General features: G+C 37.4%; 61 protein-coding genes, 1 pseudogene and 1 riboswitch (1 of these 63 cut by a window edge). Of the genes and pseudogenes, 32 read left to right on the forward strand and 30 right to left on the reverse strand.

Annotated features, from left to right (window positions below; translation table 11 throughout):
* Positions 1–103: 103 nt before the first annotated feature.
* Positions 104–739, forward strand: a complete 636-nt coding sequence (pdxH, locus tag BTO22_RS11125) for a pyridoxamine 5'-phosphate oxidase (protein ID WP_105056546.1) — start codon at positions 104–106, stop codon at positions 737–739.
* Positions 740–810: 71 nt separating this feature from the next.
* Here pdxH and punR read toward each other — a convergent pair whose 3' ends face one another.
* Entirely contained in the window at positions 811–1719 is a 909-nt protein-coding gene (punR, locus tag BTO22_RS11130) for a DNA-binding transcriptional activator PunR (protein ID WP_105055597.1), read from the reverse strand.
* A 133-nt stretch (positions 1720–1852) separates the two neighbouring features.
* Here punR and punC point away from each other — a divergent pair, with 133 nt between their 5' ends.
* Positions 1853–3043 (forward strand): purine nucleoside transporter PunC, encoded by a 1191-nt coding sequence (gene punC / locus BTO22_RS11135; protein WP_105055598.1) that lies wholly within the window; start codon positions 1853–1855, stop codon positions 3041–3043.
* 94 nt (positions 3044–3137) lie between these two features.
* Here punC and BTO22_RS11140 read toward each other — a convergent pair whose 3' ends face one another.
* From BTO22_RS11140 to arfB, 3 genes are all read right to left on the reverse strand, one after another.
* Entirely contained in the window at positions 3138–4781 is a 1644-nt protein-coding gene (locus BTO22_RS11140; protein WP_105055599.1) for a DUF342 domain-containing protein, read from the reverse strand.
* A gap of 113 nt (positions 4782–4894) precedes the next feature.
* Positions 4895–6814, reverse strand: a complete 1920-nt coding sequence (locus tag BTO22_RS11145) for a RecQ family ATP-dependent DNA helicase (protein WP_105055600.1) — start codon at positions 6812–6814, stop codon at positions 4895–4897.
* Positions 6814–7227 carry an alternative ribosome rescue aminoacyl-tRNA hydrolase ArfB gene (gene arfB, locus BTO22_RS11150; protein ID WP_060993068.1) on the reverse strand — a complete coding sequence of 138 codons (414 nt, stop codon included), beginning with the start codon at positions 7225–7227 and terminating at the stop codon, positions 6814–6816. Before arfB ends, BTO22_RS11145 begins: the two co-directional genes overlap by 1 nt.
* A gap of 86 nt (positions 7228–7313) precedes the next feature.
* Between arfB and BTO22_RS11155 the strand changes: the two genes are divergently transcribed.
* The 10 genes from BTO22_RS11155 to map all read left to right on the forward strand — a co-directional run bounded on the left by BTO22_RS11155 (position 7314) and on the right by map (position 17550).
* On the forward strand, positions 7314–7670 hold the full coding sequence (locus tag BTO22_RS11155) for a YibL family ribosome-associated protein (protein WP_060993069.1): 357 nt from the start codon (positions 7314–7316) through the stop codon (positions 7668–7670).
* Positions 7671–7838: 168 nt separating this feature from the next.
* Positions 7839–8837, forward strand: coding sequence for a 23S rRNA (adenine(1618)-N(6))-methyltransferase RlmF (gene rlmF / locus BTO22_RS11160; protein ID WP_105055601.1), 999 nt, complete (start codon positions 7839–7841; stop codon positions 8835–8837).
* 177 nt (positions 8838–9014) lie between these two features.
* On the forward strand, positions 9015–10133 hold the full coding sequence (locus tag BTO22_RS11165; RefSeq protein ID WP_060993071.1) for an efflux RND transporter periplasmic adaptor subunit: 1119 nt from the start codon (positions 9015–9017) through the stop codon (positions 10131–10133).
* A 1-nt stretch (position 10134) separates the two neighbouring features.
* Positions 10135–13287 carry an efflux RND transporter permease subunit gene (locus BTO22_RS11170; RefSeq protein WP_105055602.1) on the forward strand — a complete coding sequence of 1051 codons (3153 nt, stop codon included), beginning with the start codon at positions 10135–10137 and terminating at the stop codon, positions 13285–13287.
* Between the two features lie 182 nt (positions 13288–13469).
* Positions 13470–14270 carry a Cof-type HAD-IIB family hydrolase gene (locus tag BTO22_RS11175; protein WP_060993073.1) on the forward strand — a complete coding sequence of 267 codons (801 nt, stop codon included), beginning with the start codon at positions 13470–13472 and terminating at the stop codon, positions 14268–14270.
* Positions 14271–14469: 199 nt separating this feature from the next.
* The gene (locus BTO22_RS11180) at positions 14470–14787 is read left to right on the forward strand and encodes a DUF6506 family protein (protein WP_105055603.1); all 318 of its coding nucleotides are present in this window, start codon (positions 14470–14472) and stop codon (positions 14785–14787) included.
* Between the two features lie 72 nt (positions 14788–14859).
* Entirely contained in the window at positions 14860–15669 is an 810-nt protein-coding gene (locus tag BTO22_RS11185; protein ID WP_258132567.1) for a helix-turn-helix domain-containing protein, read from the forward strand.
* Positions 15670–15760: 91 nt separating this feature from the next.
* Positions 15761–16375, forward strand: a complete 615-nt coding sequence (locus BTO22_RS11190) for a porin family protein (protein WP_105055604.1) — start codon at positions 15761–15763, stop codon at positions 16373–16375.
* Between the two features lie 178 nt (positions 16376–16553).
* Positions 16554–16781: a ParD-like family protein gene (locus tag BTO22_RS11195; protein WP_105055605.1), complete on the forward strand. Its 228-nt coding sequence runs from the start codon at positions 16554–16556 to the stop codon at positions 16779–16781.
* Positions 16771–17550 (forward strand): type I methionyl aminopeptidase, encoded by a 780-nt coding sequence (gene map, locus BTO22_RS11200; RefSeq protein WP_105055606.1) that lies wholly within the window; start codon positions 16771–16773, stop codon positions 17548–17550. Before BTO22_RS11195 ends, map begins: the two co-directional genes overlap by 11 nt.
* A gap of 115 nt (positions 17551–17665) precedes the next feature.
* Here the strand turns inward: map and BTO22_RS11205 are convergent, their stop codons facing one another.
* The 3 genes from BTO22_RS11205 to BTO22_RS11215 form a co-directional block, all read right to left on the reverse strand.
* The gene (locus tag BTO22_RS11205) at positions 17666–18736 is read right to left on the reverse strand and encodes a carbamate kinase (protein ID WP_258132568.1); all 1071 of its coding nucleotides are present in this window, start codon (positions 18734–18736) and stop codon (positions 17666–17668) included.
* Between the two features lie 286 nt (positions 18737–19022).
* Positions 19023–19340 carry a HigA family addiction module antitoxin gene (locus BTO22_RS11210; RefSeq protein ID WP_105055607.1) on the reverse strand — a complete coding sequence of 106 codons (318 nt, stop codon included), beginning with the start codon at positions 19338–19340 and terminating at the stop codon, positions 19023–19025.
* Between the two features lie 10 nt (positions 19341–19350).
* Positions 19351–19638 carry a type II toxin-antitoxin system RelE/ParE family toxin gene (locus BTO22_RS11215; protein WP_105055608.1) on the reverse strand — a complete coding sequence of 96 codons (288 nt, stop codon included), beginning with the start codon at positions 19636–19638 and terminating at the stop codon, positions 19351–19353.
* Positions 19639–20036: 398 nt separating this feature from the next.
* Between BTO22_RS11215 and BTO22_RS11220 the strand changes: the two genes are divergently transcribed.
* On the forward strand, positions 20037–20375 hold the full coding sequence (locus BTO22_RS11220; protein WP_105055609.1) for a cytosolic protein: 339 nt from the start codon (positions 20037–20039) through the stop codon (positions 20373–20375).
* A 289-nt stretch (positions 20376–20664) separates the two neighbouring features.
* Here the strand turns inward: BTO22_RS11220 and BTO22_RS11225 are convergent, their stop codons facing one another.
* The 4 genes from BTO22_RS11225 to BTO22_RS11240 form a co-directional block, all read right to left on the reverse strand.
* Positions 20665–21339: an MAE_28990/MAE_18760 family HEPN-like nuclease gene (locus BTO22_RS11225; RefSeq protein ID WP_105055610.1), complete on the reverse strand. Its 675-nt coding sequence runs from the start codon at positions 21337–21339 to the stop codon at positions 20665–20667.
* 2 nt (positions 21340–21341) lie between these two features.
* Complete coding sequence (locus BTO22_RS11230) at positions 21342–22373, reverse strand: DUF262 domain-containing protein (RefSeq protein WP_105055611.1); 1032 nt, start codon at positions 22371–22373, stop codon at positions 21342–21344.
* Positions 22366–23373, reverse strand: coding sequence for a DNA cytosine methyltransferase (locus tag BTO22_RS11235; protein ID WP_105055612.1), 1008 nt, complete (start codon positions 23371–23373; stop codon positions 22366–22368). The genes BTO22_RS11230 and BTO22_RS11235 overlap by 8 nt, the downstream gene beginning before the upstream one ends.
* 98 nt (positions 23374–23471) lie before the next feature.
* Positions 23472–23912 carry a PACE efflux transporter gene (locus tag BTO22_RS11240; protein ID WP_181044631.1) on the reverse strand — a complete coding sequence of 147 codons (441 nt, stop codon included), beginning with the start codon at positions 23910–23912 and terminating at the stop codon, positions 23472–23474.
* Positions 23913–24050: 138 nt separating this feature from the next.
* On the opposite strand from BTO22_RS11240, the gene BTO22_RS11245 reads away from it, so the two are divergent.
* Positions 24051–24950 carry a LysR family transcriptional regulator gene (locus BTO22_RS11245; RefSeq protein WP_105055614.1) on the forward strand — a complete coding sequence of 300 codons (900 nt, stop codon included), beginning with the start codon at positions 24051–24053 and terminating at the stop codon, positions 24948–24950.
* Positions 24951–24983: 33 nt separating this feature from the next.
* On the opposite strand, the gene BTO22_RS11250 is transcribed toward BTO22_RS11245, so the two are convergent.
* From BTO22_RS11250 to BTO22_RS11275, 6 genes are all read right to left on the reverse strand, one after another.
* On the reverse strand, positions 24984–26411 hold the full coding sequence (locus BTO22_RS11250) for an aspartate kinase (protein WP_105055615.1): 1428 nt from the start codon (positions 26409–26411) through the stop codon (positions 24984–24986).
* Between the two features lie 101 nt (positions 26412–26512).
* Positions 26513–26899 (reverse strand): ectoine synthase, encoded by a 387-nt coding sequence (locus BTO22_RS11255; protein ID WP_105055616.1) that lies wholly within the window; start codon positions 26897–26899, stop codon positions 26513–26515.
* A gap of 14 nt (positions 26900–26913) precedes the next feature.
* On the reverse strand, positions 26914–28179 hold the full coding sequence (gene ectB, locus BTO22_RS11260; RefSeq protein WP_105055617.1) for a diaminobutyrate--2-oxoglutarate transaminase: 1266 nt from the start codon (positions 28177–28179) through the stop codon (positions 26914–26916).
* Between the two features lie 25 nt (positions 28180–28204).
* The gene (gene ectA / locus BTO22_RS11265; protein ID WP_181044632.1) at positions 28205–28738 is read right to left on the reverse strand and encodes a diaminobutyrate acetyltransferase; all 534 of its coding nucleotides are present in this window, start codon (positions 28736–28738) and stop codon (positions 28205–28207) included.
* A gap of 252 nt (positions 28739–28990) precedes the next feature.
* Positions 28991–29416 carry a MarR family winged helix-turn-helix transcriptional regulator gene (locus tag BTO22_RS11270; protein ID WP_105055619.1) on the reverse strand — a complete coding sequence of 142 codons (426 nt, stop codon included), beginning with the start codon at positions 29414–29416 and terminating at the stop codon, positions 28991–28993.
* Between the two features lie 5 nt (positions 29417–29421).
* Positions 29422–30060 (reverse strand): cytochrome b/b6 domain-containing protein, encoded by a 639-nt coding sequence (locus tag BTO22_RS11275; protein WP_105055620.1) that lies wholly within the window; start codon positions 30058–30060, stop codon positions 29422–29424.
* A 132-nt stretch (positions 30061–30192) separates the two neighbouring features.
* Between BTO22_RS11275 and BTO22_RS11280 the strand changes: the two genes are divergently transcribed.
* The 4 genes from BTO22_RS11280 (at position 30193) to BTO22_RS11295 (ending at position 33352) form a co-directional block, all read left to right on the forward strand.
* Positions 30193–30624 (forward strand): cytochrome c, encoded by a 432-nt coding sequence (locus BTO22_RS11280; protein WP_060993278.1) that lies wholly within the window; start codon positions 30193–30195, stop codon positions 30622–30624.
* Positions 30625–30677: 53 nt separating this feature from the next.
* The gene (locus tag BTO22_RS11285) at positions 30678–31352 is read left to right on the forward strand and encodes a hypothetical protein (RefSeq protein ID WP_060993088.1); all 675 of its coding nucleotides are present in this window, start codon (positions 30678–30680) and stop codon (positions 31350–31352) included.
* 150 nt (positions 31353–31502) lie between these two features.
* Positions 31503–31568: riboswitch (Fluoride riboswitch) on the forward strand.
* A 102-nt stretch (positions 31569–31670) separates the two neighbouring features.
* Positions 31671–32363: an iron-sulfur cluster assembly scaffold protein gene (locus tag BTO22_RS11290; protein WP_060993089.1), complete on the forward strand. Its 693-nt coding sequence runs from the start codon at positions 31671–31673 to the stop codon at positions 32361–32363.
* A gap of 14 nt (positions 32364–32377) precedes the next feature.
* Positions 32378–33352: a GGGtGRT protein gene (locus BTO22_RS11295; RefSeq protein WP_105055621.1), complete on the forward strand. Its 975-nt coding sequence runs from the start codon at positions 32378–32380 to the stop codon at positions 33350–33352.
* Between the two features lie 50 nt (positions 33353–33402).
* Here BTO22_RS11295 and BTO22_RS11300 read toward each other — a convergent pair whose 3' ends face one another.
* Positions 33403–34287, reverse strand: a complete 885-nt coding sequence (locus tag BTO22_RS11300; RefSeq protein WP_060993092.1) for a LysR family transcriptional regulator — start codon at positions 34285–34287, stop codon at positions 33403–33405.
* A 150-nt stretch (positions 34288–34437) separates the two neighbouring features.
* On the opposite strand from BTO22_RS11300, the gene BTO22_RS11305 reads away from it, so the two are divergent.
* A complete protein-coding gene (locus tag BTO22_RS11305; RefSeq protein WP_060993093.1) occupies positions 34438–35121 on the forward strand; it encodes a cation transporter in 684 nt (227 codons plus the stop codon).
* Here the strand turns inward: BTO22_RS11305 and BTO22_RS11310 are convergent.
* A complete protein-coding gene (locus BTO22_RS11310) occupies positions 35118–35561 on the reverse strand; it encodes an Lrp/AsnC family transcriptional regulator (protein ID WP_105055622.1) in 444 nt (147 codons plus the stop codon). The genes BTO22_RS11305 and BTO22_RS11310 overlap by 4 nt on opposite strands.
* Before the next feature lie 108 nt (positions 35562–35669).
* Here BTO22_RS11310 and BTO22_RS11315 point away from each other — a divergent pair, with 108 nt between their 5' ends.
* Positions 35670–36257 (forward strand): LysE family translocator, encoded by a 588-nt coding sequence (locus BTO22_RS11315; protein ID WP_060993095.1) that lies wholly within the window; start codon positions 35670–35672, stop codon positions 36255–36257.
* 129 nt (positions 36258–36386) lie between these two features.
* Complete coding sequence (locus BTO22_RS11320; RefSeq protein WP_061003929.1) at positions 36387–37226, forward strand: TPR end-of-group domain-containing protein; 840 nt, start codon at positions 36387–36389, stop codon at positions 37224–37226.
* A 15-nt stretch (positions 37227–37241) separates the two neighbouring features.
* On the opposite strand, the gene BTO22_RS11325 is transcribed toward BTO22_RS11320, so the two are convergent.
* A complete protein-coding gene (locus BTO22_RS11325; protein ID WP_105055623.1) occupies positions 37242–38147 on the reverse strand; it encodes a LysR family transcriptional regulator in 906 nt (301 codons plus the stop codon).
* Positions 38148–38324: 177 nt separating this feature from the next.
* Between BTO22_RS11325 and BTO22_RS11330 the strand changes: the two genes are divergently transcribed.
* Positions 38325–38846 carry an NADPH-dependent FMN reductase gene (locus BTO22_RS11330; RefSeq protein WP_105055624.1) on the forward strand — a complete coding sequence of 174 codons (522 nt, stop codon included), beginning with the start codon at positions 38325–38327 and terminating at the stop codon, positions 38844–38846.
* A 278-nt stretch (positions 38847–39124) separates the two neighbouring features.
* Positions 39125–40741, forward strand: coding sequence for a mechanosensitive ion channel family protein (locus BTO22_RS11335; protein WP_105055625.1), 1617 nt, complete (start codon positions 39125–39127; stop codon positions 40739–40741).
* A 46-nt stretch (positions 40742–40787) separates the two neighbouring features.
* Here the strand turns inward: BTO22_RS11335 and BTO22_RS11340 are convergent, their stop codons facing one another.
* Complete coding sequence (locus tag BTO22_RS11340) at positions 40788–41003, reverse strand: hypothetical protein (protein ID WP_105055626.1); 216 nt, start codon at positions 41001–41003, stop codon at positions 40788–40790.
* Between the two features lie 484 nt (positions 41004–41487).
* On the opposite strand from BTO22_RS11340, the gene cspE reads away from it, so the two are divergent.
* Together cspE and BTO22_RS11350 are read left to right on the forward strand one after the other, a co-directional pair.
* Positions 41488–41697 (forward strand): transcription antiterminator/RNA stability regulator CspE, encoded by a 210-nt coding sequence (cspE, locus tag BTO22_RS11345; protein WP_012552262.1) that lies wholly within the window; start codon positions 41488–41490, stop codon positions 41695–41697.
* A gap of 289 nt (positions 41698–41986) precedes the next feature.
* On the forward strand, positions 41987–42196 hold the full coding sequence (locus tag BTO22_RS11350) for a hypothetical protein (protein WP_105055627.1): 210 nt from the start codon (positions 41987–41989) through the stop codon (positions 42194–42196).
* A gap of 46 nt (positions 42197–42242) precedes the next feature.
* Here BTO22_RS11350 and BTO22_RS11355 read toward each other — a convergent pair whose 3' ends face one another.
* From BTO22_RS11355 to BTO22_RS11380, 6 genes are read right to left on the reverse strand one after another with little or no spacing between them, the layout of a single operon-like run.
* A complete protein-coding gene (locus BTO22_RS11355) occupies positions 42243–42908 on the reverse strand; it encodes an HAD family hydrolase (RefSeq protein ID WP_105055628.1) in 666 nt (221 codons plus the stop codon).
* Position 42909: 1 nt separating this feature from the next.
* Complete coding sequence (locus BTO22_RS11360; RefSeq protein ID WP_105055629.1) at positions 42910–43929, reverse strand: ABC transporter ATP-binding protein; 1020 nt, start codon at positions 43927–43929, stop codon at positions 42910–42912.
* Positions 43929–44714 carry an ABC transporter permease gene (locus tag BTO22_RS11365; protein WP_105055630.1) on the reverse strand — a complete coding sequence of 262 codons (786 nt, stop codon included), beginning with the start codon at positions 44712–44714 and terminating at the stop codon, positions 43929–43931. Before BTO22_RS11365 ends, BTO22_RS11360 begins: the two co-directional genes overlap by 1 nt.
* Positions 44701–45588, reverse strand: a complete 888-nt coding sequence (locus BTO22_RS11370) for an ABC transporter permease (protein ID WP_105055631.1) — start codon at positions 45586–45588, stop codon at positions 44701–44703. Before BTO22_RS11370 ends, BTO22_RS11365 begins: the two co-directional genes overlap by 14 nt.
* Positions 45585–46406, reverse strand: a complete 822-nt coding sequence (locus tag BTO22_RS11375; protein WP_105055632.1) for an alkaline phosphatase family protein — start codon at positions 46404–46406, stop codon at positions 45585–45587. The genes BTO22_RS11370 and BTO22_RS11375 overlap by 4 nt, the downstream gene beginning before the upstream one ends.
* Before the next feature lie 9 nt (positions 46407–46415).
* Positions 46416–47468, reverse strand: coding sequence for an ABC transporter substrate-binding protein (locus BTO22_RS11380; protein WP_105055633.1), 1053 nt, complete (start codon positions 47466–47468; stop codon positions 46416–46418).
* A 339-nt stretch (positions 47469–47807) separates the two neighbouring features.
* Between BTO22_RS11380 and trpS the strand changes: the two genes are divergently transcribed.
* A complete protein-coding gene (trpS, locus tag BTO22_RS11385; protein WP_105055634.1) occupies positions 47808–48839 on the forward strand; it encodes a tryptophan--tRNA ligase in 1032 nt (343 codons plus the stop codon).
* A 36-nt stretch (positions 48840–48875) separates the two neighbouring features.
* On the opposite strand, the gene BTO22_RS11390 is transcribed toward trpS, so the two are convergent.
* Positions 48876–49778 carry a LysR substrate-binding domain-containing protein gene (locus BTO22_RS11390; protein ID WP_105055635.1) on the reverse strand — a complete coding sequence of 301 codons (903 nt, stop codon included), beginning with the start codon at positions 49776–49778 and terminating at the stop codon, positions 48876–48878.
* Between the two features lie 121 nt (positions 49779–49899).
* Between BTO22_RS11390 and BTO22_RS11395 the strand changes: the two genes are divergently transcribed.
* Positions 49900–51222 carry a 6-phospho-beta-glucosidase gene (locus BTO22_RS11395; protein ID WP_105055636.1) on the forward strand — a complete coding sequence of 441 codons (1323 nt, stop codon included), beginning with the start codon at positions 49900–49902 and terminating at the stop codon, positions 51220–51222.
* A gap of 445 nt (positions 51223–51667) precedes the next feature.
* Here BTO22_RS11395 and BTO22_RS11405 read toward each other — a convergent pair whose 3' ends face one another.
* The gene (locus BTO22_RS11405; protein WP_105055637.1) at positions 51668–52555 is read right to left on the reverse strand and encodes a LysR family transcriptional regulator; all 888 of its coding nucleotides are present in this window, start codon (positions 52553–52555) and stop codon (positions 51668–51670) included.
* 156 nt (positions 52556–52711) lie between these two features.
* Between BTO22_RS11405 and BTO22_RS11410 the strand changes: the two genes are divergently transcribed.
* The gene (locus BTO22_RS11410) at positions 52712–52882 is read left to right on the forward strand and encodes a hypothetical protein (protein ID WP_105055638.1); all 171 of its coding nucleotides are present in this window, start codon (positions 52712–52714) and stop codon (positions 52880–52882) included.
* A gap of 25 nt (positions 52883–52907) precedes the next feature.
* Here the strand turns inward: BTO22_RS11410 and BTO22_RS11415 are convergent, their stop codons facing one another.
* Positions 52908–54794 carry a methyl-accepting chemotaxis protein gene (locus tag BTO22_RS11415; protein ID WP_105055639.1) on the reverse strand — a complete coding sequence of 629 codons (1887 nt, stop codon included), beginning with the start codon at positions 54792–54794 and terminating at the stop codon, positions 52908–52910.
* Between the two features lie 256 nt (positions 54795–55050).
* Between BTO22_RS11415 and BTO22_RS11420 the strand changes: the two genes are divergently transcribed.
* From BTO22_RS11420 to BTO22_RS11435, 4 genes and pseudogenes are all read left to right on the forward strand, one after another.
* Entirely contained in the window at positions 55051–55233 is a 183-nt protein-coding gene (locus tag BTO22_RS11420) for a hypothetical protein (protein ID WP_374954018.1), read from the forward strand.
* Positions 55234–55408: 175 nt separating this feature from the next.
* Positions 55409–56143, forward strand: a pseudogene (yddG, locus tag BTO22_RS11425) (aromatic amino acid DMT transporter YddG); the annotation flags it as partial.
* A 61-nt stretch (positions 56144–56204) separates the two neighbouring features.
* Positions 56205–57290, forward strand: a complete 1086-nt coding sequence (locus tag BTO22_RS11430) for an AI-2E family transporter (RefSeq protein ID WP_105055640.1) — start codon at positions 56205–56207, stop codon at positions 57288–57290.
* A gap of 144 nt (positions 57291–57434) precedes the next feature.
* Positions 57435–57671: the 5' end (the start) of an alpha/beta fold hydrolase gene (locus BTO22_RS11435; RefSeq protein WP_105055641.1), read on the forward strand. The gene runs 447 nt beyond the window's last position; only the first 237 of its 684 coding nucleotides appear in the window; it begins with the start codon at positions 57435–57437; its stop codon lies beyond the right edge, outside the window.

Below are 57671 nucleotides of genomic sequence, written 5' to 3' on the forward strand. Positions count from 1 at the left end.
CTATTTGAGGCCCTTTTTACTTGTTATACCACCATTAAGAATGGCTCTTGATTAAATGATTTCAAAAGAGCACAATTTAGAAAAAGCAGTTGGAGATACAGTAATGGAATTAGAAGATATTCGTCGGGATTATAGCCTTGGTGGTCTACGTAGAGCGGATTTACCACAGGAACCGATTGAGCTGTTTGAGTTATGGTTAAAACAAGCTGTTGAAGCTAAATTGACAGATCCAACTGCGATGACAGTCGCTACGGTTGACAAGAATGGACAGCCTTTTCAACGTATTGTGTTATTAAAACATTTTGATAAGACAGGCTTTGTGTTCTACACCAATCTTGCTTCTAGAAAGGCGCAGCATTTAGAAGATCATAGTAAAATTTCATTGCATTTCCCGTGGCATCCTCTTGAGCGTCAAGTTCACATAACAGGAACAGCCGAAAAGCTTTCGGCATTGGAGAATATGAAGTATTTCACTTCACGACCAAAAGAAAGTCAGATTGCAGCTTGGGCAAGTAAACAAAGCAGTAGATTGACAACACGCTCTGCATTAGAAGGAAAATTTCTTGAGTTGAAACAAAAATTTGCGAAAGGAGAAATTCCGGTACCAAAATTTTGGGGCGGTTTTAGAATTAAAATCGATTCTATTGAGTTTTGGCAAGGTGGTGATAGCCGTTTGCACGATCGTTTTTTATACAGTAAAGATCAAGATGAATGGGTGATTGACCGATTAGCGCCATGATCTTGACGTAATTGTGGTTTGATCTTAATTATTTCATAAAAATACCGATGATCTATGATCATCGGTATTTTTTATCTCTCTTTTAACCATTCAGTGTTAAGTTTTTCTGTATCACCTAAATAATCTAGTAGCCACTGAATTGCGATGGATTGATTGTTTTTATTCCATGCTAAACAGCAAGGGCTTGGATCTATATTATTTTCGATTTTTTTACTAATTATATGCCCAGAAGATAATAATCGCTTCGCTTTATGGCTCGGCATAACACCAACACCTAGACCATCAATAAAGCACTGTTCAGCACTGTGCCAATTAGGAACAATTAATCGACGTTGATTATCTAACTGCCAAGTTGTTCGTTTTGGTAATATACGAGAAGTATCTTCTAGGCATATTACAGGGTATTTCATTAATTCAGAATCGGGGATTGCACCGTCATAGTTTGCGAGTGGGTGAGTTGTACTCATAACAAAGTCCCATGAAAGCTCCCCCATTGGACGATAAGAGAAGTTACCACCGATAGGTATCGTTGCCGTTGCTCCAATACCAATATCCGCTCTGCCTGTCATTAAGGCGTCCCATACGCCATTAAATACCTCCATTGTCAATTGAAGCTCTATATCTGGGAAGGTTGCATAAAAATCACGAACCAGTTGGTTTACGCTATTTTCACGAACGACGTTATCTAGTGCCACAGAGACACTTTGTTGCCAACCATTAGCGACTCGTTGTGTACTTAAACGTATATCTTCCATCTCTTTAAGCAGTTTTCTTGCTTGTTCTACAAAATATTCACCGGCAGCAGTTAATTCTACTTTACGATGCAAACGAGTAAAAAGAGACACGGTTAAGCGGTCTTCAACAGACTTAATTGTATAGCTAATTGCACTCGGTACTTTGTGCAATTCTTCAGCAGCGTGACTAAAACTGCCAAGACGTGCTACAGACTCAATAGTGATTAATTCGTGATAAGAAAACATAAAAAACCTGATGGTGAATTATTCACATCAAAAATATTGATGCAAAGTGCAAATATTATCGTTTCACAAGAGTAGCAACTAGCAAATAGAATGCAAATCATTCTAGAAATATGTTCATCTTTGGAGAAAGAACATGGATAAGCAAAAACAATCTATTCCTTATATCTGGCTTGCTGGCCTAAGTATGTTGGGCTTTTTAGCTACAGATATGTATTTACCAGCATTCGATATCATTCGTGGTGATCTGGCAACAACAGAAAGCATGATAGGTCTAACGTTAAGTATTTTCTTGTTTGGTATGGCCATTGGTCAACTTTTTTATGGGCGTTTGACTCAAAAATTAGGCACGAAAAAATCATTAATCATTGGTCTAAGCATTTTTGCAATAAGCAGTTTAGTTGCTTCATTTTCAACCAGTGTCGAAATGCTATTAGTTGCTCGTTTCTTCCAAGCGTTAGGTGCTTGCAGTGCAAACGTTATCTGGCAAGCGATGGTGATTCAACGTTATGATGCAAAAACATCTCAACGTATTTTCGCAACGATTATGCCGCTAGTTGCCCTCTCTCCTGCACTGGCTCCTTTACTTGGTGCGGCAATTGAAAAGTTCTATGGCTGGTCGATGATTTTTGTAACATTAACGGTTATTGGTGTTGGTCTAGCGGCAAGAACGTTTGCTGATAAAGAGCCAGCGCAAGCTGCAAATTCGAATGTAAAAACCATTACTTTTCGTGATGTTATTAAGTCAAAAAAATTCACAGGTAACATGCTGATTTACGCTGCAAGCTCTGCTATTTTCTTTGCGTGGTTAACTGGCTCACCTTTTGTCATGACGCAAATGGGTTATTCAGGCGCAGATATTGGTTTGAGCTACATTCCACAAACAATAGCATTCATTGTTGGTGGTTACGGCTGTCGTTGGGCGCTAGAGCGTTTTGAAAGCCAAAAAGTACTTCCTTGGATTTTGAAACTATCTGTTGCAAGTGTAGTTACAGTATTTTTAATCTCGTGGAGAATGGACGTTTCATCAATCATTCCAATGCTAATTCCTTTCTGTTTCTTAGCAGCAGCGAATGGTGCGGTGTATCCGATTGTTGTAAATAACGCATTAATGGATTTTAAAGAAGGCAGCGCAGTTGCTTCAGGTCTATTAAACTTTTTACAAATGCTATTTTGTGTAGCTGCAAGTGCAATGGTATCAAGCATTAGCTATTTAGGTCCTATCTCAATGGGTAGTATTATGCTGCTACAATTGGTGTTCTTATTCATTGGTGCTGTATTGATATTTAAATCAAATAAAGAAGAAAAAATGGTATTAGCTGAGTAGTAATACTCTTTAAATAACATCATAAAAAATAGCATTGAGCGTAACCGCCAATGCTATTTTTTGTCTTTTTAAAGGTGATATTGGATTGGTTTAGTCATGATTTTTTCTTGGTCATGACAGGTTCAATATCTATGTCATAACCAGAGTAGGATATTTTACTTGGGCTATATTCTCTTTTTGTGACTAAATGTTCAGTGTTAAATTGGACATCTACTCTTGGAAATATTTTATTAGTAACAAATACATGATTATCTTTTAAATTTGCATTAAAGATGATCTGTTCTTTGGCTAATTTTGATTTTATAACCTGCAAATCTTGAGTTGATTTTTCTTTTGAGCGCAATATCTTCTCTGCTAATTCTGGAGACTGTCGTTCAATATTTATTTGTGCAATTTTTACAACTTGAGCGCTTACATCATCTAGATGTTTTTGGAGTGAATGCAGGTTTTCTTTTTGCTCATTAAAATTATGAAAAGCATGAACCTTAGTATAAGCCCCTCCTTCAATGCCTAAATTGGCCGTTTTAATCGAGCCATTAGCGGTAAGACTGCCTCCACTGATGGTGCCATTTCTCTCTGTTTTATCTAGAACATAAATAGAGCCTAATGATTCCACTAAACAATGGTTCGCATGAAGAGTAATATGAATGTCGTTATGAGCCATTAAATATGCATTTTGAGCAAGTTTACTGGTTATAGACCCTTCTGCTTTGAGTACGCAAGTTAAGTTATCATCATCGTGTACAGGGCGACCTATAATGCCATTCATTACGGTAATATCATGTTTTGCCGTTACCTCAGCATTTTCAATAAAACCGCCTACGGTAATAGAACCTGTTGCGGTCACTTTCATTCCTGATTCAATATCTTCTTGTACAAAAATACTGCCTTCAAATGAAACGTGTCCAGTCGTTGCATTAACACTTTTTAGTGTTAGCAAATTATCGATACCAACGCCTGCTTTGTGAATCAGTGGTGTACCATCAATATCAGAAATGAGTAATTCAGGATTATTTGGAGAAAGAGAGGAGCCAGAGTAAAGTTGGAATGGGGAATCATTTCCTGGTGTGGCAATTACTATTTTGCCTGTAATCGTTTTACCATTAACTCCTTGTGTTGCAGGGATACGTTTCATTAATGGCGTATTTTTCTTAACACTAATAACTTCCCCTAAATTTCGCATATCCACATGACCATCGTCGGTTTCTTGTGGTTGTAGAATACGTTCTTTTACATTAGGAACTAACGCTTCAAATAGTGTGTCTTGCCCTGGTATAGCTTCTCGACCAATAGCAATGACTTTAGAATAGGTTTCACCAGAAGCAAGATCTTTGCTTTTTAATAATAAGGTTTTAAGGCTTTCTTTCTGTATGCCTTTTAATATTCTATTTTCTGTTAATGCTGTAATAATGGCAGGACCGCGTAGAGGTTGCCCGCCATAAGCACCAGTTACCGTCATAGAGGCTTTCATTTCATCGTCTTGAATGTGGATAGATAATTGAGCATTTAGGCGTTGTGCTATCACAGTATCATCAATAGAACTAAGGCTGCCTTTATTAATTGCAACGATAATTTCTTCTACTTTATTTTCAAAAAGATAAAATTGATCAGCACCAATTGAGTGTAATGCTTGATGAAAATGCATTACCTCAATAGATTGGTTTAATGTTGTATTTTCAGGAACAATAAAACGTATAACAGATTTATTATCTGAAAATACCAAAAAGTGATCGATCATATTCTCTCCCAATAGGTGCTGAATTCTCAGCATTAAGAAAGAACATTATCACTTATAGCGTATGGGGTTTACGAAATATGTAAATAAGTGCCAACACGCTCACATTTTATAAATTATCCATTTAATTTTCCGACTAATTCGAGTACTTCAAAAAATGGTTGAGATTCAAATTTCGCGTATCCTTGCATTTTATTTGCTTTAATTTTTGTCGTTAAAGGTGTTGGTATTCCACATAAAAAACGAGCAAAAACAGCATTGGCAAGAGGTTCTTTACTGCCATTTTGTAATTCTTGGCACCAATTTTTTACTTGTTCGTCATCTGCCACAAAGACAAAATTATTTCTTGGTAAATGAGCGCCTTCAGAACGACAAGCTGAACAATGGCCGCATTGTACTGGTGCGTTAAAATCAGCAAAGTAATTCGCTAAGGAATGGCTTAAACATGTCTTTGTTTCAAAGAAATCGAGCATGGCATGAATACGATTAATTTCACTTTCTTCTTTATTTTTGAACAGCTGATGTTGTTCTTGAGAAAGTACGTGAGTGCTCTCTACTTTATTTAATACTTGGTAAACTTCAGTCATTAACTTACTTTCAAGCTCTATCCAACCTTGTTCGTGAAAGTAATCTAATGCTGCAATGACACGCTTACGTTCAGCTTGGTAACCAATCCAAAGCGCATCAAAATCCACTGTGTGCCATGTTCTTGATTTTGGAGAACACTGAAAAACTGTGGATACAAAATACTGGCGTTCAGTTTGGAATTTACCAATAATATCATTCACTGGAATTAAGGTTTTAAATCGATAATCTGCATAATAACTGTATTTTGCTTGGATTATTTTCTTGAGTTCCAAATAAACTAACAGTGTTTTTAATGGGAGTTGGCGAACATTACTGTCTTTAGATAAGCGTAGTAATTGGGTTTCCCATGTATCAGAAGATTTATAGATATCATCCAGTACATATTGAATCGCTTCTTTATCGGGTGTATCTCCATAAACAAAGTTTTCTAGAACATTCAGTCCAGAAGTATTGGCAAGCACGGTACAAAAAGATGGGTTACCATCTCGACCCGCACGTCCAATTTCTTGTGAATAGTTTTCAATTGATTTAGGTAAATCAAAGTGAATAACTTGACGAATATCCGATTTATCGACACCCATTCCAAATGCTATGGTGGCGACAATACAGTTAAGTTCACCATGCATGAATTTATGTTGAATGTCTTCCCTGATATCGTGTTTCAGACCTGCATGATAGGCTTTGGCTTGAATGCCATTGCTTTGAAGCCATTGAGCCACATTCTCAGCTGTTTGTTGTAGCGTGACATAAACGATACTTGGTTGGTTTGGTCTTTGTTGTAATGTGGCAAATAAAGCAGAACGTTTTTGCTCTTCTTCCACAGGAATAATTGAAATATCTAAATTAGGGCGATAAAAACCAGTAATGACAATATCGTCTTTATCTATTTTGAATTTTTTACTCATATCTTCAATAACTGCAGGCGTTGCCGTTGCCGTTAATAACAAGACGTTTGGGATATTTAATGCTTCTCTGTCTTGAGGTAGTTTAAGATAATCGGGTCTAAAATTGTGGCCCCACTCAGAGATACAGTGTGCTTCATCGACGACCAATAATGAAATATTGATTTGAGCGATAAACTGACGAAAACGCTCGTTCTTTAAGCGCTCTACTGAGATCATCAAAATTTTAATTTCGCCATTTCGTACCCCTTGCAGTATCGCTTGAGTCTCTTCTCTAGTTTGAGTTGAATCAATTGATGCGGCGGCAATGCCTTTGCTTTTTAAAAATGAAATTTGATCTTTCATCAAAGCAAGTAAGGGTGAAATAACCAACGTTAGATTGGGTAATAAAAGTGCAGGCAATTGGTAGCATAATGACTTTCCTGAGCCTGTCGGAAAGATAGCAGCAGACGAATGACCATTGAGTACTTTTTCAATAACGTGTTGCTGGCCACCTCTTAGAGAGTCAAAACCAAATACGTCTTTTAATGTCTGCTGGTATGTCATTAGTAATCTACCTTCTTTCTCATGCTTTTAGTTTGGCCGCGTTGTGTTTTATTATCCACACGTTTACGTTGAGAACTGCGAGTGGGTTTGGTTTCTCGGCGTGCTTTTTGAGTTTCAGCCGCTGATATGATTAAGGTTTTTAAGCGTTCAAGTGCGTCGTCACGGTTTTTTTCTTGCGTTCTAAATTGCTGTGCCTTAATAACGATAATCCCTTCTTTGGTAATACGACTGTCTTTCATTTTCAATAGTCGTTCTTTATAGAAAGGGGGGAGGCTTGAGTTATTGATATCAAAGCGCAAATGAATCGCACTTGAGACTTTATTGACATTTTGACCACCAGCACCTTGTGCTCTAATCGCGGTGAGTTCAATTTCCCAACTGGCCAACTGAACGTAATTTGAAATGGTTAACATGTAATAAACCTATGATCGTTCTTCTATTAGGGGGTATACTACCAGGTAGCGTCGATACGCACCATTTTCAATACAAAGGTAATTTCATGAGTGTAAAAGAAGAACTGCAAAAAATTCATAACCGTTTAGATCGTTGTAAGCATCGTTTAGACGCTGCACAAAAGCGTGACGATCAACCTGTCGTTAAACAGTTTTTGCATGAAATCCAAACGCTAGAAAAGAAAGTAGCAAAATTAAATGGTAAAAAGCAATTTGAAACAGGGAACAAAGGAACTGAAGTTCGTAACCTTGAATTCAAACGTGCGATTACTAAAGCTGAGCAAGCTGACATGGGCAAACTGAAGAAATCAGTACGTGGTCTAGTTGTTGTTCATCCAATGACTGCTTTAGGCAAAGAACTTGGTCTTAAAGAAATGACAGGTTTTGCTCCTCAAGCATTCTAATTAATACGTTTATTTTTTGATAAAAAAGCATCTAATGTCAGTGCACATTTGATGCTTTTTTTATGCATCAAAGAGTATTATTTCACGTAGTTTTATCGACGTTATTTAAAGTAATTATGCTGAAGATAAGCTATTATATCCGCCATTATTTATTACCATTGAGTTCACATGTCTCATTCTCATTTTTCAAAAAATCAATCGGCATCTAAGAATAATAACGAAGCTCCGATTAAAAAATCATTGCACCCGCGTAACAAGCATAATGCAAATTATGATTTTCCAGCACTGATTGCAACTTGTCCTGAACTGAAAGCATTTGTTGAAATGAATCAATATGGTAATGAGTCAATTAACTTTTCAGATCCAATGGCAGTAAAAGCGTTAAACAAAGCCTTATTAGCGCATTTTTACAATGTGCCATTTTGGGATATTCCAGAAGGCTATTTATGCCCACCAATTCCAGGCCGTGCAGATTACATTCATAACATTGCAGATTTACTTGCGATCACGAATGATGGTGAGATCCCAACAGGAAAAAATGTTCGCGGTTTAGACATTGGCATTGGTGCTAACTGTGTTTACCCAATCATTGGGCACCGTGAATATAAGTGGAATTTTGTTGGTTCTGATATCGACCCACAAGCAATCAAGATGGCGTCGTTTATTGCGAATAATAACCCAAGCCTGCATAAAGGCATTGAGTGTCGTGTACAAAAAAATGATGAAAATATCTTCAGAGGTATTATTAAACCTCAAGATGAGTTCGCATTTACTATGTGTAATCCTCCGTTTCATGCATCAGAAGCAGAAGCGACAGCAGGTTCAGAGCGTAAACAACAAAACCTAGCAACGAATAAATCGAAGAAAGGCCACGCTTATAATGAATTAAAAGGCGTTAAAAAACTAAACTTTGGCGGACAAAAAGCAGAGCTTTGGTGTGAAGGCGGTGAATTAGCATTCATTACTCAAATGGCAAAAGAAAGCTGTGAATTTGCACTGCAAGTACAGTGGTTCACAACATTAATTTCTAAGAAAGAAAACGTTGATGCGCTTTATCAAGAATTAGCAAGATTGGGTGTTAAAACTATCAAAACAGTAGATATGGCTCAAGGCCAAAAAATCAGTCGTTTTGTAGCGTGGACATTCCAAGCGAATGTAAATTTGTAAGCTTTTAGAATTAGACGAAATTTATTATATATCAATAAGTTAGTTGTGAACTGTTTCTAAATTTGACTCAACGTAAATTACAGACACATTCAGTAACAATCTCTCTAATTTTAATCGAATAATTTCAATCATTTAACTGTCAGAATACCTGTAATTCGACAGTTAAATGGTTATTTTATGAAATCAAAAACACTTCTTGCTTCTTTAGTTAGCGCTGCCTTATTGGTTGGTTGCAGTGACGAAGCTACCAATAAAAATGCACCTCAAGCCCCTTTAGTTGCTGCTCATACCGTTGAGTCCGTTCAATATCAACAAGGCAAAACCTATATTGGTCGTATCGAAGCAATGGAAGATGCCTCTATTGTTGCTCACGTTTCTGGCTACATTCAGTCTCGTTCGTTCAAAGAAGGCCAAATGGTCAATAAGGGCGATGTTTTATTTCAAATAGATCCTTCTTCTTTCCAAGCCCAAGTTGCTAACGCTAAAGCCGGAATTACTCAAGCTAATGCAGCATTAAAGAAAGCACAGCTTGATTTTAAACGTGGTAAAAATCTGCTACCAAAAGGTAATATTAGCCAAGCTGAATTTGATGGCTTAACGGCTCAACTACTCAGTGGTGAAGCACAAGTTGAATCGGCTAAAGCACAATTAAACCTTGCTGAAGTTAACCTTTCATATACGACTATCGTTGCGCCATTCTCTGGCCGTATCAGCGACAGTAAAGTCAGTATTGGTGATTTAGTTTCCTCTGCTTCTGGTCCATTAACTACCTTAGTTAGTTTAGACCCAATTCAAACTCGTTTTACTATTAGTGAGCGTGAGCGTTTATTGATGGGTATTGATCAAGTTAAAGGCGATGGTGCTGGAGCATCTAATCAAGTGGAAGTGGTACTTAATCTTGAAAATGATCAAGAGTATAAGCACCTAGGTAAGATTGATTACATTGGTAACCGTATTGATCAAACTACGGGTACATTAACACTTAGAGCCTTGGTAGATAATCCTGATTATACGCTTTTACCTGGCCAGCATATCAATGTAAATCTACGTGAAAAAACACCCACTGAAGTTGTTGTGACACCAAGACGAGCAGTACAGAGTGATTTAGAAGGCAGTTTTGTCATGGTATTAACAGAAGGAAATATTGTTGAAAGACGCAATGTTACGCTCGGTAAACAATTACCAGAAGGCGTGATTATTAACTCGGGTTTAGAAGCAAATGAACAAGTGTTAGTGAAAGGATTACAACGTGTAAGAAACGGAGTTCAGGTTCGTCTAGAGAACACGGGGTCTTAATATGTTAAGTCGATTTTTTATACAGCGTCCTAAATTTGCTCTGGTTATTTCTATCATACTCACTCTTGCCGGAGCTATCGCACTCGCTATTCTTCCTGTGGCGGAATACCCAAAAATAAGTCCGCCTTCAGTAAGCGTAAATGCTTACTACACAGGAGCAAGTGCAGAGGTGGTAGAGCAAGCCATTGCCGACCCGATAGAAACCTCGGTCAACGGCGTTGAAAACATGATTTATATGTCTTCTAAAAGTGCCAATGACGGATCGTACTCTCTGAACGTGACCTTTGATGTGGGTACTGACCCAGATATGGCTCAGGTTAACGTTCAGAACCGCGTGGCGCAGATAGAATCTAAACTGCCACAAGAAGTTCGAATGGTTGGCGTGACAGTTAAGAAGCGTTCGCCTGACTTGTTAATGGTGCTGAACTTCTATTCTCCTGATGGAAAATACGATGATCAGTTTTTGGTTAACTATGTAAATTTGAACATTAAAGATCAATTAGCACGTGTTACTGGAATAAGTGAAGTTGGGGTTATTGGTGGTGGTGAATACGCAATGCGTGTTTGGCTAGATCCTGACAAAATGACCAACTTAGGATTAACCACCTCTGATGTTCATGCTTCATTGGCGGAACAAAACGTACAAGTTGCTGCGGGTAAAATTGGTGCTGCACCTTATGCAAGCGCGCAAGATGTGCAGTTTAACTTGGTGACAAAAGGACGTTTAGAGTCGGTTGAAGAGTTTGAAAATGTGGTACTTCGTGCCAATAACGACGGTTCATCAGTTTATCTAAAAGACATTGCACGTGTAGAGTTAGGTAAAAAATTCTACGATGGTAATGGTCAATTTAGAGGTCAAGATGCGTCTATCGTAACGCTTTCTCTGCAATCGGATGCAAACGCATTGGAAAGTGGTAAAGCGGTGATGGAGATGCTAGATAAACTCAGCGTAACCTTCCCTGAAGGAATGTCGTATGAAACCAGTTATGACACCACCTTGTTTGTTGCAGAATCAATTAAAGGGGTTATTAAAACGCTAATTGAAGCGATTTTATTAGTAATAGCGGTAACGTATCTGTTCTTAGGCAGCGCACGTGCAACCTTAATTCCTGTCGTCGCAATCCCAGTCTCGTTAATTGGTACGTTTGCTGTGATGCTAATGACGGGATTCACGATCAATACCGTGACGTTATTTGGTTTGATCCTAGCGATTGGTATCGTGGTGGATGATGCTATTTTGGTTATCGAAAACGTCGATACCATCATGAAGCGTGACCCTTCGTTAAGCCCTAGAAAAGCCACCTTAATGGCAATGAAAGAAGTTACAGGACCGATTGTTACTTCTACATTGGTACTGCTTGCGGTGTTTATTCCTGTCGCTATGCTTCCTGGTATTACAGGTATTATGTATCGTCAGTTCGCATTAACCATCTGTATTGCTGTTGTTATTTCATCAATTAATGCGTTAACGCTTTCTCCTGCATTATGTTCTTTGGTGCTGAAACAGGGCGGAGATAATACGGCTCGTTGGTTTAAAGCGTTCAACCGTGGTTTGGATAATGTAACTAATAAATACGGTGAAATTGCAGGCTTCTTTGTTCGAAAAACAATGATCCTGATGATGTTCTTTGCTGTGGCTCTTGGCTCGGTAACTTACCTTGCAAAAAATACCTCTACTGCCTTTGTTCCTCAAGAAGATAAAGGGATCTTATTGGTTAACGTGCAGTTACCAGATTCAGCATCTCTATCTCGTACTGAAGAAGTGTCTGCAAAATTACTAGAGATTGTAGAGCAAGAGCAAGGCGTTGATGGTGTTACCGTTGCAAATGGCTATGCATTCTTAACTGGTGCTGCTGCATCAAATGGTGCGTCTTTGTTTGTGAAATTAAAACCGTGGGATGCACGTAATGATATGGAAGGGGATAACTCTTCATTTGCTATTACAAATCGTATCAACGGCCGTGCAGCAATGGAACTACCAGAAGCGGTGATCTTTGCAATGGGTGCGCCAGCGGTTCCGGGGATGGGAGCAGCTTCTGGTTTTGAATTTGTCTTAGAAGATACGTTAGGTCGTAATCGTACCGATTTAGCTAACGTAATGAATGAGATGATCCAGACTGCTAATCAGCAGCCTGAAATCCAATATACTTTCAGTACATTCCGTGCCAACGTTCCGCATTACTATGTGGATATTGATCGTGAAAAAGCAAAGCAATTAGGGGTTTCATTAGGTTCTATCTTCCAAACGCTGCAAGGTAATTTGGGGTCAATGTACGTCAATGATTTTACCATGTTTGGTAAGAATTTCCGCGTAACCATGCAAGCGGACAGTGAGTACCGCAGCAGTATGGATGATTTGGATAAATTCCATGTTCGTGCAAGCTCTGGTCAAATGGTGCCACTAAGTACACTGGTTACTTATGACACGGTATTTGAACCTGATGTAGCGTGGCGTTATAACATGTACCGTTCAGCCGTTATTCAAGGCCAACCTGCAGAAGGGTATTCAAGTGGTGATGCAATTGCTGCGATGGAGCGTGTTGCCGCTGAGGTGCTTCCTCACGGTTACCAATATGAGTGGACAGGCATGGCTTACCAAGAAGTAAAAGCGGGTAACCAAGCGATTTATGCGTTCGCCTTAGCGCTGATCTTTATCTATTTGTTTATGGTGGCACAATACGAGAGTTGGAGTATTCCTCTGGCGATTATTCTTGTGGTTCCGGTTGCAACATTAGGCTCTTTTGTGGCTTTGAATTTAGCCGGAATGCCATTGAATCTATACGCTCAAATTGGTCTGGTTCTGTTAATTGCATTAGCTGCTAAAAATGCCATCTTGATTGTTGAGTTTGCTAAGAACGAACGAGAAGAGAAAGAGACTGATTTAGATAGTGCGTCAGTAAATGGTGGGCGTCTACGATTCAGAGCGGTGAACATGACGTCATGGTCATTTATCCTAGGCATTTTTCCTCTGGTATTTGCATCAGGTGCAGGTTATATCAGTCAGAACTCATTAGGAGTGTCACTGATTGGCGGCTTACTGTGCGTGCTACTGGTAGGTACGTTACTTATCCCTGGCTTCTATGCCATGGTACAGAGTCGTCGTGAGAAACTCCATGGCGGCAGCACTAAGCTAGTTTCAATTGATGATGAGTAAATCATTGTCTTAATTAATAGTTATCAAAGGAGCCTTCGTGGCTCCTTTTTGTTTTGGTGCTTCTTGATATTAAGATCTCATTTTGAATGCGATCCGTTCGAAGCAAAGAATACGAAGGTATATACTCGACCTTTCTCATATGACTCCACGCATTTAATTTTCTTTTCTCAGAGTACCCATTAATGTCAAAACACAACGTAAAATTTATTGCTGCCGATATGGATGGCACACTGCTTAATGAACATAGTCAATTAGATCCAAGTTTCTTCGAGATCTATCAACAACTGGAAGATAATAACATCATGTTTGCCGCAGCTTCTGGGCGTCAATATTACAGTTTATTAGAAACCTTCAAGCCAGTGAAAGACCGCATGATGTTTATTGCGGAGAATGGCACGCTAGTAATGCATCAAGGTAAAGAATTATACAGTTGCTCGATGGACACACCGTCGATAATTAACATCATTCAAACAGCACGTTCAATCGAAGGTACGCAGATTGTACTTTGCGGGAAAAACTCAGCCTACATCGAAACTCAAGATCCAAAAGCCTTAGCTGAGTTTTCAAAATACTACCAACGTTGCCAGTATGTAGAAGATCTTCTTGCGGTTGACGATGAGTTTATCAAAGTTGCAATTTGTCATTTTGATGGAACAGAAGAGTTTGTTTTCCCATCTTTTGATGCTAATTTTGGTAGCAGTCATCAAGTAGTAGTCAGTGCTAAGATCTGGCTAGATGTTATGAATGCAGAAGCATCGAAAGGTGCGGCAATTAAGCATCTACAAAATACGCTTGGTTTTAGTTTTGAAGAGACAATGAGTTTTGGTGATTATTTAAATGATTTAGAAATGCTGCAAGAGAGTTACTACTCTTACGCAATGGAAAACGCACATCAAAAAGTGAAAGAGACAGCCCGTTTTATGGCTCCAAGTAATAAAGATGCGGGTGTTTTTAGTGTTATCCGCTCTTATCTTGAAGTATAGATTTACACTTCCAAATAAATAATAAAATATTGTAATGGAGGAGTTTGACTTACGCTTCCTGGATATAAATATATCTAATTTCGATTTGCGCAGTGTTGATTATTAATTAGGTCTAACTGTTTAAATTTGGCGTATTTCTACAATATTACCAGTGTGATTATTCGTATTATTATCGGAAATCACACAGAGGTAACGAAAAATGACAACAATATTTAAAGCCGTATTTATTTTTATTGCACCAGAAACGAATGCAAACTCTAACTCTTCATGGGTGATAACCCCTGAAGTTCATGTTAAAACTCTAGCGGTATCCAGTTACCAAGAAGCATGTGATTCTATAGATGGGCTTGAAAAAGAAGGCATTAAAGCAATTGAATTATGTGGTGGCTTTGGTCATCAAGGAGTCGCTGAAATATCTAAAGTAGTTGCCGGACGTATTCCAATTGGTGTTGTTCGTTTTGATCATCATCCTTGTTTAGATAATGTTAGTGGTGATACGTTATTTATATCTAAATAATAATTGTTCATATTATCATTTATTGTAATGATAATATGAGCTACCATCATTATCATTTCGTATGAATATAATTTGGCTGCTACTATTTTGCATATAAATCGTATTAAACCCAATCAACAACTTTCACCTTTTATTGCGCATTATTGGCTATGGAAAAGTACACATCATCCTTATGTTCCCGATATTCTTCCAGGGACGGGAGCTGAGTTATTAATTAACACTGGTGGTCCATTGGTTATTTCACAACCATTTCATCATTTATTATTAACTGGGCAAAGCGTACTTATTTGTCCACGAAGAACGACGTTTAAATTTAAAAAGATAGGAGAAAGCCAACTTATTTCTATTAGATTTCGTTCTAGTGGTTGCTATTCTATTTTTGGTATTCCTATGGATGAACTATCTGATCAAATAATCGATATGTATCAATTTTTACCAGAAGAATTAATAGAACGCATTATTATTAAGTCTAATTACGCTGAAAAAATACACTTACTTGAATCATGGCTAATGGGAAGAGTTAACCCTAGGATTTTAACTTCGTCTGCGATTACATGGGCTATTGATAGAACTTACTATCAAAATAACTATCGAGGGATCAATGAATTACAGCTAGAGGTAAATATGAGTAAACGAACTTTTCAACGTAAATTCAAATTGTATACAGGAGTTGATGCCAAGTATTTTGAACGTACAGCACGATTTCAATCAACGTTACGTATGCAGTTGAATAATGCAGATAATAATTATGTGGATATTGCCTTAGATAATGGTTATTACGATCAGTCTCATTTTATTAAGGAGTTTCGATACTTTACAGGAACATCACCTAAAAAGTATCTCACAAAAGAAAATTTTATGCTGAATCACTACAATAAATGATAGCTAGCAGTCGTTATTATTTATTTCACTGGGAATACTCCTCTCTATATTTAATTGAAAATATACATTTACTTGGATTTTTATTAAGAATATGAATTTTATTAAAACACTCGTTATTTTAAGCCCACTATTTATAGCTACATTTTCTCAAGCTAACGAGATGCGAAAATTTTATGCTGGTATTGGTGTTGGGTCTACGACACTAAATGATTACGATGATTTGTTTAATACATTATCAGTTGATGAAGACGGAAATACATTTAAATTTATTGCTGGCTATCAGTTTAATCGAATTGTAGCTCTTGAAGCGCAATATACTAAATATGGTGATATAAATGTTACTACGCCTTTATTTGGAGGGGGAAATACATACAGTTGGTCTCCTGAGTCACTCTCTATTGCAGCAAATGTGGGTTATACATTTAATAATGGTTTACGACCTTTTGGCATTGCGGGGTTATCGAGCATTGATATTAATGAATCTAAAAAAGCATTAAATGATGAAAAGTACATCGGGTTTCATTATGGATTTGGGGTTGAATACACGCCCCAGAGGTTAAATTCTCTAAGCTTAAGGGTTGGTTATGAGGCTGATTTGTTCTTTGCAGATGAAGAGGTTACTTACCTTTACTCTGATATCACTATATCTGAAGATCACTTTCTTAATTTAAGTACACTCTATATAAGTGCTGCATATCGATTCTAATTAGTCATAAAACCCTAACAATGCGTTAGGGCTTTTTTGAGATTATTGGATTTAATTCATCAGAGTCATCGGGTAGAATCAAGAAGACGTCGTTTATTGTTAATCTTAGAGAAGAACTTGATTTAACATATGGTTCGTATACAATTCATGTATATTTTATTTATGAGTCGTGTGTAATATGGGTATTGTGAAAATATCAGATGAGCTTCATGAAGAGTTAAGAAAAGCAAGCTCTGTAATGTCGCGTTCTATTAATTCTCAAGCTGAATTTTGGATAAAAATGGGGATGTTAGCTGAGCTTCATCCCCAATTATCTTTTAATCAGATTGTTGCTAATCTTTTGAAATCAGCAGAAGTATCAGCTTCTAAGACTATCGTTACGAAAGAGGATAGTTATGTCCAATAGCATAACTATTAAGACGAAAGAAGAGATTGAGTTAATGCGTAACTCTGGTCGATTATTAGCAAAAGTATTTAAAATGCTAGACTTTTATATGAAACCAGGTCTTTCAACAATGGATATTAATAATCAAGTTGAAGATTTTATTGTAAATGAATTGGAAGCTCGTCCTGCTTGCAAGGGACAGTATGATTATCAATATGTATTAAATTCATCTATTAATGAAGTTGTTTGTCATGGTGTACCCAAAGTAAAAGAGATACTCAAAAGTACAGATATTATTAACTTAGATATTACTTTAGAGAAAGATGGGTTTATAACTGATTCTAGTAAAATGTTTATTATGCCAGATGCTTCACCTCTAGCAAAACAACTTGCTAAGATAACTTATGAAGCTATGTGGGCTGGTATTAGGCAGGTAAAGCCGGGTGCTAGGCTTGGTGATATTGGATATGCAATTCAACGTTATGCTGAGTTTAATGGTTATAGTATCGTAAAAGAATATTGCGGTCATGGCATTGGTCGAGAGATGCATGAAGGGCCACAAATCCTTCATTATGGTTCTCCAAATCGTGGTTTAATACTTGAAGAGGGGATGACCTTTACTATTGAGCCAATGATTAATCAGGGAGCTGCAAAAGTTAAAACTAAAAAAGATGGTTGGACTGTAGTTACGAGAGATAAGAAACTTTCGGCTCAATCTGAGCACACAATATTAGTCACTAACTCTGGTTATGAAATTCTTACATTGCGAGAAGAAGAGACATTACTTTAAGAGTAATTTGTTCTTTTTGTCACCACTTTATTAATATGTTGAAAGCATATTATTTGATATTAAAAGCCCTAACAATGCGTTAGGGCTTTTTTGTTTTTCTAGTGCATTAAAACAATTAAGCGAGAGTTAATTCACCATCATTTTTTCTATATGGAAGAGAATCATCATAAAATTTTTCTTTTACGATTTTAGTTCCTGCTGTTCCATTGAGAGCGTCTAGCGCTAAGTGAAGATCAGTAATGATACCAATAGAAATATCTACATTTTCAACATAGTTGATCATGGCATCAATTTTAGGTTGCATAGACCCTTTATCAAAGGGATAGCCTTTTAGTTCTTCAGTTGTCGCTATGTCTAATTTAACTTGGTTTGGTTTTCCGTAATGAAAAAAGACACCATCGCCATCAGTTAAAATTAAGAAGTAGTCAGCAGATATTTGCTGAGAGAGCAATGAGGCCGTTGAATCTTTATCGATCACACAATCAATATTTGTAGTAATACTGTGTTTGTCTGTACAAATAGGAATACCACCACCGCCACAACAAATTACGATATGATCGTGTTGTAAAGCTAATGAAATTAATTCACTTTCACGGATGTTTTTTGGAGCAGGAGAAGCAACAACACGCCTAAAATAATCACCATCTTGACGGATAGACCAACCAAATTCGGCAGCAAGAGTATTTGCTTCTGTTTCTGAATAGACTTGGCCGATGAATTTCATTGGCTCACTGAATGCAGGGTCTGCATTATCTACATCGACATGGGTAAGAATTGTTGTTACGTTATAATCAACAAGATTACGTAATTCTTGTGCAATCATAGTGGCGATCATTCCTTGAGATTCAGCCACTAAACAACTAAGAGGGTAAGATGGAACTGCGTCAAAAGCATCGTTTTGTTGGCTTAATAAACCAACTTGTGGACCATTTCCATGAACAATAGCAATACGGTAATCTTTACTTAGTTTAGCAATCGATTTTGCCGCAACCTTTACGTTTTCAAGTTGGTTTTCATAAGAAAGCACCTGACCACGACGCAATAGTGCATTGCCGCCTAGGGCAATAACAATTGTTGGTTTCATTGTTGTACGACTCATTTTAAATTTTCTCAATGCCACATCAGTGCTGTTATCACCAAATAGAGATTCATTTTTCTCTGTATTTAGCCAGCGTCTATTTATCACAAATCTACCGTGTTCAGCATCACCTTATTTAGAAAGTAAGGGCTGCGAAGACATAGACTGGACATTGAGCGGGGATTCTATACTGGAAATATCAGCAACGCACCGTATTTATTTTATAAATAGAGAATATATGTAAGTAGGTGTTTCTCGGTTGGATAGGTTATATATGGTAGTTTACTAGTATATTGAGCTATAGTAAGTAGATATACAGATAAATCTTCTTTTCTTTTTTGCTAGGCGTAAACAAGAGCCATAAGTTGAATATAGAGAATGTTAACTCATGGCGTTAATCTTGTGTTTGTTGTTCAAAATTAATATTTAGTGGTTTTACGAATTTAGCTTCATCTTGATAGCGATTTCGAGTGTCCCATAAATCAACCGCATGTTGGATATTAAGCCAAAACTCAGGCGTGTTACCCAGTGCTGCAGCCAGTTTTATCGCAATTGGTGCAGTTAAGATCCCACCGTTGATTAAATTACTCACTGTATTTCGGTGAACCCCCATTGCCTCAGCTAATGTTTTTGATGTGATTTCTAGTGGTTCGAGAAATTCGATTTTCAGCATTTCTCCAACGCTTACTGGGCGACGTTTTGTTTTACGCATACGGCCTACCTTAGTATTTATGAGGGTCTAAATAGGTATCTTTAGCTATACCATCATCCCAGCGAAAAATTAATCGATATTGTTTATTTACTCTGATAGAGCACCATTTGCTTAAGTTACCAGCTAAATGCTCGAAACGATTTCCCGGAGGTATACGTAAATCAAATTCAGAGTGAGCGGCATCTAAGATTTCTAGTTTTCTATATAAAGCGTTTTCAATATTTTTAGGAATTAAACGATGGCGTTTGTCCTGCTCATAAAATTGTTCTAACCATTGTTCTTTAAATTCTAATGACATTTTTATCGCACAATACTATTGTGCGCCTGATAAGTGAAAGATTAGCGCACAATCATGCTGTGCACAAGTTTTGATGTAAATTTAAACAATGAACGAGTGCTCATTGTCTCTAATGGTATTAGATTAGTGGTTTATTTTAAGGAGTGTGTGAAAAGGTACTGGCTTGCGAGTGAGCTAAATTAATCGTGTAACTGTGTTTTCTAAAAGTTGGGTTTGGTGCGAGGGAGTTTAAGGATATAAGGAGTGATGTCGAAAATAAGTGATTGGTTTAGGAAATAAACAAAACGCATTTCAAGGTGGATCTAATGAATTTTAGGAAATAATTTAGCCATTAAATATCTACTAGGTTACCCCCTAATAGTGATAAAATCGCCGTATCAGAATAACCGAGAAACGCTATGTTTATCCATCATGTTAACGATATCGACTGGCTGGTGATTACCGCTTTTGAAGAACTTAAAACGATGTTTATCGAAGAAGCCGGTGTGATCCCCTCTTGCTTTTCTATTGCCAGCGAATTGAGCTTGATTGATCAAGCTAAGCGCACTTATGGGTATTTGCCTACATTTAGTGGCGTAATCACCGATACAGGTATTTTTCAAAGTCAGGATAACGAAGAAGATTTGCTCCCACAGCTTGCTTGCCTAGTTGAGGGGCGCGGTCGAGTATTTATCTATCACGGCGGCTTTGTGGCTTTTGTGGATGACGAGCAAACCTTTATTACCCGAATGGACTGAAAATTATCCAGTAAGTTGAGGGACCTGATTACGCGATTAAATTCTGGAGTGATGTAGAGGGCACTTACTCTACGGAGAATTATATTAAATAAGGCGACCAAGAAGACGCATTAGGCGACCCATAATGGGGTATGGTGACAAGACAGTATTTTGGTCACGAGTAAGGCGTCACTAGAAGTAAGCAAGTGCCATAGGTTGAATATGGAGAATGTTCAACTTATGGCATTAACTTTAATTGTTTTTCAGTGTATCATCTAGTGTAGCTAATCTAATAAGCTTGATTCTTAATTTATAAATTAGCTTTGTATGATTCGCTGTTAAGATATGTATTTATATTATTTACATATTCATCAAGAAACGTGAATACATTAGTTTTTATATCAAAAAGTTCGCTGACTGTGACATCTTGCCCTATGTCAGAAAATGACTTATTTCCATGAGCAAGCCAGTTGCGATAAGTTTTTACATTTTCTAAATGTCTGCCATCTGGTACAACGGGAATTCCATACCTATGGCATACATTACGGATGCCAGCTGCATCCATATTCCCTGAGACACCAGAAATGAAATTATTAAAGTCTAACTCTTGCCCTGAATTTGTTTCACAATAATAATTATATACTGTTTCAATAAGATCTCCTTTTGGCGTTGATGTTAAACTTTCTGTTTTGGAGTGCCACCATACTTTTTTTAATGATTCCATAATAGAGTTAAAGTCTAATCGTTCGTCTTTTATGCGATTATATATGCTTTGAATTCCATTCATAACCGTAGCTTCGACTAAATTATAAATAAGAAGATAGCAAGATGCTTTGCAAACTTTTTGTTGTTGGACCGTAATAATAGCTTCACGATCATCAATATCTATAATTTTTGCACCGTCATTTCCTAAAGCATTAAGTAAATTAATGTATGCATCAATTTCATTTTTACGCCTATTATATTCATCAGTAAAAGCATGCATAATTAGGCTCCAAGCAACCAATCTCTAACATACTCAATACGTCCTCTTAACCTTGGGCCTGAATTGCTAGCGTGTGAGGTTACATGAGTATTGAATTCATTTGTATGTATAAAGCCATCCCCTTTATTTGTAAGTGTTGGTTGAGATTTTAATGCTAAATTAATACCGATAGCTATAGATTCAAATCGCACTCTAGGGGTTGTATTAGATTTCGCTGATTTTCTAAAACCATTTGGTAAATTATTTTCTACATAGTTGAGCATGGCCCTAAAATCATTCTTAAGCTGTTTCTTATCAAAGACTTCTTTGTTTGCGTCACGTAAGTAATCATCTAAAAAATTGAATACTGAATGTTTAAAATCAAGATAGTTCTTTGAATAAGCAAAGAAGCGTAGAATTAATTCTTCTCGTTCACCTCGTTTTGCTGCTTTGTGTGAGACTGGACAAAGTTTATTAAATTGTTCATCTTCTGCTAAAGCGCAAACAAAATCATAAAATGGGCCAGAAAATGATCCTTTTCTAATCTCTGCTTTTTTTAGGTCTTCACTACCAGTATTAATTCGTTCAAACATATCTAATCGTGATTGTTTGGACACTGTTTCGGGTAAAATTACCATTCTCATTGAGCGATCATTAAATTTAATTTGCTGAGATGCTGGTAAGTCAGAAAAGCTTAAGCCATTTAATAAATCAAGGCGTTGTAAGTTTTTCAAAACTAGGCGATTGAGTGCAAACTCCCTCAATGTATTCATACGCTGAGCACCGTCTAAAATTTCAGTTTTTCCTTCAGTGTCTTGAACACCAAAAAGAAAAGGAATTGGTAAACCCATAATGACGGATTCTATAAATTTGCTTTGACGGTCGATCTCCCAAACAAACTTTCTTTGATATTCAGGAATGTAAAAAAAACCTTTTTCAAAGCGTGTAACCATAACTTCGACAACATATTCTTTCGTATCATATGCAATACTTGTTTGAGTTTCTCTCAATTGCTGTTCTAGCTCATCTAAGTCAACTAACGAATCATTATTCATTTTCAGTTTCCAATTTAATTATTAATTCTTTTGATAATATAGGAGGGACAGCATTTCCTATCATTTGATGTAGATCTCCTCGTTTTACTACTTTTGTAAAATCTAAAGAATCTGGTATTCCCTGTATTCTTGCTGCTTCATGCGGGGTAATTACTCTGGGTTGAGAAGGGTGTAAAAAACGTCCTTGCCCCATCGAACCAAAGCCTCCAGTAATTGTTTGTGCTGGTTTATGCCAAGAAAGCCGGCCATACATAGACTTATATGAGTGATTTTTTTGATGACATTTTGGTCGCAAGTGATTTGGGAGGTTATACTCATCGTTATTGTATAAATAATTTGCTCGCTCTTTATTTACAGATGTCATGCGTGAAGGAGTATCAAACATAGTCTTTTGTTTGATATCAATTAAGTCATATATAGCGTCTTGGAGATTTTTTTTCCCAAGCTTGTTATAAATGGAGGTTAAAATACCATCCTCAAAAGGAGTTAAACTACCTAGTAAAATGTGTCTCTTTCGAGTTTGAGCAATTCCCATCAATTCAAAGTCTACAACTAACTCTTTTATATAATATAATGATCCTAACTGTTCTTTTAATTGAGTAACTACACCTTGTTTTGAATGAATTACAGTAGGTACATTTTCGATTAAAAAAACTTTGGGTTTTAGATATTTTATGACTTTAAGTGTCTCTAAATACAAATCATTTCTAGGGTCACTTCGTCTTGATCTATTGTTTAAATCAGAATGACCTTGGCAAGGAGGTCCTGCAAAAAGGTAATCAATTTCTTCGTAAGGAATATTTTCGACGTGCAAACCTTTAATATCCTCGTCATGAAAATATCTGATGTAGTCTTTAAAATTATGTCGATAAAAATCAGAACAACTAGGCTCAATATCGCTGGCGAGAAATATTTCAAAGTCTAAGTTTAAAGCTCTAGCGGCTTCTAGTGCACCGACTGTTAAACCACCTAGTCCCGAAAATAGATCTACAATTCTCATTAAAATTACCTAATTTTTTATTTAGTTTGGCATTCTAACCTTTTACTATAGTAAAAAAAATGTCTATTTACAGAGGCGTATTAAAGTTAGCTTTCTACTTATCGTACCATCAACGACTCATCTCTCGCCATTCTTCTCACCAATACCGCTCTTACATTGTCGTATACCCAGTTAAAGGTGAATGCGTAAATAGTGATAAAAATAGTCACGCCAATATCCATCACAAACGCTTCCCAGATGCCTACGTTTAATAAGTAAGCCATCACAGGTACAGTTACGAACAGTAACCCTAATTCAAACAAAACAACGTGGAAGATGCGTAATGAAAGGGTGCGCTGTGTTTTCTCGCCAGTGAAGAATTGATCGAAAATCCAGTTATAAATAAAGTTCCAGATCATCGCGATAGTGGCAACAACTATCATGGTTCCTGATAGAGCAGTAACGTCGTGACTAGTAAAAATAGCTAATCCAATGATAGACAGAGATACCGCCAATACCTCAAATAATACAGCGTGGAAAATACGTTCGGTTGTTTTCATTGCGATGACTCTTAATGGTTATTGATATATTTAAAAATAATGAATCAGCGATTATAGAGAGGGAATAAAAGAGATAAAGTTAACAGCCATCACGAATCGTGATAGTTTGGGGCCTGAACAATTTATTAAGTCAATGCCATGTACAGTTTTGAGCAATTAAAAATCTTTGTCACCGTGTGTGAGTGCGGTTCATTCTCTGCCGCAGCTCGTCAGTTAAAGCGCGCTCAATCGGGTGTGAGTCAGGCCATTGCCAATTTAGAGATCGCCATTAACCAAGAACTGTTTAATCGTGAGAAGAACACGCCAGTGCTGACAGAGAAAGGCAGAGCGTTATTGCCGATTGCTCAATCTATTTTGCATCAACAAAAATACTTTGACCAAAAATTAGAATCGTTAGAAAGAGAACACGAATATGAGTTAGTTATCGCCATTGATGAGAGCTTAATGAATGACGATGTATTGCAAATATTGGCGGCATTGGCAGATAAGTTTCCTGTGACGGATTTTGAGATCATTACAACTTCAACGTTTGATGTTGAAGAGCTAGTAAAAAAAGGCAAAGCCCAAGTCGGTATTGTCTACGCAGATGGCGAGTTAAAAGTAGACATGGATTTCTTTACTCTAGGCCATGTACGCTTTTTGACGGTTGCTTCTCCAGAACATGAGTTAGCCAGTTTAGCTGTTGTGAATGATGCAGCATTGAAAGGGCATCGACAATTGGTACATCGCAGTTCAAAGCGTAAAGAGTTGTGGTTCAGCTATGGAATTAGCTCAAAGCTGTGGTATGCCAATACGCATCAAACCTTGATGGATTTAGCCTGCAAAGGAGTTGGTTGGGCGATAGTACCAGAACATAGTGTAGCGACATCATTAGAGCAGAATAAGTTAGTGGCGTTGCCTATTGCACATGAATTTGATGGGTGGTTTACCCCTATGGGTTGCTTGGTGTCTCGTAGCCATGTGTTTGGTCCTGTATTAGAAGAGTTATTGTCCTCTTTACAGGCGATTAGCCAAAAAAAACCGCTAGCTAATCACTAACGGTTTATTATTTATTTACACTGTAAAACGGAACTAGGCGACTTGCTCTGTTTTTAATTGTGTTGCCGCTGACTCTTCACAGAACTCGTGGTGGAGCGCTCGGATAGCATTCTGGTAATCTTGATCACTTACTACAAACTGAACGTTCACATTACGCATAGAAGCATGCAGAGCTACAGGGGTGACGTCATTATTCATCAATGATAATACTCCTTTCGCTAATGCTTTGTTGGTATCAATCTGAGAGCCAATCACCGAGATTAACGCCACCATACGACCTTTAATAGAGGCCTTTGGATAGCGTTTTTCTGCTTTGTATAACAGTTTATTAAGGTTTTCAGTGCTACCGCCAAGGTAATAAGTAATTGAATTAGCATTCATTTCTTTACCTATTAAACTCACTTGTGCGTCTGAGATAATCTCCATTAACTCATAGCCGACGTTATCCACTTGGCCTACCATTGCTTGATCAAATAGGTGCAGGGCAAACACTTTTTCTTTACCTGCAATGATCTCGACTTTGTTGGTTTCTGGCTGGTAATCTGATGAGATTAATGTGCCTTTGTGTTCTGGTTCAAAAGTGTTTTTAATCTGGATTTCAATATCACTTTCACGAAGACCTGCCGCAGCATTAGGGTGAATGGCTTCCATTCCTAAGCTTGCTAATTGGTCTGCAACGTCGTAATTGGTGCGTCCAATTGGGAATACCTTATCTGTGCCTACAACACGCGGATCAGCTGAGCTTAAATGATATTCTTTATGGATAATGGCTAAATCAGCATTGGTAAGTGAAGCAATGCGGCTAAAAGTCATTTCACTGTAACCACGGTCGTACGTGCCCATTAAGCCTTCTTTGCAATATGCATAGCCAGTAACAATCGGCAGCTCTGTGGTGACATCAATATCTTTAAATACATCAGTGATGGTTTCATCTAATGTTCTCGGAGTTTGGTTGTCCCAACCAGAGAGATCTACGAACCTAGCGTTAATGCCAACGGTTTTTAGCTTTAATGCCGTGTTAAAGGCGCTGTGCGCTTCACCAATAGAAGACAGAAATTCACGTACTTGAGGCAAATAACGACGCAATGAAAACTGGCCGTACTGACAAGTTTCAAGAATATTAGAAATACAGGTTTTGGCTTCATCAATTCGTGAACAAATGAATTTATCAGCTCTCAAACGATTTAACGGATCAATAAAGAGGTGTTCATTGGTTAATAGCATGCGATTTTTCACATACTCTAATGCTTCATCCCAGCTATCATCACGTTTAGCGATAAGCTTATAAACACCTGGTTTGCCTGTTTTCTTACATTCAAGTAATGAATCGGTAATACCACCATAAGCAGATACAACAAAAACACGGTTATATGGATTTTGAGGGCGAAGAAAGATGTTGTCTAAAACGGCGTCAAACGCAGTCATAGAAGTACCGCCGATTTTTTCTACGGTATAAGTCATGGGTAATCCTTTTTGACTTTGAGGGAGAGAATCCACTTGAGTCACCATGGACTCAAGTGGATTTACTGCTAACTTAAATAAGCACTAGGGGGAATGAGTGTTTAATCTAAGATAGGGTAGACGCCGTTTTCATCATGAACTTCGGCACCTGTGATTGGTGGATTGAACACGCACGCCATCACCATTTCTTTATCTTTATAAGCACGCAAGTAGTGTTCGTCATGCTTATCAAGAATGTATAAGGTGCCCGGTTTGATTGGGTAGGTTTCACCGCCAATGACTTCAATTTCACCTTCGCCACTCATGCAATAGACTGACTCTAGGTGGTTTTTGTAGTGAATATGCGTTTCTGTATCTTGGTAAATTGTGGTGATGTGGAAAGAGAAACCCATGTTGTCGTCTTTCAACAACATCCTTACGCTTTCCCATGTTTCAGATGCTACGCGTCGTTCGCTATCACGACATTCGTCTAGTGTTCTAACAATCATTGTTTCGTCCCTGATTAAGATGCTTTTTTGAAGTGTTTTTCTGCAATGTTATCAATTGCGTTTTCAAAGATGGTCAGGCCTTCTTCTAGCTCTGATTCTGTGATCGTTAATGGACAGAAGAATTTCACAACTTCATCAGATGGACCAGCAGTTTCAATGATCATGCCGTTTTTAAAACAATCTTTAGCGATGTCACTTGAGATAATGCCATCTTTACACTCAATACCAATCATCATGCCGCGACCTTTTTGTTGAACAAACAATTTAGGGTAGCGTTTTACAGCACGAAGAATGACATCACTGACTTTTTGAGAGCACTGCTTGATGTGTGTTTCAAAATCTGAGTTTGCCCAGTAAATCTCTAGTGCTTTAGCTGCGGTAATAAAAGCGTGGTTGTTACCACGGAAAGTACCGTTATGCTCACCCGGTTTCCATTCATCTAATTCTGGTTTTAGCAATACAATCGCCATTGGTAAGCCGTAGCCGCCAATGGATTTAGATAATGTAATCATATCTGGCTTAATGCCTGATGGTTCAAAACTAAAGAATGTACCAGTACGACCACAACCTGCTTGGATATCATCAACAATCATAAGAATATCGTTAGCTTTACAAATTTTGCTTAGACGTTGTAACCATTCGTTTGATGCGACGTTTAGTCCACCTTCACCTTGTACGGTTTCTAAAAGTACCGCAGCTGGTTTATCTAAACCGCTTGAATTATCAGATAGCATGGTTTCAAATAAGTTAAGGCCATCGATGTCGGCATAGCCTTCAAAAGGAATGCGAGTGATGTTGTTTAAACTAAAACCTGCACCTTGGCGATGGTGTTGATTACCTGTTGCTGCAAGTGCTCCAGCAGTACAACCGTGGAAGCCATTCGTGAAGGCGACAATGTTAGTTCGGTTAGTGACTTTACGTGCCAGTTTTAAAGCGGCCTCAACTGCATTGGTTCCGGTTGGACCGGTAAACTGAACCTTATAATCTAGATTTCTAGGTTCAAGAATATAGTTATTTAATGCATTCAAGAAAGTGGCTTTTGCGCTAGAGTGCATATCTAAGCCATGAGTGATGCCATCTGTTTCGATGTATTCAAGTAAAGCTTGCTTTAAAACTGGGTTGTTATGACCGTAGTTGAGTGATCCGGCTCCTGCAAGGAAGTCTAAGTAACGTTCACCGCTTTCGGTTTCTAGCCAACATCCTTTTGCTTTTTGAAAGATAACTGGAAAACTGTTTGAGTATGAACGTACTTTTGATTCTTGCTTCTTGAAAATATTCATGATGAGTCCGTTTATGATTCCTATTTTATTTTAGAGCGATACGATACAAATATTCAGTATCGTGCTTGCTTTTGAAATGAGCTTCTTTGTCTAGAAACGTCGTAACTTCACCTTGGTCACCATGCTCGGCATCTAGCTTTTTAAATAGTGACCAAGAGGCGTCATTAGCTTTGGTGATCGTCGTTTCTAAGAATTCTGTGTGCTTGAGGTTTTTTCTTTGTAAAAGTTCACTTAGCATTGAGTAAGCTAAACCTTTACCTCGATAGCGAGGAGAAACTGCGACTTGCCAGATGAATAATGTCTTTGGATCATCAGGCTTATGGTAACCAGAGATAAAACCAGCCAGGTTGCCGTCTTTCTCTGCTAAAACGGAGGTCTTACTGAAATGTGTAGATTGAAGGAAATTACAGTATGAAGAGTTGATATCAAGAGGGGGACACTCGGTGATCAATGTATAAACATCGTCACCGTCTGTCCTTGATGGCTCTCTAAATGTCCATTTTTTGCTGGGTTCAATATCCATGCTTGAACACAAGATTCTGGGCGCTGCAATAGTCATATGTAAATACATATCCTTTGTACTCTAATTAAATTCATTTTTATTATGGGCATTTATAGAGACCTAAAGGCAAGTTAATCACAAAAAAAGAGCATTTCTTAGCCGTTTAATGCGACATTGATCTCGTTTTTATACTTTTATTTAGTTAGGGTTCTATGTATTTAGTTGTGTGAAATAGAACAATTTCATGTTTTTTCTATAAAAAAATAGCCCATTCTAGTGGGCTATTTATCGTATTTTGTTAGAGATAATTTATACAGCAGCGACCATTTTTTGCAGTAGTCGAATCATCTCTTTTTGCTCGTTTAGATCAAGAGAGCTAAGCGCTTCTTTATTCACCTTCACAGGGACCGGCAAAAGTGTTTCTCTTAATGCTCGGCCTTCATCTGTGAGGTAAATACGAAATGAACGACGGCTGTTGGGATCCGCTTGTCGTTCAACAAGGCCAAGTTTTTCTAATTTATCTAATGTTCGTGTTGTTGTGGAATTTTCCACTTTTGATTTTTCTGCAATATCACGTTGAGTTACTCCTTCTTCTTCCCATAAACACATCATGGTTGGCCAAAGAGCAACAGTTAAACCGTGCTGTTTTAATTCTGCTTCGAAATTCTTTGAGGCTTGATTGGCAATAACGTTAATCATCCATCCAAAGCTGCTTTGACGATCAAATTCTTCCATTGTGTTTAGACTCCTGCACTTACAACTATTGCAATGGTAACTAATCCGGTTGCAATTAGCACTAATAATGCACGTTTATTGGATACAAACATCAGGTTCGACGAGGCTTGATTTTCTGTGAGTTGCTTCTGTACGCCAGAGATCATTGTCCAAACAAGTGGTTTTGAACGCAGTTTATAAAAGAGAATAGCAATTAAGTGCAAGATAACTAATGCGGGTAGTAAACGTGCACATATTCCATGCAGGGTAACGAAAACATCAAAGACATCATCATTTAAGACGATATCAGCGTAAGGGATGTGGTCAAATAACCCCGCTAACGCTATTCCGGTAATACATTGAATAAATAAGGTGCTAATTAATCCGATAACCATCCAAGATCCTGCTGGATTATGACCTGATTTTGAAGGCTCTTTTCCTAATAAATAACGAACAGTACGCTTTGGAGAAGAGATAAATTGTTTAAAGCGGCTTGTATCACTACCAATAAATCCCCATACAATGCGCCACATAATAAGAGTAAAAAGCACTAAACCTAAATAGATATGTGGTCCTTCACCGTTGAAACCGCTTGCTGCTAATCCGATAAAAAGTAGTGCTTGAAGCCAGTGATATAAACGTGTTGGTAAATCCCAAATCTTCATTTTATTGTTCCTAATTGATAAATTGTTTAACTAACTGAGAATAATTTACATCACAATAGTTGCATGTGCAACTGTTGTGATGTAAATTAAATGCAACTTGAAGTGAGTCAGACATTAATCAGAGAGAAACCAATGAAAAAACTAGTACTTAGCTTATGTGTTTTATTACCAAATATTGTATTTGCTCAATCGAATGTTGAGCTAATTAACGCAAGACAGCTGGCATTTGTGAATATTGAAAATCAATCAGAGCAAGTCGAAGACATGATTGATGAAGATGCACCTAATTGGAATGAAATTGAGTCGATAAGTTATGAACTTTCTAAACATAGCCAATTACTAACCACAGCATTTCCTGAAAGTAGCCAAGATGGCAGTAAAGCAAAAGAAGCAGTATGGAATAAACCTGAAAAGTTTAATCAATTGATGCAAGAGATGGATAGTGGCTTTGTTCAGCTTTATCAAGCAAGCCAACAACAAGACAAAGCATTAGCAGAAGCGGGTTTAGAACAAGCACAAGATACTTGTAATGCGTGTCACCGCTCTTACCGTTCACGTTTTTAAGTAATCCCTGATTAGAACAATATAAAAATCATTAAATTAGAGAGAATAAAGTCATGAAAAAATTAATTAAATCAACATTATTGATCGCATCACTATTTGGATTTTCAACGCTCACACAAGCAGCTGATTATGGTGTTTCATTAAACTGGAATACAACGAATGTTGAAAAAGTACTGGAGTTAATGAGTGCTCAACGTTCCGCATTCGGAGAATTAATTAAGCAAAAAGAAATTAAAGATATGTTTATTTCTGAAAGTTATATTGACGGAAAACCAATGGGTATTCTTCGATTTGTGATCCAAGCGGATAGTGAAAAAGAGGTTGAAAGTAAACTAGCATCACTTCCTTTTTATAAAGAAAACATAGTTAAGATTTCTAATATCCAGTTGTTAGGGGGTAAGTGGTTAGATAACACTCCGGTAAATAAAAACTATGCACTGATGTTTGAATGGAATACTGATATTGATGTAATGGAAATGGATCGAGTGATTGGAATTGATTTGCAGCGTGTCATTGCGCTTAATAAATCGGGTCTGGTTACGTCTTCTTATATTGATACCCAAACAGTAAAAGATGGTTCAACACGACCAACATATTCAGTCTCTATTATGGCAAAAGATGAAGATCATGCGCATGAATTAAGCCAACAGTTTGAAGCTGTTTCCCTTGGCTACGCAACGGTGGATGTTATGTACTTAGGTCATAAAATTAATATGAAAGCATTATAGTCTTAAATAAAATATGAAGTGTTTTAATCATAAAGAGAGAGGGGGGAACTCTATCTCTTTATGGTGATTAACATATAAAAATCACGATTATTATGTGGAATAAGTCTAATAAGTTGGTTGCATGAAAGTGTGAGTTAGGTCTAATATAAATGTGTACAAGGTGATGGGGTACCACCTACTTAACCGCCAATATTGGCTGATGACTCCTACAGTAAAGAGAACAGGTGTATCTGTTTGAACGGTCTTTGTTGATCGCTCTTGGTCTGTAGGTAAATAACGCCCACTTACACCTGTTTTCCTAATCATTGGGAAAATATTATGCAATACGCATCAGAAATTCAAACCATGTGCCCTATCCAAAGAGGCGATTTACACCCATCAGCTCCTATTCCTATTGAAGGTCGAATGATTAATCCTAAAGAAGTCATCGCGATTTCAGGATTAAGCCATGGTGTCGGTGCGTGTGCTCCTCAACAAGGTGCAGCAAAACTAACCCTGAATGTAAAAGACGGCATCGTCGAAGAAGTTCTGATCGAAACGATTGGTTGTTCTGGTATGACGCATTCAGCGGCAATGGCGGCAGAAATCCTCACAGGAAAAACTATTTTAGAAGCAATGAATACTGATTTAGTGTGCGATGCAATTAATGTTGCTATGCGTGAAATCTTTCTTCAATTTGCTTACGGCCGAACTCAATCTGCATTTTCAGAGGGTGGTTTAGAGATTGGTGCTGCTTTAGAAGATTTAGGGAAGAATAAACGAAGCCAAGTAGGCACAAGTTATTCAACGAGCGCAAAAGGTGTTCGTTATATGGAACTTGCTGAAGGGTACGTCACTCGCTTAGGGCTTGATGAAGGCTGTGAAGTGATTGGCTATGAGTATTTAAATCTTGGAAAAATGATGGCAGATATCGGTAAAGGCGTTCCTGCTGAAGACGCGTTAAAAGGCGCTACGGGAACTTATGGGCGCTTTGCTGAAGCGGTAAAAACTGTCGATCCACATCAAGAATAATTGAGGCCATCATTATGAATACGAATATCCAAACACTACTTGAAGAAATGAATTTCTCGACACTTGATCAAGCGTATAATTATTGCCTTGATTTGGGGATAGATCCTAAAAAACTTGTTCTCGATACTCAACCAATTGCTTTTGACAATGCATGCGATGCTTACACATTAGGTTCGGCTTTAGCCTTATACCGTAAAGCAAATAGTGCAGCAGCAGCAGCTAATATTATTGGTGAAGGTCTGCAAGCATTTTGTAAAAAAGGCAGTGTGGCAGCACAGCGCCAAGTTGGCCTTGGTCATGGTGCTCTAGCTGCACGTTTATTATCTGATGAAACTCAATGTTTTGCTTTCTTAGCGGGACATGAGTCTTTTGCTGCGGCAGAAGGCGCGATTAAAATTGCATTGAATGCAAATAAATCACGTCAAACCCCACTGAGAGTAGTATTGAATGGCTTAGGCAAAGATGCGGCCTACCTTATCTCTCGAATTAATGGTTTTACTTATGTTAGAACGGAATTTAACTACCAAACAGGTGAGTTAGTTGAAGTCAGCAGAAAACGTTTTTCACAGACAGAGCGTGGCGAGATTTTATGTTACGGTGCAGATGATGTCCGTGAAGGTACGGCGATTATGCATGCGGCGTGCGTTGATGTAAGTATTACAGGGAACTCAACGAATCCAACACGTTTCCAACATCCGGTTGCTGGTATTTATAAACAAGAACGTCTAGCACAAGGAAAACCGTATTTTTCTGTGGCATCAGGCGGCGGCACAGGTCGTACATTACACCCAGATAATGTTGCAGCAGGTCCTGCGTCTTATGGCATGACAGATACGATGGGAAGAATGCATGCAGATGCCCAATTTGCGGGTAGCTCATCAGTTCCTGCTCATGTTGCGATGATGGGTTTTATCGGTATGGGTAATAATCCAATGGTTGGAGCATCAGTTGCGTTAGCGGTTGAGGTCGATCAGCGTTTAAGTCGATAAATTAAAAGGGTTGAGAATTGTCTGTATTCTCAGCCCTTTGTTGTTATTTATTATTCAGATACTTCGAGTAAATAATCTTCAACTTGCTCTGATAACCAATCAATAATTACACCTCTAGGCATGTTTGATTTTGTCATTTCAGCGAAAGATTGCCAATTCATTGCTCGACTATGTTTAAGAACCTTTAATGTACCGTTTCGTAAGTGTTCATTAATCAGTAATGAAGGAACCGAAGACCAGCCAGTTTTATCTAAAACCGCATCACGCAGGTGTTCATAAAACGTCAGAGCAATGTACTTACTTGATTTGGGCTCTACTATCATTAATCCGTCTTCATCAATGTAATTGACAATAATTTCTGTATTACTTTCAAGATCGGTGAAATTCACTTTTCTAAGCTGATTAAGAGGATGGTCTTTATGGGCAACAGACATCATTCTTATTTGGCCTAATTCATTTTGCTGCACATGCATAAGTTCATTATTTATGGGTAGTAAACCATACGCTACATCAACAATATTTTGCTCGACCATTTCCTCTAATTCGGGAGAAGGGGCAACATAAATCGAAATACTGGTGCTCGGAAATTTACGGCTCATTTTACCTAAGATTTGACGCCAAATTGCTTCAGGTAGCGCATCATCACGAACAATTCGAATGGTTGAAGCAACACCGTTATTGTATTGAAAGCATTTGTTTTCAATATCATTACTAATAAGAGATATTCGTTGGAAATCATGCACAAGAGACTCACCAATTTCGGTTGGCGTAATGCGATTTCCTGTGCGAGTTAATAACGTTACATTCAACTCATCTTCTAATGCATTTAATGCCGCACTTACCGTTGTTCTGCTTTTTTGAAGTTTACGTGCGGCTTCCGCAATAGAGCCTAACTCAACCGTATATAAGAACATTTCAATTTGACTGGTTTTCATGATCTAGACCCAACAATATAGTGGTGAAACATATGCTTAACATTAAGCGACGAATAACCTGACGCTGACTGATTATACTATCACCAATTTCCGTTATATTATGCGCTACATATATAAAAAAGACGAAAAATAAGTCATGGAGTAAAAAGTATGTCGTATTCAGTTCATAAAGAAAGGCAATTGTTATTAGTCTCAACGTTTTCAGCGTTATTGTTTGCCATGATTGGTATTGCGCTAGGTACGTTAATTCATTCACTCGTTATTATTTTTGATGGAGTATATTCGCTAGTCAGTTTAGGGTTAACGTTAGTTTCTCTAATGGCAGTTTTATACATTCGCAGAAAAGACGTATCAAAGAATATTAAGCGCGTTAAGGTAATTGAGTCTTCAGTTATTTTGCTAAAAGGGATCGCAATTACCTTAATGTGTGTACTGTCATTTATTGCTGCGGTTCAAGCGATAATGGAGGGCGGTAGAGAAGTTAATACGGGTATCGCGTTGGCATTTGGTGTGTTTAGCATGATTGGTTGTTATACCAGTTATTGGGTTATGAAGACTCAAGGTCATGAAGTTAATTCAGCTTTGATTGATGCTGAGGCAAAACAGTGGCTAATGGATACCGTGATCAGTGCTGCAGTGTTTGTTGGTTTTATGATAGCTAAATTATTGTTATTAACGTCATACGCACATTATGCCCAGCTTGCGGATCCTGTTATGGTCGTTATTGCCTCTATTTACTTTATTATTGTTCCAGTGAAAATGATATTGAGCTCGGTAAAACAATTACATCAGTTAAGCCGAAACACATTTCTAGCAAAGTATTTACACGCCTAAGTACGCTCATCTTTAGGCGTGTCCATCACCACTAAGGTTCCAATTGAGTTGACCTGAGAGATCTCTCCAAGCACATTTGAATGAAATTGCTTATAAGAGGATAGACTCTCAGTCTCAACCCGCAATAAGTATTCGTTTGAACCTGTTATATTATGGCACTCAACAACTTCTTTAGAATCTATGATTTGAGCCTCAAACCCTTTCTGAGATTGCTTACTGTGGTTCGATAAACCAATGGTTACATACGCAATAAAACCTACCCCGCATTTACTAGGGTTCAATACCGCTCGGTACCCTTGAATCGTTTGATTTCTTTCTAATTCTTGTACTCGTCTTAGGGTTGCAGAAGGAGATAATCCGATGCGTTCTGATAGTTCGACATTAGTCAGTCGACCATTCAATTTCAACTCTTGCAATATTCTTTCGTCAAATCTATCCATGGCGACCAATCCTTGTGTATTTAATTTATTTAAAGCAAATATAGACAGAAAATTTACTTAGTCTCGCATTAAGATACAAGCAGTATTTATTTTTATAAGATTGTCAGTATGGAATATCCTCATTTATTTGCGTTAATTACTTTTGCGTTTGTTGGTGCATTCACGCCAGGCCCAAATAATATTATGTTAATGACCTCTGGTGCTAATGTCGGTTTTGTTCGAACAATTCCTCATATGCTGGGGGTAATATTTGGTTTTGCGTTTATGTTGGTACTGGTTGGATTTGGTTTGCTTCAGTTTTTTCAAACGTATCCGCAACTAGAGAAAGCATTACAGATTATTAGTGCTGTTTATTTGTTGTATTTAGCGTATAAAATCGCAAGCAGCAAGCCTGTGGACAATATTAATGGCGATTATAAACCAATGTCGTTTTTGCAAGCGGCGAGCTTCCAATGGGTTAACCCAAAAGGATGGTCGATGGCATTATCTGTGATGAGTATTTACGCGACCAGTTCGGATATGTTTAGCGTGTTTCTTATTGCTTTTGTGTTTATCTGTATTAATGTGCCAACGGTCAGTTTTTGGACGGCAGCAGGTAAGCAATTACAAAAAAGGTTAACGAAGCCAAGTCATTTAAAAGTATTTAATTACAGTATGGCTGGGTTACTTGTGGGTTCTATGGTAGTCGGTTTTTAATTGTTTATTCTTCCCATAAGATAGGCATGTTTTCTTTGTTTGATTCCTCTTGTTAATACGATGTAATTGGCTTTGATGTGTTATCTTTAATACATCATCTATAAATACACGATTAATAAGGGTATCCCTATGTATCGACACTTTTTCTTGCTCATTGTTGTTCTTTTCTCTTCACTTTCAGTACAAGCTGAAGAAGTGGCGTATTCAGATCAAGATTATTTAGATAGACCATTAATGGAGCGCTATGTTCTTGATGAGCTAAAAGCACTACGAACGGATCAGCAAGATTTAGAGCGAAGAATGATTATCCAAATTACAGACAGAGAGCTTGCTGTTGCGGACAAATCGCTTAATTACTCAAATGTAACTGTGACATACTTTTTCTATGTTATTGCCGCGGTAGCATCACTGGTGGCTTTGATAGGTTGGCAATCTTTAAAAGAAATTAAACAAAACACTAAGGAAATGGCAGACAAACAGCTCAATAAAATTGCCCAAGATTATGAGAAAAAATTTGTTGCCTTAGAGAGAGATCTCAAGCGTAAAACGCGAATTATTACTGAAAATAACCGTGAAATTGAAATTATTAATGAAGTTCATAACTTGTGGCTGAGAGCTCAAAGCGTTCAAACTGCAGAGCAAAAAATGGAAATTTATGATGAGATTTTAAAAGTTAGACCCGGTGATTTAGAAGCGTTAACTTATAAAGCAGATGCCGCAATGGAAATGCGTGAATTTCACTGGGCATTGAATTTATGTAATCGAGTATTAGAAGTCGATGACCAAAATGCACATGCTCTGTTTCAACGAGCGTGTGGGTATGCGCAATTGGGGGCTGAGGTACAAGCTATTGATGATTTGCAACGTTCAATTATGGCAAGCTCATCAATGCGTGATTTAATTCTTGAAGAAACAGATTTTGATCCATTGAGAGGATTGGATCGTTTTGAAGCGTTGTTAGAAGAATAGTATTTACTCTTGTTACTACTTATCACCTAGGTGTTCTGTTATGAAATCTAAAAAGCAGCGCACCTTTCCTGACATATTCTTTCTACTTGGATATACCATAAATACGTCAATGATGATTTTTGGATAGTCAGCAAATAACTCTACTAGCTGTCCTGTTTCTAGTTCGTTTCTTAAATGGAAGCGAGGAATTCGTGTAATACCTTCACCTTCAACACACAAAGATACTTCCATAAATGAATTATTGGTGATTATTTGGCTCTGTATTGGTACGGCAAAAGGTTGGTTATCTTTATCAATAAAGTCCCAAACAGCTCCTTGCTTTACATAGCTATAACTAATGGTCTTATGGTTTGATAGATCTTTAGGGTGTTTTGGTGAACCGTGTTTTTTTAAGTAATCTGGTGAGGCTATTACAATGCCTTCAGATCGTAAGAAGCGACGACTGATTAAACTCGAATCTTCAAGTTGATGAGAGGCTCTAATCGCAAGATCGAATCCCTCTGCGACAATATCAATTTTCCTATCATTTAAATCTAATTCTAGAGTGATATCTGGATAACGATCTGAGAACTTGCCGAGTATCGGGCGTAAACGAGAGAGTGCAAAGCCAACAGGGCAACTGACTTTTAAGCGACCTTTTGGGGTGTCTTGTTGACCTGTCACTGCATTTTCTACCATTTGTGCATCTTCAATTAATTGCTGGCATTGCTGAAAATAGAGCTCTCCCTCTGGAGTTAGGCGTAAGGTTCGTGTTGTACGATGGAGTAATCTAACACCTAAGCGCTCTTCTAATTTACTTACTTCTTTACTTATGTATGACGTTGAATGGCCACTATTGTGTGCAGCTTGAGTAAAACTGCCGCTGTTTATCACTTCAGAAAAAATTATCATTCCATCAAATAGAGCAGAATTAAACGCCATTTATTCTATTCCTAAGTATAATTACGAGTCATATGGAAACAATCATTACACATTTAGGCTATTAATCAATATCTGTAATTAAACTATAGTTACTCTATCGCAAAAAACAGAATGATCTTGAAAAGAGAAAAGTATCACCTACTCTTTTTACTCAAAATAGATAAGTAAGGAATAACGATGAAAGTATTAGCATTAGCAGCAAGCAGTAGTTCAACTTCAATAAACAAACAATTGGCAACTTACGCAGCTGGTTTAGTGCCTAACGCTGATGTTGATGTATTAGATTTAAATGATTTTGAAATGCCAATTTTTAGTGAAGATAAAGAAAAGGAACTAGGTCAGCCAGAACCGGCTAAACGTTTTTTCCAAAAGCTCGGTGAAGCGGATGCGATTGTAATTTCATACGCAGAACATAACGGTTCATACGCTGCAGCATTTAAAAATGTGTTTGATTGGACTTCACGTATTGATATGAAAGTGTATCAAGGTAAACCTGTGATTATGTTAGCGACATCTCCTGGCCCTGGTGGTGCCGCAAGTGTATTAGCCGCAGCGACTGGCTCTGCTCCTTATTTCGCAGCAGAAGTAAAAGGCTCGCTTTCTATACCAAGTTTTTATGATAACTTTGATATGGAAAAAGGGGAATTAAGAAACGAAGAATTAGTTGAGCAGTTAAAAACTATCGTAGCTGCATTATAAAAATATATAACGTTTATTCTTTTTTAAGGCGTATTTATTACATATAAATACGTCTTTTTTTGTAGGTTAATTTTTGCTTTATTCAGTGTGTTAACTATATCTCACAGAGATAGATACATAAGTAAGTAAAAAAACTCCCAGTAAGTGCATTTTAATATCACAAATTCTCAACATTTGAGCGCATTTTCATCGTTTGCCACTATGATTGATAAGAGTTATGCACGAGAATACATAAGCTTAGATTATTATATGGTCATGATTTATATAGGACGTTTTTTATGATTAAGAAATATGTGGCTTTGTTGTTATTGATGGTTAGCTTTATTGCTCCAACTTATGCAAAAAGTCTTAATGAAATTAAAGCAACACAACAAAACTTACAGGAACGTTTAGTTCAACTATCTACTGCTGATCCTGCCGATAAACCTTTTTTTGAAGATGTATTACATCGACAAAATGAAAGAGTTCGAGCTGATATTGTATTAGAATTGCAAGAAGATACAAAAAAAGCCGAATTAAATGGCCTTGTTCAATCTGAAATGCAACTGATTAATCAGTTATTGGCTTATAGCCAAAAAGAGTTAATTCGCATAACAAAAGCATCAAGAAAAGCAAGTGGCGATGAGAAAGCTGATTTGCAATTTGCAGCTCAAAAGCGCCTTGGTTTGATGGACCAATATTACGTAGAAGCATTTGAAACTTTAGCTTGGGGTGAAGAATTAAACATTGATTTCTCTAAAGAAGAAAAAACGATTTTAAAAGAATTAGAAACCCGAGCAGACCTTTTGTTTAATGTAATTCATTACCTTAATACTCAGCGAAATGATATTGCTAAACGTTTGAAGTTTGCATCAGAAGAGCAAAAGGCAACGTTAAAGCATAATGCAGTAAATTTAACTGAACGTATCTCATTAATGGTGGCTAGCTTACAAGCCACAACGGCATTAATGGAAGAAAATGGTGTTGATATTACTAAATATAAGCAACTTATCTTTTCAATGACAGGAGATATCAATAGTGACGTGCTTGATATAGGCGTAGCTTATGGGCTTGTGGAAGAGTGGGGTAATGGCTTTAAAGAATGGGCGATTCAAAATGCGCCATCTTTAGTCTTTAAAGTGCTTATTTTCTTTATTATCCTTTGGGTTGCTCGTGTTCTATCTCAATTGGCTGGAAAAACGATTAAACGCAGTGTGTCTCACTCTAAAATGAAATTTAGTCGTTTGATGCAAGATTTTTTTGTATCGATGGGTTCTAAATTAGTGATGCTGATTGGTATCTTGATTGCTCTATCTCAAGTTGGTATTGATCTGGGACCGCTATTGGCTGGTTTTGGTGTTGCTGGTGTCGTAATTGGTTTTGCATTAAAAGACACATTATCAAATTTTGCATCAGGCATGATGATTCTTATTTACCGTCCATTTGATGTTAATGACTTGGTTGAGATTGCTGGTATTACGGGCAAAGTGAGCCACATGAACTTAGTTTCAACAACAATTAAAACGGTTGATAATCAAAATTTGGTTTTCCCAAATAATAAAATTTGGGGTGACGTAATTAAGAATGTCACGGTTGAGACTGTGCGACGTGTAGATATGGTTTTTGGTATTGGTTACCAAGACGATATTGAAAAAGCAAAATCTATCTTTAATGATATTTTGTTAAGTCACCCAAAAGTCTTAAAATCGCCTGAACACATGATTAAGCTACATACACTAAATGAATCGTCAGTAGATTTCGTTGTTCGCCCATGGGTGAAGACGGATGATTATTGGGATGTGTATTGGGAAGTAACTGAAGCCGTTAAGAAACGTTTTGATGCTGAAGGTGTGAGTATTCCATTCCCACAACGAGATCTCCATATTTATAAACATGAAGCTGAAATTCAACAGTAGATACAAGTAAAAATAGCGACCAAGTTGGTCGCTATTTTTTTATCTACTATTCTGAGATGTCGTCTGTTTTTGTTACTATAGGTGATGGTTTTTTGAATTTTTTGATAACCAATGAAATAACAAAACAAACAGCGCCAACGATTAGTGCAGAACGTAAAATAGTGAAACTATCATGTTCTAATTGCTGGATGTGTGGGCGAACAGAAGCAAATAAACGCAGACTGAAAAAGGCGAGTAAAATAAATGGGACAATTTTTTTCATGCGTAAATGCTCCGATAACATAGAAAAATAATGGCTTATTAATAGAATTATCATAGCTAAAGAGGATCAGAAATTAATCGCTTTTCTTGGTAATGTTAGATTTCGATTTTGTTGGATGAAGAAACTCACTTTATCAGCTTGTAATTTAACTTATTGTTTATTAATGAGTTAAAATGAAGAGTCTTCGTTGAAGTCCATCAGAAAGAATAATGGCACTAACGTATTGATATATGCAGCAGAACCCCTCAAAAACGAAAATAAGTTGAAGAAAAAACTTTACAATGTTTGACACTAAGGTATTATTCATCTCGCTATGTTGCTCAGAGTTGTTAATGAACATCAAGTAAAGTAAGCCTTAGTATTTCTTCGTAATGTCGTTATTCTCAGTGTTTCCCTTAGCTTTGTCGTCACATTTAATAATTCAAGCTCTAAGCACATCGCATTATGCGATTTTTTATGAATTTAAATATATAAGGGACATTACATGTCTAAAACAACTGGTATCGTTAAATGGTTTAACGAAGAGAAAGGTTTCGGTTTTATCACTCAAGATAACGGCGGCGCTGACGTATTCGTACATTTCCGTGCTATCGCTTCAGAGGGTTTCAAAACTCTTGCTGAAGGCCAAAAAGTTTCTTTTGAAGTTGAGCAAGGCCAAAAAGGCCCTCAAGCTGCTAACGTTGTAGCTGCTTAATTTCAAATAAGTTGCGTAGATGATATTTACATCATCTGCGCTACTTTTAAATATTGTTAACACTCGATTTAGTTCTACTCTGTAAGATATAAAACATTTCAAACATCTGCTCCTGTTTCGTACTTGTCATAACATCTCTTAGTTACCTCTACTATCTTAGTTTTAATCCAATCATTTTTCTGTAACATTAATCTATTACATTATTCGTATTAATTTTTCTGATCCTTGTATTTGAGATATTTAGGCCGAAAATTAATCTTATTTCTTAATTATAAATCAAAGGTACTGAATGAAAGTAAATTTTACTATTTTCAAAAACAATGTTTCATGGGATGCCCTAATACATCAATTAAATAGTGATGTCCTATTACGTAATATTCTAATGAAGGGCGAGTTAGACTCGTTTGATATTGATTTTTCATACTGTGAAGAGACAGGTCAAGGAAGTATTACCAACAGTTATAATCAACCTATTGGCAGTTTTTTAATTTCGTTTTAATCATTAGTTGTATAAATTAAATATCACGCTTTTTAAACATGATCAGTTATTGGCTTCCCCAAGAAAGTACCGGCCAATTTTTCTTTTCTGAATAAACCGCTAACTGTTCGCAAGGATTTACTAAGTACGTATGGCTCGCGTACAAGCATAATGGTAAATCATTGATAGAATCAGTATAAAAATGTATTTCAGAATAGGTTTTATCTCCTCCATTTAACCATTCTGATAGACGTTCTACTTTTCCTTCTCTGTAACTCGCAACACCTAATATATGACGTGTATAGAGTTCCCCTTTTTCTTTTAAATCAATTCCAATAGCATGCTCTATACCAAGGCGATCTGCGACAGATTGAACTAAGAAAGCGACAGATGCAGAGATAATTATCATGTCGATATTATCGCGTTTTAGTTGGGTAATAAGTGTTTTAGCCTCTGGAAATAATAGAGGTAAAATCCGTTCCTCGACACATTCAGAAGTTAGTAATGCAATTTCACTCTTTGGTATTGTTTTCAATGGCTGCATTGAAAAAGACAAATAGTCCTCCATATCCATCAAACCTCGAGAATATAGAGCCATTAAGCGCTTATTTTCGTCTAGAAAGTCGGGATCAGTTACAATCCCTTTATCAACTAAAAATTCATTCCAAATCATGGCACAATCGCCGTTAATCAAGGTTTCGTCCATATCAAAAACGTACAATGGTTGCGTCATACTAAGTTCTCACTGGTTGAATTTCATTAAGGTTGAAGAGTAAGTCTAGTGTACTTCCTGCGGTTAATAGTCTTTCTGATGAGCGATTGAGTAAATCAACAGTCAAACTGCAATCATTTACTTCTACTTGGTATCGTATTACATTTCCAAGTAACTGGTGGTTTTTAATAATACCTTGTTTGGGTGTTGATATATGATCTGCATAATGGCGTCCTTCTTCTTTTACATAAATAGATTCTGGTCGAATAGCGACTTTCCACTCGGTTTCAATATTAAATAATTGCTTGGCCTTTGGTGCGTCAACTAAGTTGTAATGTCCCATGAACCCTGCCACAAATTCATTAGCTGGTTGTGTGTAGATCTCTTCGGGTGATCCTTGCTGAACTATTTCACCTTGGTTCATTAAAAAGATGCGATCCGACATGATCATGGCTTCTTCTTGATCGTGAGTGACAAAAATCGTGGTTAAATTGAGTTCTTTTTGAATGTCTCTAATCTGTTGACGAAGGCGTTTTCTGATCTTGGCATCTAGTGCCGATAAAGGTTCATCTAATAGCAATATTCTTGGTTTGACGACTAGTGCACGAGCTAATGCCACTCGTTGGCGCTGTCCGCCTGATAATTGATGCGGGTAGCGATTTTCTTTACCGTTTAAATCTACTAATTCAATGACTTTATTTACTTCCTTTCCAACGGTCTTTGCATCAATTTTTTTCATTTTTAGTCCAAAAGCGATGTTTTCAGTTACCGTCATATTTGGAAATAATGCATAAGATTGAAATACCATACCAATGCCACGTTGTTGTGGGCTTTGTTGAGTAATGTTTTCACCATTAACCCAAATTTCTCCATTATTGATAGGATCTAATCCCGTTAAGCTACGAAGTAGGGTAGATTTACCACAACCGCTTGGGCCTAATAAAGTAATGAATTCGCCTTTTTCTATATTGAAATTTACGTTTTCAAAGACAGTGTTATCACCAAATGATTTCGTTAATTGATTTACGCTTACATAGCTCATTATTTAATACCTCGGTTAAAACGACTTGCTAACCAAGTCAGTAAAAAGATGAATAAGAAATAGGTCATCACTAAAGCTGACGTAAAGTGACCGCTGGTTTGACGCATATTGTAAAGGTAGATCTGTAGAGTTTCATAACGAGTGCCGACTAAGATATTGGCAAACACAAATTCACCTAATAAGAACGAGAAAGATAGAAAGAGTGATGCCATTAACCCTTTGCGTAAATTCGGAAGAATGATCAAGAGAAACGCTTTTGTTGTGCTGGCCCCAAGTAAATGAGCTGCATCCATAAGGTCTTGTAAATTAATGGCTTCAAAGCTGTTGGAGATAGCGCGATACATAAATGGAAGTGCTATCGTGAAGTAGGTTCCAATCAGTATCCAAGGTGTACCTACTAATGGAATACTGCTGTCAGCGTAGATCTGCAATAATCCAACAGAAGAGACCACAGGAGGAACAGCAAAGGGCAATAAGATAAGAATGTTCATTACTTTGTCGAGTTTTGGAAAGTAATAAAATACGACAAAAATAGCAGGTATGATCAGAACGACGCTGAGTGTCAGTGCGGCGATACCGATAAATAATGAACGTCCAAAAGCCGCTAAAAATCGCTCGTCAGTTAAGAGTTGTCCATACCAGTGAAGAGAAAATCCATCAGGTAAGACAGTAGCTCCCCAACGAGAAGAAATTGAATACACAAAGGTAGTGATAATAGGGATCATCATTAATCCCACGATTGAATAAACCACCGATTTATGAAGTGTCGTATTAACGTTTTGCATGATAACTCCTAGCAATAAGCCATTGATTGATCATGGTAATAAAGGCAAGAATGGCCATTAAAATAACCGAGATGGCAGCAGCTAAATTCGGCTCTAGGAATAAATCACTAGAAACAAGGCTAGCAATACGAACGGTGATAACGTTGTAATTACCATTAGTTAAGGCATATACACTGGCATACGCGCCAATGGCATTCGCGATAAGAATAATAAAGGTGCCAAGCAGCGCAGGAGACAGAACGGGCAGTGCTATTTTGAGCCAGTATTGCCATGTTTTTGCGCCGAGTAGAGCAGAGGCTGATTGCCAATCATCGCTTAACGCATCAAAGGCTGGGTAGAGCAACAGAACGCCTAATGGGATTTGAAAATAAATATACAAAGTGAGTAATCCCCACTTTCCATAAAGATTAAAGTCATCAATTAATCCGTACTGTTTTAGCAATAAAGTAAAAGCCCCATTTACACCAAGGATGATGATAAAAGCGAAGGCCAATGGAACCCCTGAGAAATTACTGCTCATGTTGGTAAATGCAATAACACCATCTCGTATTTTACTGTCAATTCTACGAAGTGAAGAGACCAGTAAGGTGGCAATCGCAAGCCCAATAAAACTTGACCACACAGCTAGCCATAAACTGTTGCTAAAGCCTTGCAGCATAAAGCTAGAATCAAATATTTCTTGATAATTTTCTAATGAGAATTCATCTTCATAGATAAAGCTATTGATAAAAACCCAAATCATTGGGGCTAATTGAAATAGGTAGAAAAACAACGCCAGTGGTGCTAACCAAATAGCGGGTTTGATTTTCTTTACCCAAGTTGTCAGTGTTTTATTGGAGGTGCTTTTAGGATAAGTGACTACAGAACTACTCATAATGCTAACAATTCCTGAGAATAAGGTTTGTCGTGTTCAAGTGCCAATAATTGACATAAAGAACCACAGATGTCGGTCTGTTTAATTTTTATGTTTTTAAGCACAGGATCTTGATGGCTAAAGCGATGGCCAATGACAAATAAAGGGACGTCGCGCTCTTCAGGTAAAATCCCGCCATGAGATAAATCATTATTCATACCATGATCGCTGGTGATGATGATTTGATAACCATCGTTTACCCAATCATCAATGTAGTTCGATAAAATAACATCAGCCGTACGAGCGCTGTTTCTGTATTGGATTGAGTCTAAACCATACTTATGACCAATATCGTCAATGTTCATCGGGTGGATTAATAAAAAGTCAGGTTGGTAGGTACGGCGAAGGTACTCTGCATCGATAAATAACGCCTCATCAGGATAATGGTCCCAGTGATAGAAACAGCCATGCTGAATATTCTTGTTTTCATCATGAGTAAAGCGGTCGCGTACTGCATCATAAGGTGCTGCATTATAAAGTTCACTCACCCAATGATAAGCGGCTGCTGCAGTTGTGCGTCCTTGCTCTTTTGCTAGGCTGAATATCGACTCATAATGAGATAAACGAACAATGTTATTGTTTACTATCCCACTTTCAACCGGTGATATTCCCGTTAGTAAGCATTCATACAACGGACGAGAGAGCGAAGGAAGCTCTGATTGAAGTTTATATAAGGTTGTTCTTTGATGCTCAATTAACCCATTTAAGTAACCCATACAATCATGGGCTACTTGGTAATTAAGACCATCAAGTACAACAAGGATAACCTTATTGTTCATCGTGACCTCTTACTGTTGATTAATTAATACGTTTTCTTGCCATTGGCGAGGCAGTTTACGTGCTGATTTTTCCCATGCTTTAAAATCACTTACAGGGTGAACATTGGTATATTGGTCGTTAGGAATTAATTTATCTTGAATCGACTGAGGCAGTGCAACATCACTGCGTATTGGACGCGCATAGCCTTCAGCTAAGTTAATTTGTCCTTGGTCACTGAAGATATACTCGCGAGCCAGTTTTGCCGAGTTTGGATTTTTTGCGAATTTATTGATGATTGTGGTATAGCCTGAGATAACGGAACCATCTTGAGGAATATTTACGCTAAAACGTTCACGTCCTAATTTGTCTCGATAGTTAAGTGCATTGAAATCCCATAAAACAGCGACTTCGACTTCGCCTTTTTCTAAGTTAGCTAAACCAGGGTCGGTGTAAGACAAGCGGCCTTGTTTTGCTAGTTGAGCAAAGAACTTAATTGCCGGTTTTAGGTTACTTTCATCGCCACCTTTTGCAAAAGCAGCCGCGAGTATGGCATTGTTTGCTTGAGCTGCGACACCAACATCTCCCACACTTACTTTGTATGAGCCTTCTAGTAAATCATCCCATGAGGTTGGTGGGTTTTTCACTAGTTTGTTGTTTGAAATAAATGAAATAGTCCCTGTATAGGCCAGTGCCCAGTGGCCTTCTTTATCTTTTGCCCAATCAGGAATCGAGTTCCACGTTGTTGGTTTGTATGGTTGTGTTACGCCTTTTTTTACGGCAACGCGTGCAAATGCGAAACCGACATCACCAATATCTGCTGTTGCATTTTTCTTTTCAGCGGCAAATTTTGCAATTTCTTGAGCGGAGCTCATGTCGGTGTCTTGATGTTTTAAACCGTAGATTTTTCCTAGGTCATTCCATGTATCTTTCCAGTTTGCCCAGCTCTCCGGCATGCCAACACTGTATACTTGGCCTTCTTGTTTTGCCGCATTTACAAGAGATTGAATATCTGCATCTTTTGCAAATAATGGGCTTGATAAGGTTGTAGCAAGTAATGTTGCACTGGTTAATAATGTCTTCATCGGTCTCTATCCTTTTGGACTACATCAATAATTTGATTGTCATCCTAGAGAGAGTTTGTGACGGTTTTGAGGCGAATTTCTGACAGTTTTAGTGAATTTTAATGTCATTAATGTTTCAGTGCTGAGTGAAAAAAGTGCTTGAGTCTTGATTTTTATGGTGATAGTTTTAAAGCATGATTATGAATACTCAAGTTACATTCATCTCAATTTGTTGGTGGCGTTCTATTTTATAGAGCGGCGCTGAATCACACCTATGTAAATATTCAAAGCCGTCGGAAGACTGCTTATGAATACTCGCAATGCTTGTCTCCGATGGTGTATCTATCTAGAGGCAATATCATGAAAAATCAAAACACCGCACATCAATCAAGCATCAAAGAAAAAATTTTAACGGGTGATAGAGCAACAGGTCAGCTGCATTTAGGGCATTTTGTTGGTTCTTTACAGCAGAGAGTTGAATTGCAACACCAGTACGAGCAAACGATCTTAGTCGCCGATTTACAAGGTTTGACGGATAACGGTCATAATCCCCATAAAGTATCGTCGAACATTTTAAATGTAGTTGCTGATTATCTTGCTGTTGGTATTGATCCTCTTAAAACTACTATCTGTTTGCAATCGGCGATTCCTGCATTATCAGAATTGACGATGTATTATTCGAATCTCGTCTCTGTTGCCCGCCTACAAAGAAACCCAACGGTTAAAAATGAAATTGCAAATAAGTCATTTGGCTCTTCTATTCCTACAGGATTTCTCACTTATCCAATTAGCCAAGCAGCAGATATTACGGCGTTTAAAGCAACGTTGATCCCAGTTGGTGATGATCAATTGCCGATGATAGAGCAAACCAATGAAATAGTAAGAAAATTGAATCATATTGCTCAAGAAGAGGTTTTGGTTGAGTGTCGTCCACTGCTAAGTAAGATGTCACGTTTACCTAGCCCAGATGGTAAAACTAAAATGTCAAAATCCATGGGTAATTGCATTCTTTTAAGTTCAAATGAAAAAGGCATATCGAAAGCGGTAAAAGCAATGTATACCGACCCAGCGCACTTACGTGTGGAAGACCCTGGCCAAGTAGATGGTAATGTCGTATTTACTTATTTAGATGCATTTCATCCTGATATTGCTTATATCAGTCAACTAAAAAACCAGTATCAGCAAGGTGGTTTAGGTGATGGGACAACTAAAAAAATCTTAGAAGAGTGTTTACAGGAAATACTAAAACCAATCCGTGAGCGCAGAGAAATGTATATATCAGATAAAGCGCAGTTGATTGAGATCCTTCGACAAGGCAGTGAGAAGTCTCAAGAAGAATCGAATCAAGTTTTACATAATGTGAAAAAAGCCTTTGGCTTAACGTTGTTTTAATATTTTGGGCTTATGAAGATAGAGCAGGGGTAAATATTAGCCCTGCTCTTTTATTTTTCGTTGTAGCCAACGAGTAAATGCTTGATATTTAGGGCGGTGTTCATGGCCTTTTGGGCAAATCAAATTATAACTAAGATTAGAAGCTATAGATTCAAAAGGCGTTATTAGTTCGCCATTTTCTAAGTATGTGCTAATGAGATTGGTACGTGCAATACCTATACCCATTCCATTTCTTACTGCAGATATCGCCATTTCTGAATGGTTAAAGACATAGTTTTTCGTTTGTGTTGGAGTTGGTTTATTTGTCATTGATAACCAGTATGTCCATTCAAAATCTGTGCGTATAGAATCTAATGATTCAGTACAATGAATTAGACAAGCATTATTCATATTAAAAGGATGTTGAGTGAATTTTTGGGCGTAATGAGGAGTACAAATAGGAGTAAGATATTCATCGAAAAGTTTTTCGCAATGAAGATCTGGGTGCTGTCCGTTACTGTAATAAATGGCGAGATCAACGGGTTCATGTTTGAAGTCTAATGGGCTTGCTTTTACTCGAATCTTTAGGTCTAGGCTAGGGTATAGTGCTTGAAATTCAGGTAGTCTAGGCATTAACCATGATTGTGCAAAAGTAGGAGCAACACCTATGTAAAGCTCTCCACTGAGTTCATTAAATTGAATGTCTTCGATTTCAGAAAAAATAGTTTCAAGAGAAGAGTCTAATACATCCCATAAACGTTTTCCTTCTTCAGTGAGCTCTAATTTTCGAGTTAATCGAATGAATAAGGTAAACCCTAATTGGAGTTCAAGTTGTTTAATGCGTTGACTTATTGCTCCTTGAGTTAAAAAAAGTTCCTCTCCTGCAATCGTAAAGCTTAAGCTTTTTGCTGCAATATTGAACGTATATAAGTTCGCTAATAACGATTGTTTATTATTCATGGAGTCCCTCTTTCATATCTATGCATTAGCTATACTAATTTATAGGTATTTTTATATGGTTTGTTAGTCAAGTCAACTTTACGTTTAATTAGCTAGTCTAATTTGTATTGAGGGAATCATAATGAAAAATTCTTTAAAAATTGCGGTGATCGGTGGTGGTTCAAGTTATACGCCAGAGTTAATTGAAGGGTTATTAAAACGTAAGCATGAATTACCATTAAGTGAGTTATGGCTGGTTGATATTGAAGACGGAAAAGATAAGGTAGAAATTATTGCGGGTTTAGCTCGCCGTATGATTAAACGTGAAAATTTGGATATAACGGTAAAAGTAACACTAAACCGTCGTGAAGCATTAGAAGGGGCTGACTTTATCTGCTCTCAATTTAGAGCGGGTTGTTTAGAAGGTCGAATTCGTGATGAACGTATTTCATTAAAATATGGAATGATAGGACAAGAAACAAATGGCCTTGGTGGTTTTGCAAATGCGTGTCGAACTATCCCAATCACACTTGATATTTGTAAAGATATTGAAGAATTGTGTCCTGATGCATGGTTACTTAATTTTACTAATCCATCGGGTATGGTGACTGAGGCTGTTTTAAAACACACTAAAGTAAAAACTGTCGGGTTATGTAACGTTCCTGTAATTATGCAAAAAGGTGTTGCAGAAATACTAAATGCTAAAGAAGAAGATGTGATTATGCAGGTTGCGGGCTTAAATCATTTTATTTGGGCTCGTCAGATTTTACATGAAGGCCAAGATAAACTTGCGTATATCGTTAATGAGATTATTACGGGTAATGATAAATTAGTTCCTAAGAATATTCCCCCTTTTGCATGGTCGAAAGAACTTCTATCTAAAATGGGAATGATCCCGTGTGCTTACCTACGTTATTACTACATGAGTGATGACATTATGCAGCAAGAAATAAAGGAAGCTGATGGGGAAGGAACTCGTGGTGAAGTCGTTAAAGAGATGGAAGATCGTTTGTTTGATATATATCGTAATCCAGATTTAAATGAGAAGCCAAAAGAATTAGAAAAGCGTGGTGGTCAGTACTATTCAGAAGCCGCTTGCGAGTTAATGAGTTCTATCTATAACGATAAACGAACTATCATGCATGTAAATACACGTAATAATGGAACAATAGCAGGTTTACCTGATGACTGTACGGTTGAGGTGAGCTCTATGATTACTAAAAATGGTCCTTTGCCATTAAATGTAGCACCATTCCCGACGGATACACTTCGTCTTATTCAATTGATGAAAGAATTTGAAACGTTAACTGTTGAAGCTGCAATCACTGGAGATTTAAATTTTGCTAAACGTGCTCTGATCTTAAACCCATTAGTAAACACTGGTACTATTTTAGACAAAGCATTAGAAGAGACAGTGAGAGAAAATTTAGATTACATGCCACAGTTTCGTCATTTAGTAGAATAATTTCAATCAGTTGTTTCTTTTCTTAGTTAAAAAATAATGGAATGCAGTTTAGTGATGAGAGTCGCTAAACTGTTACATAGATCATAAAATATAAGTAAAAACACGAAGTACGTTTAAATATTCGTGATCTTGATCCTCGCAAAGTGATCCACACTACTATAGATTGAATGGGTCATTGAGATTTATGACAGCAGCTCAAAGATGAGCGAGTGATTAAAGGAAGTATATTATGAAAAGAACAAGAAAAGCCCAGTTGCAACGTGCGCGAATTCAATATTGGAAAGACACTGCAAAAGACACGGCTAAGAAATGGTAAAAAAATAAAACTCCTGACCGTCAGGAGTTTTTTGGTTTTAGCGCTTTATGTTTATTCAATTTGAACATTAAAATTTCTTTATTCCCACTGAACACCTACTTAAAAATAAATATTTCTAGATCAATGTTTCTAGATCAATGTTTCTTTGATCTTTTTTATCAGCGTTTGATATCGTTTTGGCAATTCTCTGTTTCGTTTTTGAACCAAAAATAAGCGCTCCATAACCAACTCTGTCGGTGTGTGAATATATAATTTGTCTTTGTCAGGAAAGGCATCAATGGCACTTTGTGGCAATACAGTAAAACCAATTCCTTGAGCGATAGGCAATAATATTTGGCTTAATTGATTAATGTAGCTTGCGATAGGGAATCCATTCGCATTTCCTTTTTCTAAGGCTTCATCTTTACAATGATCGAAGTATAACGACAAATAATGCTCGGCGTCTGGGTGTTTAATTAATCCTCGGGACATTAATACTTCGAGAGTGATGGGCGTGTTTTGATCGATTTTTGGCAGAATTAAACAAAGAGGCTCCTCGGTTAGTTCTTCGCTACGAAATAAACTAGGCGTGGGGTTATGAGTAACAATGCCAATATCGATATGCCCACGTTGAATGTCATCTAATATTTTATGATTTGGTGCCGCTTCTAATGAGGTCGTTAAGTTTGGATATGTTTTTTGTAAATCGATACATTCAGGATAAAGAGACAACGCTAAGGCACCAGAACAAGACAGTTTACACAAACCTTTATGTGGGTCATCAAAACTTAGTGTTTCAATTAGATTAGCTGTATTACGCTGTTGCTGTCTTGCAAAATCATAAACCAAACGACCTTGTTCAGTCAGCTCAACACTTTTTCCCTCACGCTTTAATAAATCATACCCACAAGCGTTTTCTAATTTTTTGATGTGCTGACTGACCCCCGGTTGAGTCATGTATAACTGTTCTGCCGTTTGAGTAAAGTGGCCGACATCAACCAAAGTACAAAAGGTATTGAGCCATAGAGGGTTAAGCATAGATCACCAAATCGTTGTTATCTTATGATGTTTCAATATAACAAAATATTATTATATTAAAAATAACTGATAATTTTATGTGTTTAGTAGATATAATATTCAAGTATTTAATCTGATTGATATTATACTCGTGAAAATTTTTAATAAGGAATAGAGATGGAATGTCCAAGCTGTGAAGAGCATATTGGTTGGGAGTGGGTTGAAGACGAAGCCATTGAGCCTAATGAGATTTTTGAATGCCCAGAGTGCGAAGAGTCATTACGGTATTATATTGATGAAGGTACGTATTTAGGTCCTCAACATAAAACAGTAGAGGTGGTGAGTTAATCACCACCTCTTTCATTTAGAGTGTTTACGATAATTTAAAGGTTGCTACTTTTTCACTTAAATCAATGGCTTGTTCTTTAAGTGAATTAGATTGAGTTAAGCTGTCTGTTGAATCAATAACAAGTAGATCGGTTACATCTTTAATTGACGTTACATTTTGAGTTATTTCGCCAGTTACGTGCGTTTGTTCTTCAGCGGCGGTCGCAATTTGAGTAGCCATGTCGCTGATTAAAGTGACTGATGAACTAATCTCTTCTAGTGCTAGTGTTGCTCTGTCTGCATCTTCTACAGAGCTATTTGCTAGCTCAGAGCTGCTTTGCATTAAGTTAACTGCACGACTTGTTGTTTGCTGAAGGATATCAATCGTTGATTTAATCTCTTCCGTTGAAGTGTGAGTACGTTGGGATAACACACGAACTTCATCAGCAACCACAGCAAAGCCACGTCCTTGCTCTCCTGCTCGTGCAGCTTCAATAGCGGCATTTAGTGCTAATAAATTCGTTTGTTCAGCGATACCTTGAATCGTTGCCAATACGGTATTGATTTCTTGAGAGTGCTGTTGAAGCTCACTGATTACCATACTTGCTTCATTCACTTCATTTGCTAGATTATTGATTGATGCTTTTGTTTCAATAACAAGAGAATGGCCTTTTTGAGTACTGCTTGATGAGTTTTGAGCTGCTTCCGCAGTCTGCTCTGCATGAGAGGCTATTTCACGAGTAGCTGATGCCATTTCTGTTACTGCAGTGGCAACCATTGTGATTTCTTGTTGTTGAAGATTAAGCTCTTTAACTGAATTGTTTGCACGGTTAGTACTTTGTTCAGAACCTTCTGTTAATTGTTGAGATTGTTGACGAATATGCTGAATAAGCTGTTGTAAGCTTTCCACAAAAGTATTGAAGTTATTTGCTAGTTCGCCCACTTCGTCTTTATTTTCAACATGGATTCGTTGAGTTAAATCACCACTGCCGTTTGCAATTTGGGCAAGTGCTTGAGACACATTATTTAACGGGCGGAATAAGATATTACACAGTAGGTTGAATAATAACGTACAAATAATGACAGCAATTGCCGTTACCAGTACTTGACCTGATACCGCATCAAATAGAGGGGCAACTAACGAGTCATAATTAATGACGCTCACTGTAATTAAACTCGTACCATCAATTTTTTGAGCATACATAATGTATTTCTCTCCATCCAATTCAATAGAGATGTCAGAGTTACTGTTTGTTGCTTGTTGGATTGTTGAAAAATCTAGGCCTAAAGTTGAGACTGATTTATTCAGAAGTTTTGTATTTGGATGAGTAAAAATATTGCCTTTATTATTAGCAATAAACATAAATCCGTCACCTGGAATAATCACTTTTTCCATACTGTTTAGGATATCGGTGATCTCAACATCTGCACCAAGAACGACTTGTTGACCATGAAGGTTTAACGCTTTACCTAAAGAAACAACATTTGCCCCTGTTGCTGCGGCAACGGTTGGATTGTCCATAAATACTTTTGAAGGAGCCGCAACTGCATTTGTGTACCACCCCCATTTTCTTGGGTCATCATTACCAGGTGGAAGGATCACACCATTTGCATTAGCTTGAGAACCGTCTGGGTAAGCAAGGAAGACATTATCAAACTTTGCAGAGTCGCGAACTTGTTTTAAGTGAACAACGATAGCATCCGCATTTGCTTCTTGAGGTAATGAGGTTAGTGCTCGTTCCTTCGAGAGAACCCAGTCGGTAACGTATTGATTATACGATGCCGTAGTGCTTTCTAAGCGCTGTGTTACTTCTGTATCTAGGCGTTCTAAAGAGGCATTAAATGAAAGAGCTTCAACTAATACTCCCCCGAGTATAATTGCAGCACTAGCTGATATGGCTAATTTGTTTTTAAGCGATAAATTTTTTAACATGTGAGTTCCATCTTTTTAGTTATGTAATGATGATTGTGTGAATAGTGGTATTTAAACTTTGTCATAATAATTTTAAGCTTCGAAATATATCATGTCATAAATATTACATTGAAGATAATAATAGGAATGAATGAAGTATTTGACTCATGCATTTTTCAAGCATTGTCCGTGCCATTTTTATTTATATTATGAATATAATTTCTTATTTAAATGCTAGAGTAGCGGCGCTGCTTTTTATTGTTAGGAAATGCTTAAATTGAATATCTCATATAAATATACGATCGCTGGTTGTGCTGCTATTTTATTTTGGAGCATGATTGTTGGATTAATTCGCAATGTTACGGAACAATTAGGGCCAATTGGTGGTGCTGCAATGATTTATAGCGTGGGTTCGCTATTTTTAGTGCTCGTAATGGGGCCTGGGCGAACGCATGAGTAGAATTTTTGTTAACGAAACGAGTTGAAAATGTAAATAGAAGCTAATCTGCGTTTTTGTATTCACACTTAACCACCAATAATTGATTAAGAATTAACCTCTATTTTTGCTGGTAAGTATTTTTATGAGTTAAATAAGTGTAACGATTAACAGAATGATAACTCATGCGTTCGCCCTGGTAATGGGGCTTCCTAAGCTCAGTGTATTTTCCCTACGCTATTTATTGATTGGTGGTGGGTTATTTGTCAGTTATGAAATGTGTTTATCATTGGCATTAGGAATGGCGAATAGCCGTAACCAAGCAGTAGAAATGAGCATTATTAATTATTTGTGGCCGTCGTTAACGGTATTATTTGCGGTTTTGGCAAGCCATAAACCAGTGAATAAGGTTATTTATCCTGCCATATTATTGTCATTTTTTGGGGTTGCTTGGACATTAAGTGGCGATCAAGGATTATCAATAACTCAATTAATAGAGAATGCAGCAAGTAATCCTGCTAGCTATAGCTTGGCATTTACGGGTGCATTCCTTTGGGCTATTTATTGCAATATTACTAAAAAATTAGCGAATGGAAAAAATGCCATTACGTGGTTTTTTATTGCAACAGCATTAGCGTTATGGATTAAATACGCAGTGAGCGATGAGGGGGCGATTGTTATGACAAGCAGTGCAGTTATTGATCTCTTGCTTGCCGGTATGATTATGGGCAGTGGCTACGCTTTATGGAATATCGGTATTATTGGTGGCAACATGGTGCTTTTAGCTACTTTCTCATATTTTACACCAATATTATCTACTTTCTTTTCTGCTTGGATTTTAGACATTGAGCTAACAATTCAATTCTGGCAAGGCGTTATAATGGTTACTATTGCGTCATTATTATGCTGGTGGTTTACCAGAGAGAAGAGTTAATTTTTGATTGTTGTAAGCCCTATAATGAATAAAACGCCCTTTTTTATGACAAGGAATTTTGATGAAACTCGAACATAATTTCTCTAATCAAGCAATTGATGCCTTTATTAAAATTAGTGCCCTTGCGGTTCTAGTTTTGTGGTGTTTTTCTATTTTAAAACCTTTTTTATTATTGATGATTTGGGGGGGGATTATTGCAACCGCTCTGTATCCTATTGTGGCTTTTTTTAGTAAGAAAGTACGGATCAGTGAAAGTAAGGTCAGTATAATCTTAACTATCATTGGTGTGTTATTACTGCTGATCCCGTTAATCGCCTTATCGACAGGCATTTATACCAGCGGTACTGAACTCTTTTTAGGTTATCAAGATGGAACTATCGCAATTCCTAAGCCGAAAGCCAGTATGCAAGAATGGCCTATTATTGGTAATGAAGCGTATTCTTTTATGTCGTTAGCTTCTTCGAACCTTGAAAGTTTGCTTTTTAAATACAGTGCAGAAGTAAAAGTGGTTGCGAGTAAAGCAGCATCTATCGTCGGTTCTCTTGGTGGTGGGTTTATTCAATTTATTATCTCTACCATCATTGCAGGCGTTTTTATGGCAAACGCAGCTAAATGTGAACGTGCGTCCATTTTAGTTTCAAATCGGTTAACTGGGGCACATGGTGAAGAGTTAACTAAATTATCTAAAACGACGATTAGAAGTGTCGTTCAAGGGGTAATTGGTGTTGCTGTTATACAAACAGTGATGGCAGGCTTAGGAATGGCGGTGATCGGTATTCCTGCTCCGGCATTGGGATTATGGATATTCTTAGTTCTTGTTTTTGCGATTATCCAGTTACCACCAATATTAGTGCTTTTACCTATTATCTTTTATGTTTTCAGTGTCGATACTACAACATCAGGTGTGCTTTTTGCTGTTTGGTGTGTATTAGTAAGCAGCAGTGATGCCGTTTTAAAACCGATTTTATTAAGCCGTGGTTCTCATATTCCTATGATTGTCATTTTGCTTGGTGCATTGGGTGGGATGGCGATGTCTGGCATTGTGGGGCTATTTGTTGGTGCTGTGGTTCTGAGTTTAACCTATCAATTATTCACGGTATGGTTGAATAATGAAGCGGAAGAAAGTTCAGATTATATTGATGATTAATACCTTTTAATTCAATAATTTGTTCTAGGTCGCGATTTCTAAACTCCATATGTAGTGAGTCGTGATAAATGATATTTCTAATACGTTAGAACTCTCTTCTCTTGATATAGTCAAGAGAAGAGAGTTTTATTCTAAGGGTAAGTAATGGCGAATATAGTGGTGTTGCATGGGTTGTATATGCATGGTGTCGTAATGAAACCATTAGCCTCTCGATTGAAAAAGAGAGGTCATACAGTACAAGTCATTACTTATAATTCTTTACGTATCAATGAAGCCTTACTTTTTAAACGCATCCATAATTGCTTATCTGTATCTAAGAAAAATGTCATTGTCGGCCACAGTCTTGGTGGTATTCTTGCTGTGCACTTTGTTAATTCTCAC

It is taken from the genome of Aliivibrio sifiae (genome assembly GCF_002954705.1).
GTDB classification, from domain to species: domain Bacteria; phylum Pseudomonadota; class Gammaproteobacteria; order Enterobacterales; family Vibrionaceae; genus Aliivibrio; species Aliivibrio sifiae_A.

Coding starts and splice junctions, on each gene's coding strand:
- trpS (WP_105055634.1), top strand. CDS start 47,808: ATGAAAAATCAAAACACCGCACATCAATCAAGCATCAAAGAAAAAATT.
- ectA (WP_181044632.1), bottom strand. CDS start 28,738: ATGACTATTGCAGCGCCCAGAATCTTGTGTTCAAGCATGGATATTGAA.
- BTO22_RS11155 (WP_060993069.1), top strand. CDS start 7,314: ATGAGTGTAAAAGAAGAACTGCAAAAAATTCATAACCGTTTAGATCGT.
- BTO22_RS11415 (WP_105055639.1), bottom strand. CDS start 54,794: ATGTTAAAAAATTTATCGCTTAAAAACAAATTAGCCATATCAGCTAGT.
- BTO22_RS11315 (WP_060993095.1), top strand. CDS start 35,670: ATGGAATATCCTCATTTATTTGCGTTAATTACTTTTGCGTTTGTTGGT.
- BTO22_RS11360 (WP_105055629.1), bottom strand. CDS start 43,929: ATGAGCTATGTAAGCGTAAATCAATTAACGAAATCATTTGGTGATAAC.
- BTO22_RS11320 (WP_061003929.1), top strand. CDS start 36,387: ATGTATCGACACTTTTTCTTGCTCATTGTTGTTCTTTTCTCTTCACTT.
- BTO22_RS11220 (WP_105055609.1), top strand. CDS start 20,037: ATGTTTATCCATCATGTTAACGATATCGACTGGCTGGTGATTACCGCT.
- BTO22_RS11305 (WP_060993093.1), top strand. CDS start 34,438: ATGTCGTATTCAGTTCATAAAGAAAGGCAATTGTTATTAGTCTCAACG.
- BTO22_RS11365 (WP_105055630.1), bottom strand. CDS start 44,714: ATGCAAAACGTTAATACGACACTTCATAAATCGGTGGTTTATTCAATC.
- BTO22_RS11390 (WP_105055635.1), bottom strand. CDS start 49,778: ATGAATAATAAACAATCGTTATTAGCGAACTTATATACGTTCAATATT.
- punR (WP_105055597.1), bottom strand. CDS start 1,719: ATGTTTTCTTATCACGAATTAATCACTATTGAGTCTGTAGCACGTCTT.
- BTO22_RS11240 (WP_181044631.1), bottom strand. CDS start 23,912: ATGAAAACAACCGAACGTATTTTCCACGCTGTATTATTTGAGGTATTG.
- BTO22_RS11370 (WP_105055631.1), bottom strand. CDS start 45,588: ATGAGTAGTTCTGTAGTCACTTATCCTAAAAGCACCTCCAATAAAACA.
- BTO22_RS11375 (WP_105055632.1), bottom strand. CDS start 46,406: ATGAACAATAAGGTTATCCTTGTTGTACTTGATGGTCTTAATTACCAA.
- ectB (WP_105055617.1), bottom strand. CDS start 28,179: ATGAATATTTTCAAGAAGCAAGAATCAAAAGTACGTTCATACTCAAAC.
- BTO22_RS11145 (WP_105055600.1), bottom strand. CDS start 6,814: ATGACATACCAGCAGACATTAAAAGACGTATTTGGTTTTGACTCTCTA.
- BTO22_RS11280 (WP_060993278.1), top strand. CDS start 30,193: ATGAAAAAACTAGTACTTAGCTTATGTGTTTTATTACCAAATATTGTA.
- BTO22_RS11380 (WP_105055633.1), bottom strand. CDS start 47,468: ATGAAGACATTATTAACCAGTGCAACATTACTTGCTACAACCTTATCA.
- pdxH (WP_105056546.1), top strand. CDS start 104: ATGGAATTAGAAGATATTCGTCGGGATTATAGCCTTGGTGGTCTACGT.
- BTO22_RS11335 (WP_105055625.1), top strand. CDS start 39,125: ATGATTAAGAAATATGTGGCTTTGTTGTTATTGATGGTTAGCTTTATT.
- BTO22_RS11215 (WP_105055608.1), bottom strand. CDS start 19,638: ATGTCATTAGAATTTAAAGAACAATGGTTAGAACAATTTTATGAGCAG.
- BTO22_RS11140 (WP_105055599.1), bottom strand. CDS start 4,781: ATGATCGATCACTTTTTGGTATTTTCAGATAATAAATCTGTTATACGT.
- BTO22_RS11295 (WP_105055621.1), top strand. CDS start 32,378: ATGAATACGAATATCCAAACACTACTTGAAGAAATGAATTTCTCGACA.
- BTO22_RS11310 (WP_105055622.1), bottom strand. CDS start 35,561: ATGGATAGATTTGACGAAAGAATATTGCAAGAGTTGAAATTGAATGGT.
- BTO22_RS11430 (WP_105055640.1), top strand. CDS start 56,205: ATGAAACTCGAACATAATTTCTCTAATCAAGCAATTGATGCCTTTATT.
- BTO22_RS11250 (WP_105055615.1), bottom strand. CDS start 26,411: ATGACTTATACCGTAGAAAAAATCGGCGGTACTTCTATGACTGCGTTT.
- BTO22_RS11230 (WP_105055611.1), bottom strand. CDS start 22,373: ATGAATAATGATTCGTTAGTTGACTTAGATGAGCTAGAACAGCAATTG.
- BTO22_RS11290 (WP_060993089.1), top strand. CDS start 31,671: ATGCAATACGCATCAGAAATTCAAACCATGTGCCCTATCCAAAGAGGC.
- BTO22_RS11325 (WP_105055623.1), bottom strand. CDS start 38,147: ATGGCGTTTAATTCTGCTCTATTTGATGGAATGATAATTTTTTCTGAA.
- BTO22_RS11395 (WP_105055636.1), top strand. CDS start 49,900: ATGAAAAATTCTTTAAAAATTGCGGTGATCGGTGGTGGTTCAAGTTAT.
- BTO22_RS11340 (WP_105055626.1), bottom strand. CDS start 41,003: ATGAAAAAAATTGTCCCATTTATTTTACTCGCCTTTTTCAGTCTGCGT.
- cspE (WP_012552262.1), top strand. CDS start 41,488: ATGTCTAAAACAACTGGTATCGTTAAATGGTTTAACGAAGAGAAAGGT.
- BTO22_RS11235 (WP_105055612.1), bottom strand. CDS start 23,373: ATGAGAATTGTAGATCTATTTTCGGGACTAGGTGGTTTAACAGTCGGT.
- BTO22_RS11270 (WP_105055619.1), bottom strand. CDS start 29,416: ATGGAAGAATTTGATCGTCAAAGCAGCTTTGGATGGATGATTAACGTT.
- BTO22_RS11210 (WP_105055607.1), bottom strand. CDS start 19,340: ATGCGTAAAACAAAACGTCGCCCAGTAAGCGTTGGAGAAATGCTGAAA.
- rlmF (WP_105055601.1), top strand. CDS start 7,839: ATGTCTCATTCTCATTTTTCAAAAAATCAATCGGCATCTAAGAATAAT.
- arfB (WP_060993068.1), bottom strand. CDS start 7,227: ATGTTAACCATTTCAAATTACGTTCAGTTGGCCAGTTGGGAAATTGAA.
- BTO22_RS11195 (WP_105055605.1), top strand. CDS start 16,554: ATGGGTATTGTGAAAATATCAGATGAGCTTCATGAAGAGTTAAGAAAA.
- BTO22_RS11255 (WP_105055616.1), bottom strand. CDS start 26,899: ATGATTGTTAGAACACTAGACGAATGTCGTGATAGCGAACGACGCGTA.
- BTO22_RS11410 (WP_105055638.1), top strand. CDS start 52,712: ATGGAATGTCCAAGCTGTGAAGAGCATATTGGTTGGGAGTGGGTTGAA.
- BTO22_RS11190 (WP_105055604.1), top strand. CDS start 15,761: ATGAATTTTATTAAAACACTCGTTATTTTAAGCCCACTATTTATAGCT.
- BTO22_RS11275 (WP_105055620.1), bottom strand. CDS start 30,060: ATGAAGATTTGGGATTTACCAACACGTTTATATCACTGGCTTCAAGCA.
- BTO22_RS11355 (WP_105055628.1), bottom strand. CDS start 42,908: ATGACGCAACCATTGTACGTTTTTGATATGGACGAAACCTTGATTAAC.
- BTO22_RS11285 (WP_060993088.1), top strand. CDS start 30,678: ATGAAAAAATTAATTAAATCAACATTATTGATCGCATCACTATTTGGA.
- BTO22_RS11245 (WP_105055614.1), top strand. CDS start 24,051: ATGTACAGTTTTGAGCAATTAAAAATCTTTGTCACCGTGTGTGAGTGC.
- BTO22_RS11330 (WP_105055624.1), top strand. CDS start 38,325: ATGAAAGTATTAGCATTAGCAGCAAGCAGTAGTTCAACTTCAATAAAC.
- BTO22_RS11225 (WP_105055610.1), bottom strand. CDS start 21,339: ATGCATGCTTTTACTGATGAATATAATAGGCGTAAAAATGAAATTGAT.
- BTO22_RS11300 (WP_060993092.1), bottom strand. CDS start 34,287: ATGAAAACCAGTCAAATTGAAATGTTCTTATATACGGTTGAGTTAGGC.
- BTO22_RS11165 (WP_060993071.1), top strand. CDS start 9,015: ATGAAATCAAAAACACTTCTTGCTTCTTTAGTTAGCGCTGCCTTATTG.
- BTO22_RS11175 (WP_060993073.1), top strand. CDS start 13,470: ATGTCAAAACACAACGTAAAATTTATTGCTGCCGATATGGATGGCACA.
- punC (WP_105055598.1), top strand. CDS start 1,853: ATGGATAAGCAAAAACAATCTATTCCTTATATCTGGCTTGCTGGCCTA.
- BTO22_RS11350 (WP_105055627.1), top strand. CDS start 41,987: ATGAAAGTAAATTTTACTATTTTCAAAAACAATGTTTCATGGGATGCC.
- map (WP_105055606.1), top strand. CDS start 16,771: ATGTCCAATAGCATAACTATTAAGACGAAAGAAGAGATTGAGTTAATG.
- BTO22_RS11180 (WP_105055603.1), top strand. CDS start 14,470: ATGACAACAATATTTAAAGCCGTATTTATTTTTATTGCACCAGAAACG.
- BTO22_RS11170 (WP_105055602.1), top strand. CDS start 10,135: ATGTTAAGTCGATTTTTTATACAGCGTCCTAAATTTGCTCTGGTTATT.
- BTO22_RS11405 (WP_105055637.1), bottom strand. CDS start 52,555: ATGCTTAACCCTCTATGGCTCAATACCTTTTGTACTTTGGTTGATGTC.